The sequence below is a fragment of the Kitasatospora sp. NPDC002551 genome (assembly GCF_040296005.1).
Lineage (GTDB): Bacteria > Actinomycetota > Actinomycetes > Streptomycetales > Streptomycetaceae > Kitasatospora.
Window position 1 is genome coordinate 1 of record NZ_JBEOWI010000051.1, and the last position, 56495, is coordinate 56495.

Genomic DNA, 56495 nt, shown 5'->3' on the forward strand with positions numbered 1-56495 from the left:
TCGTGCCTGGCCCCCCCCCCGACCGCTCGCGCCTGGCCGCTCCGGCGGGCCCGGCCGACCCCGCCGCCGCCCCCCCCCACCCGCCGCTGGTCACCGGCCCGACCCGGCCGCGGCCCGGGCCGGAGGCCCGCCGGCCCGGTCGCTCGGCCCGCCCCGTCAGCCCGCGGCGAGCTGGTCGGCCAGCGCGCGCAGCGCCAGCTCGTACGAGCCGATCCCGAACCCGGCGATGGTGCCGGAGGCCACCGCGGAGATCACCGAGGTGTGCCGGAAGGTCTCCCGCGCGTACGGGTTGGAGATGTGCACCTCGATCAGCGGCGCGGTGCGCTGCGCGGCGGCGTCCCGCATCGCGTACGAGTAGTGGGTGAACGCACCCGGGTTGATCACCACCGGCACCCGGCCGTCGGCCGCCTCGTGCAGCCACTCGACCATGGTCTGCTCGGAGTTGGTCTCGTGCACCTCGACCTCGAAGCCCAGCTCCTTGCCGAGCGCGGTGCAGCGCTCGACCAGCCCGGTGTACGAGGTGGAGCCGTAGACGTCGGGCTCGCGGCTGCCGAGCCGGCCGAGGTTGGGGCCGTTGAGCACCATCACCCGGGTCACGAGGAGACCTCCGCGTAGGCGGCCACCAGCAGGGACGGGTCGGGGCCCTCCAGCACGGAGGTCTTGCCGAGGCCGTCCAGCACGATGAAGCGGATGAGGTCGCCGCGCGACTTCTTGTCGATCTTCATGGCGTCCAGCAGCTTGGGCCAGGCGTCCGCGCGGTAGCTGAGCGGCAGGCCGACCGCGCCCAGCACGGTGCGGTGCCGGTCGGCGGTCGCGTCGTCCAGCCGCCCGGCGAGGCGGCCGAGCTCGGCGGCGAACACCATGCCGATCGAGATCGCCGCGCCGTGCCGCCACTTGTAGCGCTCGTTGCGCTCGATGGCGTGGCCGAGGGTGTGGCCGTAGTTGAGGATCTCGCGCTGCCCGGATTCCTTGAGGTCCCCGGAGACGACGTCGGCCTTGACCTGGATGGCCCGCCGGATCAGCTCGACGGTGTGCGGCCCGGCCGGGGTCCTGGCGCCCTCCGGATCGGCCTCGATCAGGTCGAGGATGGCCGGGTCGGCGATGAAGCCGCACTTGATGACCTCGGCGAGACCGGAGACGTAGTCGTGCCGGGGCACCGTCTCCAGGGTCGCGAGGTCGGCCAGCACGCCCACCGGGGGGTGGAAGGCGCCGACCATGTTCTTGCCCTCGGCGATGTTGATGCCGGTCTTGCCGCCGACCGCCGCGTCGACCATGCCGAGCAGCGTGGTGGGCATGGAGACCCAGCGGACCCCGCGCAGCCAGGTGGCGGCGACGAAGCCGGCCAGGTCGGTGGTGGCCCCGCCGCCGAGGCCGACGACCACGTCGGTGCGGGTGAACCCGGTCTGCCCGAGCACCGACCAGCAGTACGCGGCCACCTCGGCGCTCTTCGCCTCCTCCGCGTTGGGCACCTGGAGGGCGATCACCTCGTAGCCCTCGCCGAGCAGGTCCTCGCGGATCGCGTCGGCGGTGGCGGACAGCGCCTCGGGGTGGATGATCGCCACCCGCCGGGCCCGGGTCCCGATCAGCGGCGCCAGCTCGCCGAGCAGCTGGTGCCCGATCAGCACGTCGTACGGGTCGTGGCCGGCGCTGCCGCCGACGTGAATCCTGACGGTGTCACTCATGGGGGGTCTTCAGCTCCAGTGCTTCCAGTACGGCGTCCGCGACCTGCTCGGGGGTGCGGCCGGCGGTGTCGACGACGGCGGTGGCCACCTCCAGGTAGAGGGGGCGGCGGGCCTCCATCAGCTCGCGCCAGCGGGCCCGCGGGTTGACCGCCAGCAGCGGGCGGGGGGCGTCCAGGCCGACCCGCTTGACCGCGTCGGCGAGCGGCACCTCCAGGAACACCACCGGCAGCTCGCGCAGCAGGGCCCGGGTGGCCCCGGCCATCACGGCGCCGCCGCCGAGCGCGAGCACGCCGTCGTGGGTCTCGACGGCGCCGCGCACGGCCGCCGCCTCCAGGGCGCGGAAGTGCGGCTCGCCCTCGTCGACGAAGATGTCCGGGATCGGCTTGCCGGCCCGCTCCTCGATGTCCGCGTCGGTGTCGCGGAAGCCGAGGCCGAGGCGCTCGGCGAGGACCCGCCCGACGGTGGACTTGCCACTGCCGGGCGGGCCGACCAGCACGATGGCCGGACAGCTCATCGGACGATCAGGTTGTCGAGGTAGCTCTGCACGTTGCGCCGGGTCTCCGACACGTGGTCGCCACCGAACTTCTCGTTGACCGCGTCGGCGAGCACCAGGGCGACCATCGCCTCGGCGACGATGCCGGCCGCCGGCACCGCGCAGACGTCGGAGCGCTGGTGGTGGGCCTTGGCCGGCTCACCGGTGCGCACGTCCAGGGTGCGCAGCGCGCGCGGGACGGTCGCGATCGGCTTCATCGCGGCGCGCACCCGCAGCAGCTCGCCGGTGGACAGGCCGCCCTCGGTGCCGCCGGAGCGGCCGGAGACGCGCTTGGCGCCCTCGGGGGTCGGCACGATCTCGTCGTGCGCCTGCGAGCCGGGGACGCGGGCCAGCTCGAAGCCGTCGCCGACCTCGACACCCTTGATCGCCTGGATGCCCATCAGCGCGGCGGCGAGCCGGGCGTCCAGCCGGCGGTCCCAGTGCACGTGCGAGCCGAGGCCGACCGGGACGCCGTAGGCGAGCACCTCGACGACGCCGCCGAGGGTGTCGCCGTCCTTGTGGGCCTGGTCGATCTCGGCGACCATCGCCTTCGAGGCGTCGGCGTCCAGGCAGCGCACCGGGTCGGCGTCCAGCCCGGCCTCGTCGGAGGGCAGCGGCAGCACACCGGCCGGGGCCTTGGCGGCGGCCAGCTCGACCACGTGGCTGACGATCTCGATGCCGCAGGTCTCCTTGAGGTAGGAGCGGGCGACGGCGCCGAGCGCGACGCGGGCGGCGGTCTCCCGGGCGCTGGCGCGCTCCAGGATCGGGCGGGCCTCGTCGATCGAGTACTTCTGCATGCCGGCCAGGTCGGCGTGGCCGGGGCGCGGGCGGGTCAGCGCCTCGTTGCGGGCGAGACCGGCGAGCACCTCCGGGTCGACCGGGTCGGCCGACATGACCTGCTCCCACTTCGGCCACTCGGTGTTGCCCACCATGACGGCGACCGGGCTGCCCATGCTGAGGCCGTGCCGGACACCGCCGAGGAAGGTCACCTCGTCCTGCTCGAACTTCATCCGTGCGCCGCGACCATAACCGAGCCGGCGGCGCGCCAGCGCGTCGGCCACCATGGCGGTGGTGACCGGTACACCGGCGGGCAGGCCCTCCAGCGTCGCGACGAGTGCGGGGCCGTGCGACTCCCCCGCCGTCAGCCAGCGCAACGTACCCAACGGAGCTCCTTCATCAGCGGACCGGCGCGGCGCTGCCGCCACCCGTCCGGGCGTGCCTTCTCCCCGAATCCTTTCATGCCGGACCGGCCGACCGGCCTCGGAGTCCGATCACCGGACAGCATTCGGCCGACCGGCGGACGGGTACGGCCGGCCGGCGCGCCACCGGAGCGTCCCCGGACCCGCGCTCAGCCCGCCGCGAGCGCGGCCTCGCCGGCGGCCCGGATCGCCGCCAGCGGCCCGGGGGTGCGCCCGGTGAACAGCTCGTTCTGCAGCACCGCCTGGTGCACCAGCAGGTCGAGCCCGCCCAGCACGGTCGCCCCGCGCTCGGCGCAGGCCCCGGCCAGCTTGGTCGGCCACGGGTGGTAGAGCACGTCGAACAGCGCGCCCGGCTCGGCGGTGAGGTCGCCGGCGAAGCCGTCGGTCGCCCCGGCCGGGGTGGTGGCCACGGTGAGCGGGTGGGCCAGCGCCTCGGCGCCGCGCGCCCAGTCGGCGGTGCGCACCGCCACGCCCAGCCGCTCGCCGAGCTCCGCCATCTCCCGGGCCCGCTCGGGGCTACGGACGTAGACGGTGACCTCGCGGGCGCCGAGCCGGGCCAGCGCGGCCAGCGCCGAGGAGGCGGTGGCCCCGGCGCCGAGCACCGCGGCGGCCGGCACCTCGGTGATGCCGCGCTCGCGCAGCGCGTTGACCAGCCCGGGCACGTCGGTGTTGTGCCCGGACCTGCGCCCGTCGGCGGTGAACACCAGGGTGTTCACCGCCTCGACCGACCGGGCGGTCGCACTCACCTCGTCGAGCAGCGGGATGACCGCCCGCTTGAGCGGCATGGTCAGCGAGCAGCCCGCCCACTCGGCCTCGTCCAGCCCGGCGACGAAACCGGGCAGCCCGGCCTCGTCGACCTCGAAGCGGTCGTAGCGCCAGCCGTCCAGCCCGAGCGCCGCGAAGGCGGCCCGGTGCAGGGCGGGCGACAGCGAGTGGGTGATCGGCGAGCCGAGGACGGCCGCCCGGTGCTTGCTGGTCACGCTGGTGTTCTCTCCCGGTGCGGCCCCGGTGGGGCCGTCCTCACTTGGTGGTGCAGTGGACGGAGGCCGCGTCGAACTTCTGGCCGGCCGCCGTGCAGTACGCCTTGACGTTCTCGGCGTGCTCCGCGTCCGTCTCCGCGAACAGGGTCTGGGTCGGCGACATCGCGATGAAGTACAGCCACTTGCCGTCCGCCGGGTTCAGCGTCGCCTTGAGCGCGTCGTCACCGGGGTTGGAGATCGGCCCCGGCGGCAGACCCTGGTTGATGTAGGTGTTGTACGGGTTGGACCCGTCGTTGATCTGCTTCCTGTCGAGGTCCTTGGTGCCCAGCGCGTACTGCAGCGTGGTGTCCATGCCCAGTCGGCCGTTGACCTTGCCCTTGTCGGCCAGCCGGTTCTGGATGGTCTTGGCCATCTTGGCGAAGTCGTCCTTGTTGTTGCCCTCCGCCTGGAGGATGCTCGCCTCGATGACCACCTCGTAGCCGGACTTGAGGCCGATCTTCGAAGCCTCCGCGTCCAGGGCCGCGTAGCGCTCCGTGGCGTTCTTGACCATCTCCTTGAGCAGGTCCTCGGGCTTCATGCCCGGGGTGATCGAGTAGCGGGTCGGCCAGAGGAAGCCCTCGATGTTGCCCTTGGCGTACGCGGGCAGGCCGAGGTTGTTGACCTGCTCCTTGGCGACGGTCGCGGTGGTGCCCTTGGGCAGGCCCAGCTTCTCGTCGATCTTGACGTAGGTGGCGGTGGAGGTCAGGCCCTCACGGATGATCAGCTTCTCGCCGCCGTTGGCCTCCACCAGGAACTGCACGGCGCCCTCGGCCGACATCTCCTTCGGCATGCTGTAGGCACCGGGCTGGATGGTGGTGCACTTGACGTTCTTGTCGCACGCCGCCTTGAAGGCGTCGACGCTCTTGACCACGCCGGCCTGCTTCAGCGCCAGACCCATCTGGGTACCGGCCGCGCCCTGCTTGATCTCCACGTTGACGGTGCCCGAGCCCGGGCCGGGGAAGTCCGGCGGCGGGCCGAAGTGGTCCTTGTAGAAGCCGTAGCCCCAGTAGCCGGCGCCGCCCATGGCCCCGAGCAGCACCAGGGCGACCACCAGGCAGGCGCCGCCGTTGCGCCGGCCGGACTTCTTGCCCTTCTCCTTGCGCTTCTTCTTCGCCTCGCGGGAGTCGTCCTCCTCGCCGAGGAAGCCGCCGCGCCCGTCGTCCTCCGCGCCGTCCCCGTGGTACTCGTCCTCGGCGTACTCGCCCTCGTGACCGTCCCACTCGTCCTCGGCGTACTCACCGCCGCCGGCGGGGGCGGCCGGGTCGGCGCCGGCCTCCAGCGCGGCGGCCTCCGCCTCCCAGTCGATGCCGTCCGGCCCGGGACCGGAGGACCGCCCGACGGCCGGCTGCTCCTGCCGGGCCGCGGCGCCCTGCGGCGGGACGCCCTGCTGGGGCGCGCCCTGCTGCGGGTACCCCTGCTGCTGGCCCATGCCCTGCGGCACCTGCTGCTGCGGATAGCCCTGCTGACCGCCGTACTGCTGCTGGCCGCCCATGCCCTGCTGCGGGTAGCCCTGCTGCTGACCCATGCCCTGCTGGCCCATGCCCTGCTGCGGCATCTGCTGCTGCGGGTACCCCTGCTGCGGCATCTGCTGCCGCGCGTAGGCCTGCTGACCGCCGTACTGCTGCTGGCCACCCAGGCCCTGCTGGTCCATGCCCTGCTGGCCCATGTCCTGCTGGTTCATGCCCTGCTGCGGCATCTGCTGCTGGGGGTAGCCCTGCTGACCGCCGTACTGCTGCTGGGACTGCTGGGGGTGCTGCTGCCACTGCCCGTCCTGCTGGCCGGGGACCGGCTGCTGACCGCCGTACCCGGGGTCTCCCGGATGCCACGGCTCGGAGCCCTGGGGGCCGTAGCCCCGACCCAGATCGGTCATTGATCCCCTTATACCGACGGAGACGACCGGAGGATCGGCCCGGTCGCCCGGGACGGCGTCCCGGCTGCTTGTCGAACCGGCGTGCTAGCGCAACACCTGGACGGAGACGCTACCGTACCGCAGTCGACGCCAGGGCCGGGCCGCCGCCCGGCCCTCAGGGCGCCCCCGGCGAGGCCGGGGCGGACGCGGAGGCCGACGCGCTCGCCGACGCCGAGGCGCTCGCCGCCGCCCGGTTGGCGTTGAACTCCGCGACGTTCTTCTGCTGCACCTCGAAGCTGTCGGTGAACCGGGTGTCGCCGGGCTTCACGGTCACGAAGTAGAGCCAGTCCCCCGGCGCCGGGTCCACCGCCGCCATGATCGCCTGCCGCCCCGGGTTGGAGATCGGCGACGGCGGCAGCCCCGCGTGCTTGTACGTGTTGTACGGGGAGTCGAGCCGGGTGTCGGTGACGCTGGTGTTGAGCGTGGAGCGCCCGAGCGCGTAGTTGATGGTGGAGTCCAGCTGGAGCGGCATGTTCTTGGCCAGCCGGTTGTAGATCACCCGCGCCACCTTGCCCATGTCCTCGACGTTGTCGGCCTCCCCCTGCACCATGCTGGCGATGGTCACCAGCCCGTACAGGGTCTGCCCGAAGTTGGTCGCGACGACCTCCGCGTCGTCCCGGACGAACTCCTTGCCGGCCCGCTCGACCATCTGCTTCAGCAGGTCGACGGCGGTGGTCTCGTCGGTGACGGCGTACGTCGCGGGGAACAGGTAGCCCTCCAGGTTGCCGCCCGCGGTCTCCGGCAGCCCCAGCTCGGCGGCCTGCTCCTCGGCCGCCTTCTCGGTGGTGCCCTCGGGCAGCTGGAGCTTCTTGTCGATCGCCGCGTAGATCTGACTGCCGCGCCAGCCCTCGGGGATGGTGAGGCCGTTGGCGTTGGCGGGGTCGATCAGCACGGCGAGCGCCGCGGCCGCCGACATCTTCTGCCGCAGTGTGTAGGTGCCGGGCTGGATCCGCCCGGCCGCCGCCGCGCTGCCCCTGGCGGCCCGGGTGAACGCGAGCGAACTCGCGACCACGCCGTTGCGCACCAGCGCGGACGCGATCTGGCTGAGCCCGGCACCCTCCGGCACCGAGACCTGCACCGCGCCGGCCCCCTCGCCCGTGTAGTCGGCGGCGGCCGGGGGCTTGCGCTGCCCCTGGAGCCAGCTGAACCCGGCCAGCCCGATCCCGCCGAACACCGCGACCAGCGACAGCGCGGTCAGCAGGCAGGCCAGTCCGGTGCGCAGCCGGCGCGGATCGGGCCCGTCGGGGCGCGGGGCGGGCGCGCCCGGCGGGCGGCCCTCCGGCTCGGTCGGCGGCGCACCGAGGTGGCCGGGGCTCAGGCCGGGTGTGAGGTCCAGGTCGGTCACGGCGTCCCCTCGGCGGTCCGCGCGGCAAGCGGCGCGACGGCAACGGCAGAGGGGTCCGTGCCGGACGCGCGTCCGTACGGACCCCTCTTCGGGACGTTAGAACAGGCCGGTCAGCCCGCCGCCTCGACGCTCTCACCGGGCGGGCGTCCGCTCACCCGTTCGGACTCAAGGGCGGTCTGCAGGATCACCACGGCGGCGGCCTGGTCGACCACCGAGCGGCCCTTCTTGGCCTTGACCCCCGAGGCGCGCAGCCCGTGGGTCGCGGTGACCGTCGACATCCGCTCGTCGACCAGCCGGACCGGCACCGGCCAGAGCCGGTTGGCCAGCCGGGCCGCGTAGCCGCGGACCTTCTCGGCCGCCGGGCCCTCCTTGCCGCTGAGCGAGCGCGGCAGCCCGACGATCACCTCGATCGCGCCGTACTCCTCGACGATCGCGGCGATCCTGGCCTGCGACTTCACGCCCGCCGGGACGGTCTCCACCGGAGTGGCGAGCACCCCGTCGGGGTCGCAGGACGCGACCCCGATCCGGGCGTCCCCGACGTCGACGGCGATCCGCCGCCCGCGCCGGAAGGGCTTCTCCTCGAACTCCATCAGAACGCGGACCCCATCAGGAGGCACGCTCCGCGACGAGGCCGCGCACCGCGGCGACGGCCTCGTCGATCGCGGCCGGGTTGGTGCCGCCGCCCTGGGCGACGTCGTCCTTGCCGCCACCGCCGCCGCCGAGGGTCTTGGCCGCGGTGCGGACCAGCTCGCCGGCCTTGATGCCGCGGCCGCGGGCGTCCTCGTTGGTGGCGATCACGGTCAGCGGGCGGTCGTTCGCCATGGTGAAGGCGGCGACCACGGCCGGGCGCGAGCCGAGCCGGCCGCGCACGTCCAGGACCAGCTTGCGCAGCTCGTCCGCGCCGGTGCCGTCGGCGACCCGGGCGGCCACCACGGCCACGCCGTGCACGTCCTCGGCCGAGTCGGCCAGGCCCGCGGCGGCCGCGAGCACCTTCTCGGCGCGGAAGCGCTCGATCTCCTTCTCGGCGTCCTTGAGCTTGGCGAGCATGCCCGAGATCTTCTCCGGCAGCTCCTCCGGGCGGCCCTTGACCAGCTCGGTCAGCTGGGCGACCACGGTGTGCTCACGGGCCAGGAAGCGGTACGCGTCGGCGCCGACCAGGGCCTCCACGCGGCGCACACCGGAGCCGATCGAGGACTCGCCGAGCAGCTTCACCAGGCCCAGCTGGGCGGTGTTGCCGACGTGCGTGCCACCGCACAGCTCCTTGGAGAAGTCGCCGATGGTGACGACGCGGACCTCGTCGCCGTACTTCTCGCCGAACATCGCGATGGCGCCGGCCTTGCGGGCCTGGTCCATCGTCATGACCTCGGCGGTGACCTCCAGCTCGCGGGTCAGCACGTCGTTGATCTTCTGCTCGACGTCGGTCAGCACGCTGCCGGGCACGGCGGCGGGCGAGCCGAAGTCGAAGCGGAAGCGGCCCGGGGCGTTCTCCGAACCGGCCTGGGCGGCCGTCGGGCCGAGCGCGTCGCGCAGCGCCTGGTGGGTCAGGTGGGTGGCCGAGTGGGCGCGGGCGATCGCCCGGCGGCGCTCCACGTCGATGGTGGCGTACGCGGACGAACCGAGCACGACCTCGCCGAACAGCACGCCGCCGGAGTGCACGATGACGCCCGGGACGGGCTGCTGCACGTCGCGGATCTCGACGACCGCGCCGGAGTCCAGCCGGATCCGGCCGTGGTCGGCGAGCTGGCCGCCGCCCTCGGCGTAGAACGGGGTGCGGTCGAGGATGATCTCGACCTCGTCGCCCTCGGAGGCGGCCGGCGCCGGGGCGCCGTTCACCAGCAGGCCGACCACGGTGGCCTCGCCCTCGGTGAGGGTGTAGCCGGTGAAGACGCTGGCGCCCGAGGTGTCGGCGACCTCGCGGTACGCGGCGACGTCGGCGTGGCCCATCTTCTTGGCCTTGGCGTCCGCCTTGGCACGGTCCCGCTGCTCCTGCATCAGGCGGCGGAAGCCGGCCTCGTCGACCTGCAGGCCCTGCTCCTCGGCCATCTCCAGGGTCAGGTCGATCGGGAAGCCATAGGTGTCGTGCAGCTTGAACGCCTGGTCGCCGGAGAGCACCACGCCGCCGGACTGCTTGGTCTCGGTGACCGCGGCGTCCAGCAGGTTGGTGCCGGCCTTCAGGGTCTGCAGGAAGGCCGCCTCCTCGCCGATGACGACCGTCTCGATGCGCTTGCGGTCGCTCTCCAGCTCCGGGTACTGCGGGGCCATCGCCTTGATCGCGGTGTCGATGAGCTCCTTGGCCACCGGCTCGGTGGCGCCCAGCAGGCGCATGTTGCGGATGGCGCGGCGCAGGATGCGGCGCAGCACGTAGCCGCGGCCCTCGTTGCCGGGGGTGACGCCGTCGCCGACCAGCATCAGCGCGGTGCGGATGTGGTCGGTGACCACGCGCAGCGAGACGTCGGCCTTGTGGTCGGCCCCGTAGCGGTGGCCGGTCAGCTCGGCGGCCCGGTCCAGGATCATCCGGCTGGTGTCGATCTCGAAGAGGTTGTCGACGCCCTGCAGGATGGCGGCGAGGCGCTCCAGGCCGAGGCCGGTGTCGATGTTCTTGCTCGGCAGGTCGCCGAGGATCTCGAACCCGTCCTTGCCGTCGCCGTGGCCGCGCTCGTACTGCATGAAGACCAGGTTCCAGATCTCCAGGTAGCGCTCGCCGTTGACGGCCGGGCCGCCCTCCTCGCCGTACGCGGGGCCGCGGTCGTAGTTGATCTCCGAACACGGGCCGCACGGGCCGGGGACGCCCATCGACCAGAAGTTGTCCTTCATGCCGAGGCGCTGGATCCGCTCGGCGGGCACGCCGATGACCTCGCGCCAGATCTGCTCGGCCTCGTCGTCGTCCTGGTAGACGGTGATCCAGAGCTTCTCCTTCTCCAGGCCGTAGCCACCGTCCGCGACGGGGCTGGTGAGCAGGTCCCACGCGAACTTGATGGCTCCTTCCTTGAAGTAGTCACCGAAGGAGAAGTTGCCGCACATCTGGAAGAAGGAGCCGTGCCGGGTGGTCTTCCCGACCTCCTCGATGTCCAGGGTGCGCACACACTTCTGGACGCTGGTCGCGCGCGAGAACTGCGGCTTGACCTCGCCCAGGAAGTAGGGCTTGAACGGGACCATGCCGGCGTTGACCAGCAGCAGGGTGGGGTCGTCGGCGACCAGGGACGCCGACGGAACGACGGTGTGGCCGCGCTCCTCGAAGAAGCGCAGCCAGCGGCGGCGGATCTCTGCCGACTCCATTAGTGGTCCTTCCGGTTGGTACCGCCCCGCGGCGGAAGCGCGCGCCGGGGCGTTCTCTCGATGGCTTGGGGGGTGGTGCCGGTCCCGTCGGAGGACCCGCGGGCACGGCTGGGCGGAGGCAGGGCGGCGGCCGGGCTCCCGGGCGCCGCCGAGATAGCTCGGTACTGGGGCTCGCCGCGCAGCACCCCGCTGCGGCGGCGCGGCTCGACGACGGCGGTGCCGTCCAGCCCGAGGTCCTCGCGCAGCTGCTCCTCGCGCTCGGTCATGCCGGCCCGCACGTCCTGGGCGAACTGCTTGGCCAGGTCGCCCAGGTGCAGCGCGCCGCGGGCGGCGGTGCCGGAGAGGCTGTCCGGGGTCAGCCGGTGCACGGCCTCGTTGGCCTTGTTCACGGCCCAGACGGTGGCGCCGGCGCCGACCGCCATCCAGAAGATGCGTCGCACCATGCCGTCAGCCCCTCACCGCGCGCCGGACCCGGGAGAGCAGGCCGTTCCTGGGCGCGGTCGCGGCGCGCACCTCGGCCCGGATCAGCCGGGCCAGCTCCTCGCGCTCGGCCGGCTGGGTCGGCAGCGTGGCGGTGCCCTGCTGCTTGGCGACCGCCTTGCGCACGCCGTAGCTGAACGCCGCGACCTTGACCAGCGGGCCACCGAGGGTGGCCGCGACGGTGGAGGAGAGCGCGTTGGCGTTGGCCGCCGCGTCCTGCACGTTGGCGGTGATCTCGTCCACCCGCTCCAGCTGCTCGTTGGCGCTGCGCACGGCGCTCCCGGCCTCGGTCAGCAGCGGCACGGCCTGCTCGGTGACGGCGGAGACCAGGACGGTGGCCTCCTTGAGCACCCGCGACAGCCGGACCAGCACGACCGCGAGCAGGGTGACCAGGACCGCCCAGAACACGGCGACGAGCAGGCCGGCCAGCTCTCCCACGGACACCTTTGCGCGCTCCCTCGCCTTGCGGTTCATCGGGCACCCATGCCCTAGGGAACCCTATCGCGACCGCACGGACTTTCCGGACCGGGTTTCCCGCGCGGGGCCGCGCGCCGATCCGACCGGGTGTGCGATCCGCGCGCGTAACCTACCCGCCGGTCACCTCGTTCAGCCGGGCAGGCCGCCACCCAGGCGGCCCAGACGGACGGACGCCCGGGCCGCCCCGGCCCGGGCCTCGAAGCGGGGAGCAGGGTTTGGACGGGGAATCGACACCGCGGCCGGACCGGCCGGCGCCGGGGCGGCTCCCGGCGGAGGCCACCGGCTCCGTCGGCCGGCAGCGCGAGCTGACCGGCGGCGATCCGGCGGCCCTGCCGCGCCATCGGACGCTGCGCACGACGATCGGCTGGAGCCATGAGCGCTGCACAGTGCAGGAACGTTTGCTCTGGGCGCGCCTGTCGGTCTTCGCCGGCGGCTTCGACGTCGACGCGGCCGAGTACGTCTGCACCGGCGAGGGCGTCGACCCGGACGACCTGCTCGACCTGCTCACCGAGCTCGTCGCCAAGTCCGTCGTGCTGCGCGTGGAAAGCCGCCACGGCGCGCGGTTCCGGCTGCTGGACACGGCCCGCGAGTACGGACTGCGGTGGCTGCGGACGGCCGGCGAGGAGCGCCGGCTGCTGCGCCGGCACCGGGACTGGTACCTGGGCGTGGCCACCTGGGGCGAGGTCGAGTGGTTCGGCCCCCGGCAGGCGGAGACCGCCGAGCGCACCGGACTGGTGCACGCCGACCTGCGGGCCGCCCTGGAGTTCTGCCTGGCCGAACCCGGCGAGGAGCAGATCGCCCTGCAGATGGCCGGCACCCTCTGGTTCTACTGGGTCGGCTGCGGCCACCTCGGCGAGGGGCGGCACTGGCTGGACCGGGCGCTGGCCCTGGACCCGCGGCCCACCGAGGCCCGTGCCAAGGCCCTCTGGGTGACCGGCTGCACGGCCACCCTGCAGGGCGACCTGACCGCCGCCCGCCCCGCCCTGGAGGAGTGCCGCCGCCAGGCGCTGGCCACCGGCGACGACCGCGCGCTCGCCCACGCCGTGCACCGGCAGGGCCGCGCCGCTCTGATCGGCGACGAGCCGGCCCGCGCCGCCGAGCTGTTCGAGGAGGCGCTCTGGCACTACCGCACGATCGGCGAGCTCGACAGCAACGTGCTGATGGCGATGTTCGAGCTGGGCCTCGCCCACCTCTTCCAGGGCGACCGGGAGAGCGCCGAGCTCTGGCTCGGCCGGGTCCGCGAGCTGTGCGAGGAGCACGGCGAGCAGTGGGCGTACGCGTACGGGCTCTACGCGCTGGCGTACTCGCACTGGATGAACGGCGAGGTCCGCCCGGCCCGGACGCTGGCCCGGGAGAGCGTGCGGCTCCACCACCTCTTCAACGACCCGCTGGGCATCGTGCTGGCGATCGACCTGCTGGCGCTGCTGGAGACCGAGCCGACCGGTCCCGGCGAGCCGGGGAACCTGCGCGAGGCCCGGGTGCTGCAGGGCGCCGCGCACCGGATCTGGCGGACGGTCGGCGAGCCGTTCTTCGGCTCGCGCACCTTCAACGGCCCGCACCGGGCCTGCGAGGAGCGCGCCGTCGCCGGGCTGACCGAGCAGGAGTTCACCGAGTCCTTCGCCACCGGCGCCCGGCTCGACCTGGACGCCGCCGTGCACCGGGCACTGGGCGGCGGGCACCCGGACGGTCCGGGCCCGCGGCCCGGCCCCGGACCGCTGCCGCCGCAGCCCTCCCCGGTGGGGCGGTGAGGACCACCGGCGGACCCGGGAATAGTTGAATCTTGTTCCTTGCTGGAGCGGGCGGAACCACCGTTCGGAAGGAGCACCCCGTGGCCAACATCGCCGACGAGTACCGCATGGCGAACTTCTACTTCGAGTCCAAGGCGTACACCGACGCAGCCCGGATGCTCGAAGGCGTGCTCGCCGAGGAGCCGACCAACCTCTCGGTCCGGCTGCTGCTGGCCCGCAGCTACTTCCACTCCGCCCAGCTGCGCAAGGCCGAGGCCGAGCTGCTCCGGGTGCTGGAGGCCGACCCGACCGAGGACTACGCCCGGCTGATGCTCGGCCGCACCCTGGAGCGCCAGGGCCGCGCCGAGGAGGCCCGCCCGCACCTGCGGCTGGCCGCCGCGATGACCGGCGAGGACCTCTGAGCCGCCACCCCCCGCACAAGGGGCGAGCCCCCGTCGCCACAAGGGCGACGGGGGCTCGCTGGGTACCGCAGGTGATACCGCTCGCGGGTCAGCGCGAGTAGTACTCGACGACGAGCTGCTCGTCGCAGATCACCGGGACCTCCTTGCGCTGCGGCGCGCGGTCCAGGCGGAAGGCCAGGGCCTTCAGGTTGACCTCGAGGTACTTCGGGGTCTGGCCCTCGCCCGCGTTGCCACCCTCACGGGCGACCTGGAACGGGACCTTCTCCTTGCTGCGCTCGCGGACGGTGACCACGAAGCCCGGCTTCATCTGGTACGACGGCTTGTTGACCTTGCCGCCGTTGACCTCGATGTGGCCGTGGACGACCATCTGACGGGCCTGGTAGATGGTGCGGGCGATGCCCGAACGCAGCACCAGGGCGTCGAGGCGGGTCTCCAGCTCGGCGACGAGCGCCTCACCGGTCTTGCCCTCGGCCTTCTTCGCGCGGTCGAACGCGCGCGCCATCTGCTTCTCGCTCAGGTCGTACTGAGCGCGCAGACGCTGCTTCTCGACCAGACGGACCTTGTAGTCCGAGTTCTGCTTGCGGCCACGGCCGTGCTGGCCGGGCGGGTACGGGCGGGCCTCGAAGTACTTGACGGACTTCGGGGTCAGCGGCACGCCGAGCGCACGCGCGATCTTGACCTTGGGGCGCTTCTGGTTCGCCATGAACCAAACCTTCCTTGCTTACGAATACGGCTTCACCAGGTGTTGACGGAGGTCGCACGTCGCGGCCCGGAGAAAACCCCACCGCCCGAGGGCAGTGCGATCAGCCGCTCTCCGGAGCCGGGCACGAAGTGTGCTTGTCACACGGATCGAACCGGAAACCGGGTCGCCCGCGACACCGAAACGGTGCGCGACGCTCCTGGTGCGGACCTCCCGGAGGAGGTCTACGGCCACGGCCCCGCTGGTGCGGCCGGTCGGCTGGGTCTCCCCCGCCGCCGTCCCGGGACATGGCACTCCGCCCGAGTATACCGGCAGATCACTCGCCCTTTGACTCGGGCTTCTCCTCGCCCTTCGGCTTCGCCCTGGCAACCGGCTTCGGCTCCCCCCGCAGCCGCGCCCGGGTCCACTCCACCACGTCCGCGTAGCGGGCCTCGCCGCCGTGGCGGGTCGGCTGGTAGTACGCCTTGCCGTGCACCGCGTCCGGCGCGTACTGCTGAGCCGCGATGCCCTCCGGCAGGTCGTGCGGGTACCGGTACCCCTTGCCGTGCCCCAGCTTGCCCGCGCCGCCGTAGTGCGCGTCCCGCAGGTGCGGCGGCACCGGACCGGCCAGCCCCTGCCGGACGTCCGCGAGCGCCGCGTCGATCGCCAGGTAGGCCGCGTTGGACTTGGGCGCCAGCGCGAGCGCGATGGCCGCCTGGGAGAGGATGATCCGCGCCTCCGGGAAGCCGATCAGCGCCACCGCCTGGGCCGCCGACACCGCCGTCTGCAGCGCCGTCGGATCGGCCAGGCCGACGTCCTCGCTGGCCGAGATCATCAGCCGGCGGGCGATGAACCGCGGGTCCTCCCCCGCCTCGATCATCCGGGCCAGGTAGTGCAGCGTGGCGTCCACGTCGCTGCCCCGGATCGACTTGATCAGCGCGCTGGCCACGTCGTAGTGCTGGTCGCCGTCCCGGTCGTAGCGCACGGCCGCGTGGTTGACGGCGGTCTCGGTGGTGGCCAGCGTGATGCTCGCCTCGCCCTTCTCCAGCGCCGCGCCGGCCGCCGCCTCCAGCGTGGTGAGCGCCTTGCGGGCGTCCCCGCCGGCGAGCCGCACCAGGTGGTCCTCGGCCTCCGGGCTGAGCTCCACCGCGCCCTCCAGGCCGCGCTCGTCGGCGACCGCGCGGCGCAGCAGCGCCCGCACGTCGTCGTCGGTCAGCGACTCCAGGGTGAGCAGCAGCGAGCGGGACAGCAGCGGGGAGATCACCGAGAAGTACGGGTTCTCGGTGGTCGCGGCGATCAGGGTGACCCAGCGGTTCTCCACGGCCGGCAGCAGGGAGTCCTGCTGGGCCTTGGAGAACCGGTGGATCTCGTCGAGGAAGAGCACCGTCTCGCGGCCGGTCATGCCGACCGCGCGACGGGCGCCGTCGATGACCGCGCGGACCTCCTTCACCCCGGCCGTGATCGCCGAAAGCTCGACGAACCGCCCCTCCACCGCCTGGCTGATGACGTGCGCCAGGGTGGTCTTGCCGGTGCCGGGCGGACCCCAGAGGATCACCGAGCTGGTCGCCGCGGGACCGCGCGCCCCCGCGACCAGCCGGCGCAGCGGCGAGCCGTCCTTGAGCAGCTGCCGCTGGCCGGCCACCTCGTCCAGGGTGCGCGGGCGCATCCGCACGGCCAGCGGCGCCCGGCCGGGCTCCTTGCTCTGGCGTTCCTCGGCGGCGGCGGTGAAGAGGTCCGGTTCGTCCACACCGGAAGCCTATGCGAGCCCGCCGACAGGGCGGCCGGACGGCCCGGCGGGAACGGACGGCGCGGACCGGACGGGGCCCGCTACGAGCCGAGGCCCGCCGCGTGGTCCGGGACGTACTTCTGCAGGTCGCGCGGTGGCCGCTGGTAGCCGCGGGAGGCCGGGCGCTCCGGCAGCTCCAGTGTGGGCGGCTTCACCTCGTGGTACGGGACGGTGGAGAGCAGGTGGGCGATCATGTTGATCCGGGCCCGCCGCTTGTCGTCGCTCTCCACCACGTGCCAGGGGGACTCGGGGGTGTCGGTGTGCAGGAACATCTCGTCCTTGGCCCGCGAGTAGTCCTCCCAGCGGGTGATCGACTCGACGTCCATCGGCGAGAGCTTCCACCGCTTCATCGGGTCCTCCAGGCGGTCCCGGAAGCGCTGCTCCTGCTCGGTGTCGCTGACCGAGAACCAGTACTTGCGCAGCAGCAGACCGGACTCGATGAGCATCCGCTCGAAGGTCGGGCACTGCTGCAGGAACTGCCAGTACTCCTCGTCGGTGCAGAAGCCCATCACCTTCTCCACCCCGGCCCGGTTGTACCAGCTGCGGTCGAAGAGCACGATCTCCCCGGCGGCCGGGAGGTGCTCGACGTAGCGCTGGAAGTACCACTGGGTGCGCTGCCGTTCGGTGGGCGCGGGCAGCGCGGCGACCCGGGCGATGCGCGGGTTCAGATACTCCGTCACCCGCTTGATCGCGCCGCCCTTGCCGGCCGCGTCGCGCCCCTCGAAGACCACCACCAGCCGGGCGCCCTCGGCGCGCACCCACTCCTGGAGTTCGACCAGCTCGTTCTGCAGCCGCAGCAGCTCGCGCTCGTAGGGCTTCCTCGCCAGGCGCTCGCCCGGACCGGTCCGCCCGCTGGGGGCGCTCTGCTCGCGCTGGGCCTTCGCTGCCACCCGGGTGCCTTTCGTTCGGTGGGGTGCTGATGACCCTTCACCGTACGTCCTCGAACGGGTTCCCGCAGGTCCGGGGGTCCGGCCGGGCAGCGGCGGCCCCCTGAACCGCCGCTGCCCGGCTCCCCCGTCGGACGGCCCCCGGGACCGGAGGACCCACCATGACCCACACCTGCCGGACCGGTCCAATTTCCGGTTCCATAACCTTGGGGCATGGATGTCGACACCCGCCTGCTGCGCAGCTTCGCCGCGGTCTGCGAGGAGGGCCAGCTGACCGCGGCGGCGGCCCGGCTGTTCGTCTCCCAGCCGACGCTGACCAAGCAGATCCGCCAGCTGGAGAGCCTGCTCGGGGTGGAGCTGTTCGAACGGTCGCGGCGCGGCATGGCCCCCACCCGGGCCGGCTGGGCGCTGGCCGCGCACACCGGGGCGCTGATGGCGGGCTGGGAGGAGGCGCTGCGCGCCACCCGGGCGGCCGCGGCGGACCAGGGCTCGACGCTGCGGGTGGGGTTCGAGGGCGGCATCATCAACCTGATGACCCAGCGCACGGTGGCGGACTTCGCCCGCCGGATGCCGGGCTGGCAGGTGGAGCTGCGGCAGAACAACTGGTTCGACCCGACCTCGGGCCTGGCCTCGGGCGAGATCGACCTGACGCTCTGGCACGCCCCGCCGTCGCTGTCCGAGCGGTACGGGGTGGCCGTGCTGGGCGAGGAGGCGCGCTGCGCGGCGCTGCCGGCCGGGCACCCGCTGGCAGCGCGGACGGTGATCGAGTTCGAGGAGTTGCTCGACGAGCCCTTCGTCGCGATCCCGCACGAGGCCGGGCACTGGCGCGACTACTGGCTGGCGGTCCGGGAGCGGGGCGGGCGACCTGTGCGGATCGGCGCGGTGGCGCACAACACCGACGAGTGGCTGGCCGCGGTGGTGTGCGGCCAGGGCGTCGGTTTCGCCCCGGAGACGATGAGCCGGCTGGCACCGCGCGAGGATGTCGCGTACCGGCCGGTGCGGGGGTTGAGCCCGAGCCAGGTCGGGCTGTACTGGCCGAAGGACCGGGAGCCGACGCCCGCCATGACCGCGTTCGTGCGCAGTTGCCGCGCCACACTGGGTCTCGGAGGAAAGCCGGCCCGGTCGGCCAGGGCGGCGCAGTAGGGACTAGACCGCCTCGAAGGGCTCGGGGTAGCGGCACAGGCCGCGCGGCGAGCCGTCGTAGGCCGGCAGCGCGAGCGCCTGGAAGTACCCGTCGGGCACCTCGAACGGACCGCTCACCTCGTGCCCCTGGGCCGGGACGAAACCGAAACGGCCGTAGTAGTCGGGATCGCCGAGCACGACGACCAGTTTCTCGCCGGCGTCCTCGGCGGCCGACAGCGCGGCCCTGACCACCAGCTCGCCGACGCCCTTGCGCTGCCACTCCGGGGCGACGGCGACCGGCGCGAGCGCCAGCCCCTTGCCCTTGCCGACCCGCAGCCGGGTGAGCAGCGCGTGACCGACCACCAGCCCGGATTCGTCGACCGCCACCACCGAGAGCTCCGGCAGCCAGGCCGGGTCGCGGCGCAGCGCGTCGACCAGGTCGGCTTCGTCGGGGCCGGGGAAGGCGGCCATGTGGACACGTCTGGTGGCGGGGACGTCCTCAGGACACTCGATCCTGGTACTGACCTTCACAGGGAACCCTCTCTCTGTCGCACGCCGTTGTGCACCGGCCCCGGACAGCGGAAATGCCGTCCGGGGCCGTGAAAGGTTAGCCGATGTCGGCCGACGGGGTGTCAGGCGTTCGCCTGGCCCTCGGACTTGCCGTCCTCGCGGACCTTCGGCCGGGCGTCCACGCCCGCCTCGCGCCGCTGCGCCGGGGTGATCGGGGTGGGGGCGCCGGTCAGCGGGTCGCCGCCGGTGGACGTCTTCGGGAACGCGATGACGTCCCGGATGGTGTCGTACCCGCCGAGCAGGGTGACGATCCGGTCCAGGCCGAAGGCGACACCGCCGTGCGGCGGCGGGCCGTAGTTGAAGGCGTCCAGCAGGAAGCCGAACTGCGAGGCCGCCTCCTCCTCGGAGAGGCCGATCGCGTCGAACGCCCGCTTCTGCACGTCCCGCTGGTGGATACGGATCGAACCGCCGCCCAGCTCCGAGCCGTTGAGCACCAGGTCGTAGGCGTTGGACAGGGCGGTGCCCGGGTCGGTGTCGAAGGTGGCCAGCGACTCCGCGGTGGGGGCGGTGAAGGGGTGGTGCACGGCGTGCCAGCCCTGGAAGGCGCCCTTGTCGTCCTCGATCGGCTCGAACATCGGGAAGTCGACGACCCACAGGAAGGCCCACTGGGACTCGTCGATCAGGCCGCAGCGGCGGCCGATCTCCAGACGGGCGGCGCCGAGCAGCTCCTGGGAGGCGCGCTCCTTGCCGGCCGCGAAGAAGACGGCGTCGCCGTTCTTGGCGCCGGCGGCGGCGGCCAGGCCGGCCAGGTGCTCCGCGGAGAGGTTCTTGGCGACGGGGCCGCGCAGCTCGCCGGTCTCGGCGTCGATGAGCACGTAGGCGAGGCCGCGGGCGCCGCGCGCCTTGGCCCAGTCCTGCCAGGCGTCGAGCTGCTTGCGCGGCTGCGAGGCGCCGCCGGGCATGACCACGGCGCCGACGTACGGGGCCTGGAAGACCCGGAAGTCGGTGCCCTTGAAGTACTCGGTGAGGTCGGTCAGCTCCTGGCCGAAGCGGACGTCCGGCTTGTCCGATCCGTAGCGGCCCATGGCGTCCGCGTAGGTCATCCGCGGCAGCGGGTTGGGGATCTCGTAGCCGTGGACCTCGCGCCAGATGGCGCCGATGATCTTCTCGCCGAGGGCCAGGACGTCCTCCTGGTCGACGAAGGAGGCCTCGATGTCCAGCTGGGTGAACTCCGGCTGGCGGTCGGCGCGGAAGTCCTCGTCGCGGAAGCAGCGGGCGATCTGGTAGTAGCGCTCCATGCCGGCCACCATCAGCAGCTGCTTGAACAGCTGGGGCGACTGCGGCAGCGCGTACCAGTGGCCGGGCTGCAGGCGGACCGGGACGAGGAAGTCGCGGGCGCCCTCGGGGGTGGAGCGGGTGAGGTACGGCGTCTCGATGTCGAGGTAGTCGTTCTCCTCCATCACCCGGCGGATGATGTTGTTGACCTTGGAGCGCAGGCGCAGGCCCTTGGCGGGGCCCTCGCGGCGCAGGTCGAGGTAGCGGTAGCGCAGGCGCACCTCCTCGTTGACCGTGCCGGGCTCGTACTCGGCGACCGGGAACGGCAGCGGGGCGGCCTCGGAGAGGACCTCGATCTCGCTGACGACGACCTCGACGGCGCCGGTCGGGATCTCCGGGTTCTCGTTGCCCTCGGGCCGCACGCGGACGTCGCCGACCACCTTGACGCAGTACTCGGCGCGAAGGCCGTGCACCGAGTCGAGGTCGCGGACCACGATCTGCACGGTGCCGGAGGCGTCGCGCAGGTCGATGAAGGCCACGCCGCCGTGGTCGCGGCGGCGGGCGACCCAGCCGGCCAGGGTGACGGTGGTGCCTGCGTGCTCCGGGCGGAGCGTGCCCGCGTCGTGCGTGCGGATCACAGCTGCTTCTCCTTCAGGGTGGTGACGAGTGCGTCGAGGGCGACGGGGTTCTGCTCGCCGGTGGTGAGGTCCTTGAGCTGGACGACGCCCTCGGCGAGGTCGCGGTCACCGGCGACGAGGGCGAAGCGGGCGCCGGAACGGTCGGCGGACTTCATGGCGTTCTTGATGCTCTTGACGCCGAAGGCGAGGTCGGTGGCGACGCCGGCCCGGCGCAGCTCGATCACCTTGGCGAACAGGACGTTCTTGGCCTCCTCGCCGAGCGCGACGGCGTAGACGGAGGTGGCGGCCGGCAGGTCGAGGGTGACGCCCTCGGCCTCCAGCGCCAGGAAGGTGCGGTCGACGCCGAGCGCCCAGCCGACCGAGGGCAGCGCCGGGCCGCCGATCATCTCGGACAGGCCGTCGTAGCGGCCGCCGCCGCCGATCGCGGACTGGGCGCCGAGGCCGTTGTGCACGAACTCGAAGGTGGTGCGGGTGTAGTAGTCGAGGCCGCGCACCAGCTTGGGGTCGTCGACGAAGGCGACGCCGTTCGCGGTGAGCAGCTCGCGCACCTTCTCGTCGTAGGCCTTGCAGTCCTCGCACAGGTAGTCGCGCAGCATCGGCGCGCCGCCGAGCTGGGCCTGCACCGACTCGCGCTTGTCGTCCAGCACCCGCAGCGGGTTGATCCCGGCGCGGCGCCGGGTGTCCTCGTCGAGGTCCAGGCCGGCCAGGAACTCCACCAGCGCGGCGCGGTAGACCGGGCGGCACTGCTTGTCGCCGAGGCTGTTGAGCAGCAGGCGGTAGTCGCTCAGGCCGAGCGCCCGGAAGGCGTCGTCGGCCAGGATGATCAGCTCGGCGTCCAGCGCCGGGTCCTCGGCGCCGATGGCCTCCGCCCCGACCTGCGAGAACTGGCGGTAGCGGCCCTTCTGCGCGCGCTCGTAGCGGTAGTAGGAGCCGGAGTACCAGAGCTTGACCGGCAGGTTGCCCTGCTTGTGCAGGTTGGCCTGGAGCGCGGCGCGCAGCACGGAGGCGGTGCCCTCGGGGCGCAGCGCGAGCTCGTCGCCGCCCTTGGTGGTGAGGGTGTACATCTCCTTGGTGACGATGTCGGTCGACTCGCCGACGCCGCGGGAGAACAGCTTGACGTCCTCGAAGACCGGGGTCTCGACGTAGCCGTAGCCGGCCCGGCGGGCGGGCGCGGCGATCGCCTCGCGGATCGCCAGGAAGGTCGCGGAGCTGGGCGGCAGCAGGTCGTAGGTGCCCTTGGGGGCGGTGAAGGTGCTCAACTTCTCTTCCGTCACATTCCTCGTCGCGGGAAAGCCGGGGCGCCGGCCGCCCCCGCTGCCTGCCGGAGGTAGGGGTTGGTGGCGCGCTCGCGGCCGATGGTCGTCTGTCCGCCGTGGCCGGAGAGGACCACGGTGGCGTCGTCGAGGGGCAGGCACACCCGGGCCAGCGAGCGCATGATCGCGGCGCTGTCCCCGCCCGGGAGGTCGGTTCGCCCTATGGAGCCGGCGAAGAGCAGGTCGCCCGAGAAGAGCACCGGGGGAAGGTCCTCGGCGCCGGGCGTCCGGAACGTCACCGACCCCCCGGTATGGCCGGGGGCGTGGTCGACGGTGAGCGACAGGCCGGCCAGCTCCAGCACGCTGCCGTCGGTGAGCTCGCGCACGTCGTCGGGCTCGCCGACGGTCAGCTCGCCCATCAGCTGGGTGCCGAGCGAGCGGCCGAGCGCCTTCTCCGGGTCGCTCATCATGTAGCGGTCCTCGGGGTGGATCCAGGCCGGGACGCCCTTGGCTCCGCAGACCGGGACCACGGAGGCGACGTGGTCGATGTGGCCGTGGGTGAGCAGCACGGCGACCGGCTTGAGCCGGTGCTCGCGGACCAGTTCCTCGACGCCGGCGGCGGCCTGGTGGCCCGGATCGACGATGACGCACTCCTCGCCCGGCGCCGGAGCGACCAGGTAGCAGTTGGTGCCCCAGGCTCCAGCGGGGAATCCGGCGATGAACACGCGCGTCCTTCGGTGTCGGTCTTCGGGTCTTCGGCGTCGCGCGCCGTGACGGCCCCGGCTGCGGCTACGAACTGTGATGTAGGGGCAGCCTACCGGCGGTGCGGGTCCGGTTGCGAACCAGATGCGCGTGACAGGTTCACTTCGAGCTGAACGGTTCACCCCGTTCTTACGGTCGCGGTCCCTACACTTGGCCGCCAATGGGTGCGATGATCCGCATCGGCGTCGCACACAGACGAAGCCCCCACATCCGCGATCAGCACATCCGTAGGAGACAGAGCCGGTGGTCAGCAGCGAACAGCGGCGGCGGCAGCTCGCCCGGGAGAAGTACGAGCGCCAGATGGAGCGCCGGGCCGCGCAGGTGGCCGCGCGCAAGCGCCGCAACACGATCCTCGGCGCCGCGCTCGCCGTGGTCGTGCTGGCCGGAGGCGGCACCCTCTTCGCGACCGGCGCCTTCGACTCGGACGACAAGAAGAAGGACACCACCGCGCAGGCCGCGCCGACCCCGGAGGCGACCGAGCCCACCGTGCCGACCCGCAAGCCGGTCGAGGGCTGCGCGGAGCCGGCTCCGGGCACCCCGAACGGCAAGCAGTGGCAGGCCGAGCCGGCCATGACCGTCGACACCAAGGCGAGCTACGCCGTGACGATGGACACCAACTGCGGCAAGGTGACGCTGTCGCTGGACGCCGCCAAGGCGCCGCACACGGTGAACTCCTTCGCCTTCCTGGCCGGCGAGCAGTACTTCGACCACACCAAGTGCCACCGGCTCACCACCGGCGGCATCTTCGTGCTGCAGTGCGGCGACCCGACCGCCAGCGCCACCGCCCCCGGCGGCACCGGCGGCCCGGGCTACAAGTTCGCCGACGAGAACCTCACCGGCGCCACCTACCCGGCCGGCACCGTGGCGATGGCCAACGCCGGCCCGGGCACCAACGGCAGCCAGTTCTTCCTGGTCTACAAGGACACCCAGCTGCCGCCGAGCTACACCCCGTTCGGCACGATCACCGGCGGCCTGGACGTGCTCCAGAAGATCGCCGCCGCGGGCACCCTGGAGGGTGGCACGGACGGCCACCCGATGGCCGACGTCACCCTCAACTCGGTGACGGCCGCCAAGGGTTGATCCGCTCCGGAACCGTCCCCCGGCGCGCCGCGGCGCGCCGGGGGCGGCACCGGCCCGAAATCGCCCGGCCCGGATGCGGACAGCACCGGGCCTGGTCGCCTATGTTGGCGTTGTGTAGGGTGCCCAGACCCGCCGGCCGTCACCCTCGGCAGCAGGACACGGCGGACGGGGACGGCGGACTCATCGGTCCGCCGCACATCAACTGTGGACGACGGACGCGGACCGCCCCGGCGCGGGCGCGACGTCATGTGGAGGACGCGCTATGAGCAGCGACCCGTGGGGCCGTGTCGACGAGCAGGGCACGGTCTACGTCAGGACGGCCGACGGCGAACGCGTCGTGGGTTCCTGGCAGGCCGGCTCGCCCGAGGAGGCGCTCGCCTACTTCGAGCGCAAGTACCAGGGCATCGAGGTGGAGATCGGCCTGCTGGAGAAGCGGGTGCGCACCACCGACCTGGCCGCCAAGGACGCCCAGGCCGCGCTGGAGCACCTGCGCGAGCAGGTCACCGAGGCGCACGCGGTGGGCGACCTGGCGGCGCTGGCCCAGCGGCTGGACACGCTCGCCGGCGAGATCGAGAGCCGTCGCGAGGAGCGCAAGGCCGCCCGGGCCAAGGCCCAGGACGAGACCCGCACCGCCAAGGAGGCGCTGGTCGCCGAGGCCGAGCAGCTCGCCGAGTCCACCCAGTGGCGGGAGGCCGGCGACCGGCTGCGCGCCCTGGTGGACACCTGGAAGGGCCTGCCCCGCCTGGACCGCAAGAGCGACGACGAGCTGTGGCACCGTTTCTCGCACGCCCGCTCGGTCTTCTCCAAGCACCGCAAGTCGCACTTCGCGGCGCTGGACGCCGAGCGCGAGCAGGCCCGGCTCACCAAGGAGCAGCTGGTCTCCGAGGCCGAGGCGCTCTCCTCGTCGACCGAGTGGGGCGACACCGCGGCCGCCTACCGCGACCTGATGGCGCGCTGGAAGGCCGCCGGCCGCGCCCAGCGCGACGTCGAGGACGAGCTGTGGGCGCGGTTCCGCGGCGCCCAGGACGTCTTCTTCCAGGCGCGCTCCGCGGTGTTCAGCGAGCGCGACGCCGAGCAGGTCGCCAACCAGAAGCTCAAGGAGGCGCTGGCGGCCGAGGCCGAGGCGATCCTGCCGATCACCGACCTCAAGGCGGCCAAGGCCGCGCTGCGCGAGGTCAACGAGCGCTGGGAGGCCATCGGCCACGTGCCGCGCGACGTCCGCCCGAAGCTGGACGGCCGGCTGAACGCGGTCGAGCGGGCCATCCGCGAGGCCGAGGACACCGAGTGGAAGCGCTCCAACCCGGAGGCCAAGGCCCGCGCCGCCGGCATGGTCGGCCTGTTCCAGGCCAAGGCGGACAAGCTCCGCGCCGACCTGGACAAGGCCCGCGCGGCCGGCAACGCGTCCAGGACGGCGAAGCTGGAGTCCGAGCTGGCCGGCGTCCAGGAGCTGCTGGACCAGGCGCACCGCAGCCAGGAGGAGTTCAGCGGCTGATCCGGCCGCGGACGACACGGCGAGGGCCCCCGGGGACGATCCCCGGGGGCCCTCGCCGTCTCGCGTCCGGCCGCGCGCGGCCGGGCGGCGCCGCTACTTGCGGGCCGAGGTGACGCGGTAGACGTCGTAGACGCCCTCGACGCCGCGGACCGCCTTGAGGACGTGGCCCAGGTGCTTGGGGTCGCCCATCTCGAAGGTGAAGCGGCTCATCGCCACCCGGTCGCGGGAGGTCTGCACCGCCGCCGACAGGATGTTGACGTGCTGGTCGGAGAGCACCCGGGTGACGTCCGAGAGCAGCCGGGAGCGGTCCAGCGCCTCGACCTGGATGGCGACCAGGAAGACCGAGGACTGGGTGGCCGCCCACTCGACCTCGATCATCCGCTCGGGCTGCTGGCTGAGCGCCTCGACGTTGACGCAGTCGGCGCGGTGCACCGAGACGCCGTTGCCGCGGGTGATGAAGCCGACGATGGCGTCGCCCGGCACCGGGGTGCAGCAGCGCGACAGCTTCACCCAGACGTCCTCGACGCCCTTGACGATCACGCCCGGGTCGCCCTTGGCCCGGCGGCGCACCGCGCGCCGGTTGTCGTGGGTCGGGGTGGCCGTCTCGGCGAGGTCCTCGGTGGCCCCCTCCTCGCCGCCCAGCGCCTGCACCAGCTTCTGGACGATGTTCTGCGCGGTGACGTGGCCCTCGCCGATCGCCGCGTAGAGCGAGGAGATGTCCGGGTAGCGCATCTCGTGGGCGAGGGTGACCAGCGAGTCGCCGGTGAGGATCCGCTGGATCGGCAGGCCCTGCTTGCGCATCGCGCGGGCGATGGCCTCCTTGCCCTGCTCGATCGCCTCCTCGCGGCGCTCCTTGGAGAACCAGGCGCGGATCTTGTTGCGGGCGCGCGGGGACTTGACGAAGCCCAGCCAGTCCCGGGACGGTCCGGCGTTCTCCGCCTTGGAGGTGAACACCTCGACGGTGTCGCCGTTCTCCAGGGTCGACTCCAGCGGCACCAGCCGCCCGTTCACCCGGGCCCCGATGGTGCGGTAGCCGACCTCGGTGTGCACCGCGAACGCGAAGTCCACCGGGGTGGCCCCGGCGGGGAGGGCTATGACATCGCCCTTGGGAGTGAAGACGAAGACCTCGTTGCTGGCCAGGTCGAAGCGCAGCGACTCCAGGAACTCGCTGGGGTCGGCGGTCTCCTTCTGCCAGTCCAGCAGCTGCCGCAGCCAGGCCATCTCGTTGACGGCGCCGGCCTTGTCGTCCTTGCGGGTCTGGGTCGGGGTGTCGGTGCGCACCTTGGAGGCACCGGCCACCGCGCGCTGCTTGTACTTCCAGTGCGCGGCGATGCCGTACTCGGCGCGGCGGTGCATGTCGAAGGTGCGGATCTGCAGCTCGACGGGCTTGCCCCCGGGACCGATCACCGTGGTGTGCAGCGACTGGTACATGTTGAACTTGGGCATCGCGATGTAGTCCTTGAACCGCCCCGGCACCGGGTTCCACCGCGCGTGGATGGTGCCCAGCGCCGCGTAGCAGTCGCGGACGGTGTCGACCAGGACCCGGATGCCCACCAGGTCGTAGATCTCGGCGAAGTCCCGGCCCCGGACGATCATCTTCTGGTAGACCGAGTAGTAGTGCTTCGGCCGGCCGGTGACGGAGGCGGTGATCCGGGCGCCGCGCAGGTCGCCCTGGACCTGGTCGATGACGGTCGCCAGGTACTCGTCCCGCTTGGGGGCGCGCTCGGCGACCAGCCGGACGATCTCGTCGTACATCTTGGGGTAGAGGATCGCGAAGGCGAGGTCCTCCAGTTCCCACTTGATGGTGTTCATGCCCAGCCGGTGCGCCAGCGGGGCGTAGATCTCCAGCGTCTCGCGGGCCTTCTTCTCCTGCTTCTCCCGCTTGAGGTAGCGCATGGTGCGCATGTTGTGCAGGCGGTCGGCCAGCTTGATCACCAGGACCCGGGGGTCCTTGGCCATCGCGACGACCATCTTGCGGACCGTCTCGGCCTGCGCGGCCTCGCCGAACTTGACCCGGTCCAGCTTGGTGACGCCGTCCACCAGCAGGGCCACCGAGTCCCCGAAGTCCCGGCGCAGGGTCTCCAGGCCGTAGTCGGTGTCCTCGACGGTGTCGTGCAGCAGGCCGGCCATCAGCGTCGGGGCGTCCATGCCCAGCTCGGCGAGGATGGTCGCGACCGCCAGCGGGTGGGTGATGTACGGGTCGCCGCTCTTGCGCTTCTGCCCGCGGTGCCACTTCTCGGCGACCGCGTACGCGCGCTCGATGTCGCGCAGCAGCGCCGGGTCGGCCTTGGGGTCGTTGGCCCGGATCGAGCGGAACAGCGGCTCCAGGACGGGGTTGAGCACACTGGAGCGCTGGCCGCCGAGGCGGGCGAGGCGCGCGCGCATGCCGCCGCCGGCCGAGGAGCCCCGGCCGGCCTGGGCGGACGGGCGGGACGGGGTCGGCGCCGGACGTGCCGGGGTGGCCCCCGAGGGCGTGGGCCGGTTCTCGGGGGTGGCCGCAGCCGTGGGCACAACCTCGTCGGGCAAGGACACTCCTCAGGGCGCTCGGCCTGCCCCTCGCGGGCGCCGCGCGGCTCGGGCCGCGGCCCGCGCAACCGGGAGGGGATGAATCTTCATGGTACCGAGCCTTGCGCCGGGACGTTCGGTCGGCCGGGCCCGCACACGCGGCGGACACACGCCTGTCACAACGGCGGGCGGCGGCCGGATCATTCCGACCGCCGCCCGCCGTGGTGGACCGTTGCGAGGACTCAGACCGTGACCAGCGTCTCCAGCGGAGCGCCGCCCAGGTGCGGGGCCAGCCGCTCGCGGCCGTCGAGGAAGCCCAGCTCCATCAGCACGACCACGCCGACCAGTTCCGCCCCGGCCTCCTTGACCAGGTCCAGCGAGGCGCCGATGGTGCCGCCGGTGGCCAGCACGTCGTCCACCACCAGCACCCGCTCACCGGGCGCGAAGGCGTCGCACTGCACCTCCAGCGTCGCCGAGCCGTACTCCAGCTCGTACGAGCGGCGGAACACCTCGCCGGGCAGCTTGCCCTGCTTGCGGATCGGCACGAAGCCGAGCCCGGCCGCGAAGGCCGCCGGGGCGGCGAGCACGAAGCCGCGCGCCTCCAGGCCGACCACCTTGGTGGCCCCGAGCTCCGCGGCCCGGTCCGCGAGCGCCCGGGTGAGCGCGGCGAAGGCCTCGGCGTCGGCGAGCAGCGGCGCGATGTCCTTGAACAGCACGCCCGGCTTCGGGTAGTCCTGGACGTCCCGGATCCGGCTGGTGAGCAGCTCGGCCAGGGCGGTGTCGGCGGTGGTCACGAAGGGTCCTTAGGGTCGGCGGGGGTCAGCGCTTGGTGGACGGACGGCCCTTGGCACGCGTGGTGCCGGTGGCCCGGCCGCCGCGCTGACCGACCATACCCGCCGGCAGGTCCTCGTCGGCGATCTCCTCGCTGTCGCCGGCCTCCTTGGCCGCGGCGGCCTTGGCGTCGGCGGCACGGCGCTGGGCGACCCGCTTGGCCAGGGCCTTCATCTCCGGCGCCTCCTCCTTCAGCTGCGCGAGCAGCGGGGTGGCGACGCAGATCGAGGAGTAGGCACCGGCGGCGAGACCGATGAACAGCGCCAGCGAGATGTCGTTCAGGGTGCCGGCACCGAGCAGACCGCCACCGATGAACAGCAGCGCCGCCACCGGGAGCAGGGCGACCACGGTGGTGTTGAGCGAGCGGACCAGGGTCTGGTTGAGGCCCGCGTTGGCCGCCTCGCTGTAGGTGAGCTTGTTCTGCTTGGTGAGGTCCTTGGTGTTCTCCTTCACGGTGTCGAAGACGACGACCGTGTCGTAGAGGGAGTAACCGAGGATGGTCAGGAAGCCGATCACGGTGCCCGGGGTGACCTCGAAGCCCACCAGGGCGTAGACGCCGATGGTGATCAGGAGGTCGTGGATGAGGGCGACCAGGGCGGCCACCGCCATCCGCCACTCGAAGGCGATCGCCAGGTAGATCGTCACCAGGATCATGAAGATGATCAGGCCGGTGAGCGCCTTGTTGGAGATCTGCTCACCCCAGCTGGGACCGATCACCTGGGTGTCGATCTCGGCGACCGGGACGCCGATCTCCTGCGACAGCTTGCCGGTGAACTCCGAGGAGGTGGTCTTGTCCTCCGAGGACACCTGGATGCGGATCTTGCCGTTGTCGGTCGACTGCACCAGCGGGTGCGAGGAGACGATCTTGTCGACCGCGTCCTGGGTCTGCGACACCGACAGGCCCGGCTTGGACACGGTGTAGACCGAGCCGCCCTTGAACTCGATGCCCAGGTGCAGGCCCATCGCCAGGCCGATCGCGGCGACCAGGACGATCACCCCGGAGATGCTGTACCAGAGCTTGCGCCGGCCGACGAAGTCGAAGCTGACCTCGCCCTGGTAGAGCTTGTGGCCCAGATTGGAGAAGCGCGACACGGTGTCAGGCCCCCTTCACGGCGGCGGAGGACGAGGGGGTGCGACGACGGGTGCTGCGCAGCGGCGGGCGGGCGCCCAGCCGCTTCGGGTCCAGACCGGACCACGGGTGGCCGTCGGAGAAGAACTTCCGGCGGGCCAGCAGCGTGATCAGCGGCTTGGTGAACAGGAAGATGACGACGACGTCGAGCGCCGTGGTCAGGCCCAGGGTGAAGGCGAAGCCCTGCACCTTGCCGACCGAGACCAGGTAGAGCACCGCGGCACAGAGGAAGGACACGAAGTCCGACACCAGGATGGTGCGCCGGGCGCGCGGCCAGGCCCGCTGGACCGCCGGGCGCAGCGGGGCGCCCTCACGGACCTCGTCGCGGATGCGCTCGAAGTAGACGATGAAGGAGTCGGCGGTGATACCGATCGCGACGATGGCGCCGCAGACCGCCGGCAGGTTCAGCGCGAAGCCGATCCCGGAGCCGAGCAGGCTCATGATCGAGTAGGTCAGCGCGGCCGAGACGATCAGACCGGCGATCGAGACCAGGCCCAGGCCCCGGTAGTAGACCAGGGAGTAGAGGACCACCAGGATCATGCCGATCAGACCGGCGACCAGGCCGGCCTTCAGCTGGTCGCCGCCGAGCTGCGGGGAGACGGTGGTGACGTCGCTGGTGGTGAACTCCAGCGGCAGGGCGCCGAAGCTCAGCACGTTCGCGAGGTTCTGCGCCTCGCTCTGCGTGAAGTTGCCGGAGATCACGGCCGAGCCGCCGGGGATGGCGCTGCGCACGTACGGGTGGGAGACGACCTGGCCGTCCAGCACGATGGCGAACTGGTTGGTCGGGTCGGGCTGGGTGGCCAGCTGGCCGGTGACGGCGGTGAAGGCGTCGGTGCCGGTGCCGTCGAACTGCAGCTGGACCTGCCAGCCGCCGCCCTGCTGGGTGTCGATGGTGGCCTGCGCCTTGTCGACGTTCGCGCCGAACACCGCGACCGGGCCGAGGGCGAGCTTGTAGTAGACGCCGTTCTCGTCCTTCTGGGTGCAGGCGACGGTCGGCGAGCCCTCGGCGGTCTGGTAGTTCTTGCGCTGGTCCGGCTTGGTGCAGTCCATCGCGGCGAACTGGGCGGCCAGCTCCGGCGGGACGGTGCCGGAGGTCATCGCCGCGGAGAGGTCCTGCTGCGCGGCGGCCGGGTCGGTCGCGGCGGCGCTCGGGGCGCCGGAGGCGGCGGCCGAGGGGGTGCCGGAGGCGGTGGCGCCGGTGGTGGCGGCGGGCGTCGTCGGGTTGTCGGCCGCGAGGGCCTCACCGGCCGGGCGGCCCTGCTTGGTGGCGCTCGCGCTCGGCGACCCGGTCGCGGCGGCGCTCGGGGTGCCGCTCGCGCCCGCCGACGGGGTCTCGGTCGGGGCCGGAGCCTGGATGCCGCTCGGGGCGAGGGCGAGGACCGGGCGGAAGTAGAGCTTCGCGGTGGTGCCGACCTGGTCGGCCGCGCTCTGCTTGTCACCGCCCTTGGGGATGTTCACGATGATGTTGCGGTCGCCCTGGGTCTGGACCTCGGCCTCGGAGACGCCCATACCGTTGACGCGCTGCTCGATGATCCCGGTGGCGATGTCCATGTTGGACTTGTTGATCGCCTTGGGGTCGGTCGACTTCGCGCTCAGCGTGATGCTGGTACCGCCGGCGAGGTCGATACCGAGGCGGGGCTTGGTGTTGCCCGTCCCGAACATGAGGGCGACCAGTCCGACGGTGACGACCAGGATGAGGGCCAGCGCCCGCCCTGGGTAACCGTCGCGCGGGCGCGACTTGGGTGTTGCCACCTTGCTCGTTTCTCCCTGTCCATGCCACTTCCCCCCACCGACCCCCGCCCGGCACGCGGCCGGGCGGGGAGTGGCGGAACTGCGGCCCTGAGTCCTGTGGGCTCGCGGCACAACGCCGCGCGGCCGGGCGGGTGCCCGACCGTACTACTTGCTCGCGGGAGCCCCGCCCTCGGCCTCGGCCTTCGCGTCACCCTTGTCGGCGCCGTCCTTGCTGAACGACAGCGGCTTGGCGTCGGCCGACCCGGCCTCGACCTCGGTGTCCTCGTCCGACGCGTCGAGCGGCTCGTCCTCGGCCGGACGGCCGTTGATGACCGCGTCGTACTCCGTGGGCTCCAGGACCGCCGCGATCGCGCTCTTGGTGAAGTGGGTGACCACGCCCGGCGCGATCTCCAGCTCGACGGTCTCGTCGTTGACCGCCTTGACCTGCGCGTACAGGCCGCCGATGGTCCGCACGCCCGCCCCCGGCTCCAGCGCGGTCTGCATCTGCTGCATCTGCGCCTGGCGCTTCTTCTGCGCCCGGAACATGAGCACGATAGCGAGGATCGGGAGGAGAAGGATGATGAGGTTCACTGCAGCCAGGGTCCTTTACGGGCCGCCGGCCGGCGGCCTGTGTGGTAATGGTCGTCCCGTCGGGTGAGAGGGGCGGTCCGGCGGAGTCTAGGCGACCCCGAAGTGATCGGACAACGCCAAGCATCGCATCCTGCCGCCGAAAGTGGCGAGCCTCCGCCTGCACAGTTTCCCGGGACTTCTCCCCCGCCTTCTCCCGGCGCCCCGGCGGCGGGGGCGCATGGTCCGCACACGCTCCGCCGTCACCCGTTCGGCCCTCCGTCGCGACGCGCCGGTCAGCCCTGGTCGGCGGCGCGCTCCCCGTCCGGGGCGAACAGTTCCGGCTGAGCCGCCACGCCGCGGCCGGGCTGGGCCGGCGGGGTGAGTCCCAGGTGCCGCCAGGCCGCCGCGGTGGCGATCCGCCCGCGCGGGGTCCGGGCCAGCAGGCCCTCGCGGACCAGGAACGGCTCGGCGACCTCCTCGACCGTCTCGGCCTCCTCGCCCACCGCGACCGCCAGGGTCGACAGCCCGACCGGGCCGCCGCCGAACAGCCGCAGCAGCGCGTCCAGCACCGCCCGGTCCAGCCGGTCGAGACCGCGGGCGTCCACCTCGTAGACGTCCAGCGCCCGGCCCGCGATCTCGGGGGTGATCACGCCGTCGTGCCGCACCTGCGCGTAGTCGCGGACCCGGCGCAGCAGCCGGTTGGCGATCCGCGGCGTGCCCCGGGAGCGGCCGGCGATCTCGGCGGCGCCGGCCGGGTCGATCTCCACGTCCAGCAGCGCGGCCGAGCGGTGCACCACCCGCTGCAACTCGGCGGGCGCGTAGAACTCCATGTGCCCGGTGAAGCCGAAGCGGTCGCGCAGCGGCGGCGGCAGCAGGCCGGCCCGGGTGGTCGCGCCGACCAGGGTGAACGGCGGCAGCTCCAGCGGGATGGCGGTCGCGCCGGGGCCCTTGCCGACGATCACGTCGACCCGGAAGTCCTCCATCGCCATGTAGAGCATCTCCTCGGCGGGCCGGGACATCCGGTGGATCTCGTCGAGGAAGAGCACCTCGCCCTCGCCGAGCGAGGAGAGGATCGCCGCGAGGTCGCCCGCGTGCTGGATCGCCGGCCCGGAGGTGATCCGAATCGGGGCGCCCAGCTCGGCCGCGATGATCATCGACAGGGTGGTCTTGCCGAGCCCGGGCGGGCCGCTGAGCAGCACGTGATCGGGGGCGGCGCCGCGCCGGCGGGCCGCCTGGAGCACCAGCGACAGCTGCTCGCGCACCCGCTCCTGGCCGATGAACTCGTCCAGCAGCCGGGGGCGCAGCGCCGCCTCGACGGCCTGGTCCTCGCCGTCCGCGGCGGCGGTCACCAGCCGGTCGGCGGGCTCGGAGTCGTACGGGCTCATCGGAGGGGGCTCCCACATCGGTGTCGACAAAAGGACAGGTCGTCAGATGGCTTCAGCGAGATCGGTTGAGGCCGCGCAGCGCCAGGCGCAGCAGCGCGCCCACGTCCGGCACCGGCTGCTCCTCGGCCTGCGGGGTGACGGCGGCGACCGCCTCGTCCGCCTCGCGGGGCGCGTAGCCGAGGCCGACCAGCGCGGAGTGCAGCTGCTCGCTCCACGGCGCGGGGCCGGTGGCGACCGGCTTCTGCGCCGGGACCGCGCCGCTCGGCGCGCCCAGCTTGTCCTTGTACTCCAGCAGCAGCTTGGCGGCCTTGGCCTTGCCGATGCCGGGCACCGCCACCAGCGCCTTCTCGTCCCCGCTCGCCACCGCGAGGCGCAGCGCGTCGGGGCTGTGCACGCCGAGGATCGCCTGCGCCAGCTTCGGGCCGACGCCCGGCGCGGCCTGCAGGATCTCGAACACGCCGCGCTCGTCGTCGTCCGCGAAGCCGAACAGCGTCAGCGAGTCCTCCCGGACCACCAGCGAGGTCGCCAGCCGGGCCGGCTCGCCGAGCCGCAGACCGGCCAGCGTGTTCGGGGTGCACTGCACGGCCATGCCGACCCCGCCGACCTCGACCACCGCGATGCCGCCGGACAGCGCCGCCACGGGTCCTTGCACGAAGGCGATCATCGGATGGTTCCTTTCGGGCCGTGCGGGGAGGGGGTGGTGCGGGCCGCCTTGATCGCGGCCTCCAGGCGGTTGGTGGCGCCGCCGCGCCAGATGTGGCAGATGGCCAGCGCCAGCGCGTCGGCGGCGTCGGCCGGCTTCGGTGGCGCGTCCAGCCGCAGCAGCCGCTGCACCATGGCCGTGACCTGCGCCTTGTCGGCCCGGCCGGAGCCGGTGACGGCGGCCTTGACCTCGCTCGGGGTGTGCAGGGTGACCGGTATGCCGCGCCGGGTCGCGCAGAGCATCGCCACCGCGCTGGCCTGCGCCGTGCCCATCACGGTGCGGACGTTGTGCTGGGCGAAGACCCGCTCGACGGCCACCAGGTCGGGGCGGTGCTCGTCCAGCCAGGCCTCCAGACCCTGCTCGACCAGCAGCAGCCGCTGCCCGATCTCGGCCTCGGCGGGGGTGCGCACCACGCCGACCCCGGCCATCCGCAACGGCCGGCCCGGCGCGCCCTCGACCACGCCGACCCCGCACCTGGTCAGCCCCGGGTCGACACCCAGCACCCGCACCAAAGCTCCCCCTCGGTCACGATCTCCTCCGACCAGCGAAGGCTACCCTCCGCCACCGACAGCGCCCCCAACGACACCGGCCCGGCGGTCCTGGGGACCGCCGGGCCGGGAGGGGGCACGATCACTCGGCGTCGAGCTGCGCACCGACCTCGTCGCTGATGTCGAAGTTGGCGAAGACGTTCTGCACGTCGTCGCTGTCCTCCAGGGCGTCGATCAGCTTCAGGATCTTGCGGGCGCCGTCGACGTCCAGCTCGACCTGCATGCTCGGCAGGAAGTTGGCCTCGGCCGAGTCGTAGTCGACGCCCGCGTCCACCAGCGCGGTGCGCACGGCGACCATCTTGGAGGCCTCGGAGACGATCTCGAAGGAGTCGCCGAGGTCGTTGATCTCCTCGGGCTCCTGGTCCAGGACGACCTCGAAGAGCTTGTCCTCGTCCACGCCGTCCGCCTTGGGGACGATGACGACGCCCTTGCGGGTGAACAGGTAGGAGACCGAGCCCGGGTCGGCCATCGAGCCGCCGTTGCGGGTCATCGCCACGCGCACGTCGGAGGCGGCGCGGTTGCGGTTGTCGGTGAGGCACTCGATGAGCACCGCGACACCGTTCGGGCCGTAGCCCTCGTACATGATCGTCTGGTAGTCGGCCCCGCCGGCCTCCAGACCGCCACCGCGCTTGACGGCGCGGTTGATGTTGTCGATCGGGACCGAGCTCTTCTTCGCCTTCTGGATGGCGTCGTAGAGCGTCGGGTTGCCGGCCGGGTCGGGGCCGCCGGTGCGCGCCGCCACCTCGATGTTCTTGATCATCTTGGCGAAGAGCTTGCCGCGCTTGGCGTCGATCACGGCCTTCTTGTGCTTGGTGGTAGCCCACTTAGAGTGGCCGGACATCGCCAGCTCCTTTACGTCGCCAAAGGGAAATGAACAGATGAGATCTTACCGGTGCGGCCGGCGCCCGCCCGCACACGGTCACGCACACGCGGTCACGCGGCGGCGAGGTGCTCCTCGGCCATCCGCACGAAGTAGGCGTGCACCCGGTGGTCGCCGGTGAGCTCCGGGTGGAACGAGGTCGCCAGCAGGTTGCCCTGGCGCACGGCCACGATCCGGCTGTCCGGGCCGTCCGCGGCCGGGAGCTCGGCCAGCACCTCGACGCCCGCGCCGACCGCCTCCACCCACGGGGCGCGGATGAACACGCCGTGCACCGGGGCGTCGTCCAGGCCCCGGAAGGCGACGCCGGACTCGAAGGACTCGTTCTGGCGGCCGAAGGCGTTGCGGCGCACCGTCATGTCGATGCCGCCCACCGTCTCCTGGTCCTCGCGCCCGTCCAGGATCTTGTCCGCCAGCATGATCATGCCGGCGCAGGTCCCGTACACCGGCATGCCGGCGGCGACCCGCTCGCGCAGCGGGTCCATCACGCCGAACAGCAGCGCCAGCTTGGACATCGTGGTGGACTCCCCGCCGGGGATCACCAGCGCGTCGACCTCGGCCAGCTCCTCCGCGCGGCGGACCGGGCGGGCGAGCGCGTCGGCCTCGGCCAGCGCGATCAGGTGCTCGCGAACATCACCCTGCAGGGCGAGGACGCCGATGACTGGAGTGGACACTTCTCGTACCTCTCGACTCTCGAACTCGACGACGCGCGGCGGCCCGCCGCGCCGGTGTTCTCACCGCGCGGCGGGCCGTCCGGAGCGCATTACCAGCCGCGGTTGGCGTACCGCTCGGTCTCCGGCAGGGTGTCGCAGTTGATGCCGACCATGGCCTCGCCCAGGTTGCGGGAGGCGTCGGCGATGATCTTCGGGTCGTCGAAGAAGGTGGTGGCCTTGACGATCGCGGCGGCACGCTTGGCCGGGTCGCCCGACTTGAAGATGCCCGAGCCGACGAAGACGCCCTCGGCACCCAGCTGGCGCATCAGCGCGGCGTCGGCCGGGGTGGCCACACCACCGGCGGAGAACAGCACGACCGGCAGCTTGCCGAGCTCGGCGACCTCCTTGACCAGCTCGTACGGGGCGCGCAGCTCCTTGGCGGCGGCGTACAGCTCGTTGTGGTCCAGGGCGCGCAGGTGGCCGATCTCGTTCTTGATCTGGCGCAGGTGGCGGACCGCCTCGACGACGTTGCCGGTGCCGGCCTCGCCCTTGGAGCGGATCATGGCCGCGCCCTCGGCGATGCGGCGCAGCGCCTCGCCCAGGTTGGTGGCACCGCAGACGAAGGGGGTGGTGAAGGCCCACTTGTCGGAGTGGTTGACCTCGTCGGCCGGGGTCAGCACCTCGGACTCGTCGATGTAGTCGACGCCCAGCGACTGCAGCACCTGGGCCTCGACGAAGTGGCCGATCCGGGACTTCGCCATGACGGGGATGGAGACCGCCTCGATGATCTCCTCGATCATGTTCGGGTCCGACATGCGCGCCACGCCGCCGTCCTTGCGGATGTCGGCGGGCACCCGCTCCAGGGCCATGACGGCCACAGCGCCGGCGTCCTCGGCGATCTTCGCCTGCTCGGCGTTGACCACGTCCATGATCACACCGCCCTTGAGCTGCTCGGCCATGCCGCGCTTCACCCGGGCGGTGCCGATCTGCGGCTGGTCTGCGGTGGTGGGGGTGGTGGACACGTGAGACCTCACTCGAAGATGAACCAGTGCTATCGCCCTATGGTAGGCGGAAGAAGGCGCCCCTCCATGCGCCACCAAGTCCAGCCCACCCGGCGGGATACGACAAAGAGGCCGTATCCGGACCCGCCCCTCCCGACCGGTGGTACCCGCACCACCGGTGGCTTCTAGGCGGGTGCGCCCTCCGGGGTGAGCGCCACCGGCGGCGCGTCGTCCATCTCGAAAGCCATCGGGAACGGCGCCTTGCCCGCCAGCCGGAAATACCGCACCAGACGGTGCTCACGCACCGCCCGCGCCGCGCGCACCGCGTCGTTGTGGAAGCGCCGCGCCATCGGCACCCGCCGCACCGCCGCCGTCAGGTCCCGCACCGTGTCCTCGCCGCCCGGCTCCGCCACCAGCGCCGCCACCTGCTCCGGCTCCGCGAACACCGCCCGCAGCGCCAGGCTCAGCTGGCTCTCCGCCACCTCGCGCTGCTCGTCCTCCGCCTGCCGCGCCGCGTGCGCCGCGTCCAGCAGCAGCAGCGAGGCCGCCGGGTCCAACAGCGAGGACGTCGCCAGCTCCATCGCCACCGACGCCCGGCGGACCAGCTGCGCGTCCAGCGCCGCGCGGGCGGCGTCGATCCGGGCGTGCAGCCGGTCCAGCCTTCCGGCCGTCCAGCTCAGGTACATACCGAACAGCACCACGGCCACGCCGGCCCAGATCCAGGTAGTCACGGGGCGCTACGCTACCGGGTGCCACCGGTTCATCCCTCGATCGCCGTGTTGCGGTAGGCGCCGCGGTCGATGTCGCGCACGTCGGCCGCCAGGTGCAGCCGCTCCCCCGGGGCCGGCTTCACCCGCTCCGCCAGCAGCGCCAGCACCCCCTCGGTGAGCGCCGCCTTCGCCTCCGGGGTGCGCCCCGGGAAGATCTGGAACTGCACGAACACCTGCGCCTCGGGGCGCTCGCTCTGGCCGACCACGGTCTCCGGGTCGGTCGGCCGGAAGATCGTCTTGCAGCCCTCGGGCTTGGCGTCGATGGTCTCCACCGCCAGCCGGTTGATCGCCAGGCCCAGCTCGCGGCGGTCGAAGGAGCCGGCCAGGCTCGGGGAGTAGTCGACGGAGATCTGCGGCACCGGGGCCTCCAGGGGCTCGGGAACGTGCGGACGGGTCAGCCGTCCGACCTTAACCGCGCCCGGGCCCGGTGCAGTAGCGGACGATGTCGGACCCGGGCGCTTCGGCCCCGGGCGTCGCGGTTCCCCAGGGCTCCGGTTCCCCGGCGCCTCAGTCCCGGGCCAGCCCGAACCGGCCGCGCCGCCCGCTGCGCTCGTCCTCCACCACCGCGGCCTCCCCCGCCGTCACCGTCTCGTACACGGCCAGGATGTCCGCGCCCACCGTCGACCAGTCGAACCGCCGCACGTGCCGGGACGCCGCCTTGCGCAGCTCCTCCAGCCGCACCGGGTCGCCCAGCAGCCGCAGCGCCGTCCGCGCCAGCGCGTCCGCGTCCTCCACCGGGAACAGCTCGCCCGCGTCCCCGCCGTCCAGCACCTGCTTGAACGCGTCCAGGTCGCTCGCCAGCACCGGCGCCCCCGCCGACATCGCCTCGACCAGGATGATCCCGAAGCTCTCGCCGCCGGTGTTCGGCGCCACGTACAGGTCCACGCTGCGCAGCAGCCGCGCCTTGTCCCGGTCGCTCACCATGCCCAGGAACTCCACCTGCGCCCGGACCTCCGGCGCCAGGCCGGCGACCGCCTCCTCCTCGTCGCCCTTGCCCGCCACCAGCAGCCGCACCCCCGGCCGCTGTTCGAGGATCCGCGGCAGCGCCGCCAGCAGCGTCGGCAGCCCCTTGCGCGGCTCGTTGATCCGGCCGATGAAGCCGATCGTCCCCGGCCGCCCCTCGGCGGCCCCGCCGACCCAGCGCTCGTCCGGCTCCGCCCCCGCGAAGAACCCCACGTCCACGCCGTTGGGGATCACCACCGCGTCCCCGCCCAGGTGCTCCACCAGGGTGCGCCGCGCGTACTCGCTCACCGCGATCCGCGCCCGCATCTTCTCCAGCCCCGGCTGGAGGATCGGCGAGGCCGCGATCATCGCCCGCGAGCGCGGGTTCGAGGTGTGGAAAGTGCCCACCATCGGCCCCGACGCCGACCACGCGGCCAGCATCGACAGGCTCGGCGAGGCCGGCTCGTGCACGTGCAGGATGTCGAACCGCCCCTCGTGCAGCCACCGCCGCACCCGGGCCGCCGACAGGATCCCGAAGCTCAGCCGCGCCACCGAGCCGTTGTACGGCACCGCCACCGCCCGGCCCGCCGACACCACGTACGGCGGCAGCGCCTCGTCGTCCTCGGCCGGCGCCAGCACCGACACCTCGTGGCCCAGGCCGATCAGATGCTCGGCGAGGTCCCGGATGTGGAACTGCACGCCGCCGGGGACGTCCCAGTCGTACGGGCAGACGATGCCGATCTTCACGGGTCTCCTCGAAAATCCTGCGGGCGGTGCGGACGGTGGGGGAAGGCCTGGCCTCAGGCCCCCGAGGCCTCGGCCGCCGGCTCCCCGGCGGCGGGCTCCCGGACGGCCCGGCGGGCGGCGCCCGCGGCCCCGGCCCCCGCCTCCACGGTGCCACGGACCGGAAGGTCGGCCAGCCAGAAGCGCTGCAGCATGTGCCAGTCCTCCGGGTGCTCCCGGATCGCCGACTCCCACACCCCGGCCATCGCCTGCGTCATCGCCCGGGTCTTCTCCGCCCGGTCGCCCTCCGCGGGCACCACGACCTCCGGGTGCACCCGGCCCCGCATGGTCCGCCCCTCGTACCAGAGCGACACCGGCAGCAGCGCCGCCCCGGTCCGCTGGCACAGCGCCGCGGGACCGGCCGGCATCCGCGTCGCCTCGCCGAAGAACGACACCTCGATGCCCGCCTCCGAGAGGTCCCGGTCCCCCACCAGGCAGACCAGCCCGCCCGCCCGCAGCCGCCGCGCCAGCGTGCCGACCACGCTCACCGAGCCGCCGGTCAGCGCCAGCACCTCCATGCCCAGGCTCTCCCGGAACGCCACGAACCGGTCGAACAGCCGCTCCGGCTTCAACCGCTCCGCCACCGTCGTGAACCGGTACCCCCGGGTCGCCACCCAGGCCCCCGCCAGGTCCCAGTTGCCCATGTGCGGCAGCGCTATCACCGCGCCGCGCCCCGACTCCAGCGCCTCCTGGAGGAGCTCGAAACCCTCGACCCGAACATCCCGCAGCACCCGCCCGCGGCCCCACACCGGCAGCCGGAACGACTCCTGCCAGTACCGCATGTACGAGCGCATCCCGGCCCGCGACAGCTCCCGCAGCCGGGCCTCGTCCGCCTCCGGGCACACCCGCAGCAGGTTCGCCTCCAACTGCAGCACCCGCTTGCCGCGCCGCCGCCACGCCGAGTCCGCCAGCCGGTCGAACAGCCCCCGCGCCGCCGGCTCGGGCAGGTGCTTGAGCGCCCCCCAGCCCGCCGCGTACGCCGTGTACACCAGTCGGTCCACCAGTCGGTCCCTCACCACGGAACCGCCCCCTCTCAGCTCCCGGCCGCCACGCGGTCCGCCTCGAACGCCTCACGGCGCACCGTCAGCATCCGCTGGATCACCGTCACCAGACTGCCGACCGCCACCAGCCACAGCGCCACCGGCAGCAGCCACTCCACGTACGGCACCCCGAACGTGTGCAGACCCGCCACACCGGCCGCCACCAGACTGATCACCAGCCGCTCGGCCCGCTCCACCAGCCCCGACACGTCGCAGGGCAGCCCCTGGCTCTCCGCCCGCGCCTTGGTGTACGACACCACCAGCCCGCTCGCCAGACAGAACACCGCCACCGCGCACAGCAGGTTGTTGTCGCCCTTGCCCGCGTACCACATGGCCAGGCCGCCGAAGATCGCCGCGTCGGCGACCCGGTCCAGCGTGGAGTCCAGGAACGCCCCCCATTTCGAGGACCGCCCCAGCTGCCGCGCCATGTTCCCGTCCACCAGGTCCGAGAAGATGAACAGCGTGATCGTGACGGTGCCCCAGAAGAACTCCCCGCGCGGGAAGAACACCAGCGCACCGGCCACCGAACCGGCCGTACCGACCAGCGTCACGGTGTCCGGACTCACACCCAAACGGATGAGGAACGCGGCGAACGGGGTCAGAACACGTGTGAAGAAGGCACGCGCGTATTTGTTGAGCATGGCCTTCCCGACCGCTCCGATCTCCCTGGTACCCGCCTGCGGCCCAGGTGCGCGGCAGACGGCCGCGTGGATCAGCCCACCCGGCGCACCCATCGTAGCCACGCCCACCGACCTCCCCCGCGCACACACCGCCCCCCGCATGCCGCCGCGCGCCCCCCAAAGCCTCCGCCCCTAGACTTTCACCGACAGCCTCGGCGCGACGGGAGGAGACCCCGATGCCCGACCGCAGCACCGCCAGAGCCGGCCAGGCCCCCGCCGTCGCCGGACCGGACGACCTGCGCAACGTCGTCCTCATCGGCTGCGCCGGCGTGGGCAAGACCACTCTCGCCGAATCCCTCGCGCACGCCGCCGGCGCCGTCGGCCGCCCCGGCAAGGTCACCGACGGCACCACCGTCTCCGACCACGAGCCCATCGAGCACCAGCAGCAACGCTCCGTCCAGCTCTCCGTGCTCCCCCTCGAATGGCGCGGCACCAAGATCAACCTGATCGACCCGCCCGGCCACCCCGACTTCGCCGCCGACCTGCGCGCCGCCCTCCACGCCGCCGACGCCGCCGTCTTCGTCGTCTCCGCCACCGACCCCGTCACCGCGCCCACCCGCGCCCTGTGGCGCGAATGCGCCGCCGAGAACATCCCCCGCGCCATCGCCGTCGCCAAACTCGACATCGCCCGCGGCAGCCTCGACGACATCCTCACCGCCTGCCACGACGCCTTCGGCCTGGGCCCCGACACCCTCCGCCCGCTCTTCCTGCCCGTCCACCACGACGGCCGCCCCGACGGCAGCGTCGACCTCCTCACCGGCCACACCTACGGCCAGGCCGACCCGCTGCCCGACACCGCCCCCGCCCGCGAGAGCCTCGTCGAAGCCATCTCCGGCCAGGACGACACCCTCATGGAGCAGTACCTCACCGGCGAAACCCCCGACACCGGCTCCCTCGAAGCCGGCATGCGCCGCGAGGTCCTCGCCTGCACCCTCCACCCCGCCGTCCCCACCAGCGAACACGGCCTCGGCGCCACCGAACTCCTCGACCTCATCACCACCACCTTCCCCACCCCCGCCGAACGCACCCGCCCCGCCCCCACCTGCGACCCCGACGCCCCCCTCGCCGCCCAGGTCGTCCGCGTCACCGGCGACGCCTACGTCGGCCGCATCAGCCTGCTGCGCCTCTACGCCGGCACCCTGCGCCCCGACACCCGGATCCGCCTCACCGGCCCCGGGCACCCCGCCGACCAGGACGCCGAGGAGCGCGTCACCGGCCTCACCAGCCCCTTCGGCAAACTCCAGCGGCCCGTCCCGCACGCCGTCGCCGGCGACCTCGTCTGCGCCGCCAAACTCACCACCGCCCGCGCCGGCGACACCGTCCAGGAACCCGGCCACAGCGCCGAACTCGACACCTGGACCCTGCCCGAACCCCTGCTGCCCGTCGCCGTCGAGGCCCACAGCAAGGCCGACGACGACAAGCTCTCCCAGGCCCTGTCCCGGCTCGCCGCCGAAGACCCCGCCCTGCGCCTCGAACAGAACCCCGACACCCACCAGCTCGTCCTGTGGTGCACCGGAGAGGCCCACGCCGAGGCCGTCCTCGACCGGCTCCGCAACCGCCACGGCGTCCACGTCGACACCGTCGACCACAAGGTCGCCCTGCGCGAGACCTTCGGCACCGCCGCCGCCGGCCACGGCCGCCTCGTCAAACAGTCCGGCGGTCACGGCCAGTACGCCATCTGCGACCTGGAGGTCGAACCCCTCCCGGCCGGCTCCGGCTTCGAGTTCCAGGAACACGTCGTCGGCGGCTCCGTCCCCAAGCACTTCATCCCCTCCGTCGAGAAGGGCGTCCGCGCCCAGCTCGCCAAGGGCGTCGCCACCGGCCACCCGCTCGTCGACGTCCGCGTCACCCTCACCGACGGCAAGGCGCACTCCGTCGACTCCTCCGACTCCGCCTTCCAGAACGCCGCCGCCCTCGCCCTGCGCGACGCCGCCGAACACGCCGTCATCCGGCTCCTCGAACCCGTCGCCGCCGTCAGCGTCCTGCTCCCCGACGACTACCTCGGCGCCGTCCTCGGCGACCTCTCCGCCCGCCGCGGCCGCGTCCTCGGCAGCGAGACCGGCGGACCCGGCCTCACCCTGCTGCGCGCCGAGGTCCCCGAACTCGAACTCGCCCGCTACCCCGTCGACCTGCGCTCGCTCACCCACGGCACCGCCGAGTTCACCCGCGCCCACCTGCGCCACGAACCCATGCCCGCCGCCCTCGCCGCCCGCTTCACCGACGGCTAGGCCCTCGTCTCAGCGGCGCGGCAGCGCGCAGGCCGGCGTCCCGCCCGGCATCCGGTGCCGGTTGCGCGACACCCACCGGTACACCAGCCCCGCCACCGGCCGCACCGGTGCCAGCGCCAGCACCCCGCCCAGGTACGCCCACACCCCGCCCGAACGCAGCAGCAGCCGCGCCACCGCCTGCGCCCCGCCGTACACCCGGCCCGCCGGCGTCACCCACAGCACCTCGCGCTCCGCGCGCTCCCAGGACACCTCCCCGCGCCCCCCGGCCACCGCGTCCAGCCCCGCCAGGTCCGCGAACTGGAACGGCACCGCCTCCCAGCCCCCCGACGCCAGCGTCTGCCGCAGGTAGCGCTCCGCCCACGTCGTACACGTGGTGCAGAAACCGCAGTCCCCGTCGAACACCAGCACCGGATCCGTCAGCCCACCGCTCTCCATGCCGCCATCGTGCACCATCCCCCGCCAATGGCCCGCCACCGGGCGCGTCGAACAGCCGGAACCTGGGCATCATGCCCCACAGATCCACCGTGGCCCGTTCGTGACGGCACTTCAGACGATCATGCCCGCGCCGGTGCCCCGGCACGGTAACCTGCCGCAGGACAAAGGGGAGGAGGGGACGCCACCGTGGCCACACTCGACATGACTCCGGGTGCGCAGATACCCCGGACCGACGCCGGCCCGCAGACCGCCGGCACCCAGGCGATCTCCTCGGTGGCGTACCGCGACACCACGCTGAAGGAGGGCGCCGCGAAGCTCGCCGGGACCACCGCCAAGAAGGGCCGCTTCGCCCTCTTCGAGCCCAACCTCGGCGAGGCCTGGAGCAAGGCGCTCATCTCCCGCACCCTCGGCGGCGACCGCAAGCCCCTGGTGCCCTCCTTCGGCATCGAAACCCGCCAGATCGTGGAACACTGCCTCGCCGCCGAGGAGATCCGCCGCACCCGCGACCGGCAGCTGTCCACCATCTCCGTCGTCACCGGCCTGCTCTGCCTGCCCGGCACCCTGGTCTGGCTCGGCGCCTTCCAGCTGCGCGCCTGGCTCCGGCGCGACAACCCCAAGAACGCCGGCGTCTACGGGGCGATCGTCCTCGTCCTCGCCGCCGCGCTCGCCGTGCTGCTCGCCGTCAAGCCCCCGGCCGGCGGCATCCTCGGCCTCTACCTGCGCGTGGTCATGCTCGCCCCGGTCATCGGCTGGTACCTCGCCCGCCGCATCGTCGAACGCACCGCCGTCGACCTGCGGGCCCGCTGGCTCTCACTGGCCGAGGGCAACGCCGTCGCCGCGACCGTCCCGATGGCCGTCCCCCGCGACGACCTCGACAAGAAGGCCGCCGACCTGCGCGCCAAGCTCGGCCGCCTGGAGTCCGAGCAGGAGACCAACATCCAGCACTACGCCGGCCCCAAGGGCATCCTCGGCGCCGGCCGCCGCTGGGGCGAGTGGAAGCTCATCGACACCCTGCGCCCCGCCGAGGGCCAGATCGACTTCCGCCAGTTCCACCCCTGGGACCTCGTCCGCAAGATCTCCGGCCACCTCAAGGCACTGGGCATCAGCGAGGTCGCCAACAGCGGCATGCCCAACGTCCAGGTCAAGCAGTGGGTCGTCTACGAGGTCGGCGAGAGCGCCGACGAGATCAGCCGCCCCGGCAACGCCGACATGGACGGCGACCACATGCGCGACTTCGCCGTCCAGGCCATCGCCGACAAGCAGACCTTCGGCGGCGGCCCCCGCCACTACCTCGCCACCCAGTTCATCACCCACGACGGCAAGCTCGTCCTGACCTTCACGGTCACCGTGGTGCTGCTCGCCAACACCCTCAACATCACCGTCGCCGGCTACGCCCTCGGCCCCATCGACGGCTTCTTCGGCGACAAGCCCAAGGACAAGGAGAAGTCCGTCGCCAAGACCTTCCGGTTCTGGGAGGAGCGCACGGTCAAGCTCCGGCTGATCGACAACGACGAGGTCGTCCGGCAGGCCGTCCGCGCCCCCTTCTACCGGCTGCCCGGCCTGCTCTCCTGGCTCGGCGGCGGCCTCGGCCTGCCCGAGCCCTTCGGCTTCCGGCACACCTGGGCCGGCCAGCCCTGGGGCACCCGCACCATGGCCGACAACGCGCTCAACGCCTCCCACCCGGTGCTCGCCGCCGTCCACACCGCCACCCTGGAGTTCCTCGCCGAGCACGACCTCGACACCGAGCGCGCCTTCAAGGGCCGCGCGGCCGGTCTCAAGGCCGAGGCCCAGGGCAGCCGCCCGTTCAAGGTCGACCGGTACGACGCCTGACCGGACACGACGGAGGGCCCCCGCCGACCCGATGGCCGGCGGGGGCCCTCCCCGCTGTGCGCCTCAGCCCTGCGGCCAGGCCTCGGCCAGCATCTTGCGGGTGTCCGCCAGCAGCTGCGGCAGCACCTTGGTGTGGCCGACCACCGGCATGAAGTTGGTGTCCCCGCCCCACCGCGGCACCACGTGCTGGTGCAGGTGGGCGGCGATGCCGGCACCGGCCGCCGCGCCCTGGTTCATACCGATGTTGAAGCCGTGCGCACCCGAGGCCGCGCGCAGCGCCGTCATCGCCTTCTTGGTGAACACCGCCAGCTCGGCCGTCTCCGCCTCGTCCAGCTCGGTGTAGTCCGCCGCGTGCCGGTACGGGACCACCATGAGGTGTCCGCCGTTGTACGGGTACAGGTTGAGCACCGCGTACACGGCGTTCCCGCGCGCGACGACCAGCCCGTCCTCGTCGCTCAGCGACGGGATCGAGCAGAACGGGCAGCCGTCGTCCGGAGCCGGGCCGGTGGGCTTGTTCTCGCCCTGGATGTAGGCCATCCGATGGGGGGTCCACAGGCGGCGGAAGCCGTCCGGCTCCCCGACGCCCTGCTGCAGTTCCGGCTCAGTCGTCATGCTGATCAGCATATTCGCCCAACCGTGCTTGCAGAGCCGCGCGGGGCGGACTCCCTGAGGAGCCCGCCCCGCGCTCACACCCGTTGTCCGGCTCAGACCTGGATCCGGCGCTCCACCGCGTCCACGATCTCCTGGACGGCCTCGGCCACCGGGACACCGTTCTTCTGCTCGCCGTTGCGGTAGCGGAAGGAGACCGCGCCCGCCTCGACGTCGTCGTTGCCGGCGATCAGCATGAACGGCACCTTGGTCTTCTGGGCGTTCCTGATCTTCTTCTGCATCCGGTCGTCGGAGGTGTCCACCTCGACCCGGATCCCGCGCTTCTTCAGCTCGGCCGCGACCTCCAGCAGGTACGGCACGTGCTCGTCGGTGATCGGGATGCCGGTCACGGTGACCGGGGCCAGCCACGGCGGCATCGCACCGGCGTAGTGCTCCAGCAGCACCGCGAAGAAGCGCTCGATCGAGCCGAACAGCGCACGGTGGATCATGACCGGCCGCTGGCGCGAGCCGTCCGCCGCCGTGTACTCGAGGTCGAAACGGACCGGCAGGTTGAAGTCCAGCTGGATGGTCGACATCTGCCAGGTGCGGCCGATGGCGTCCTTCGCCTGCACCGAGATCTTCGGACCGTAGAAGGCCGCGCCGCCCGGGTCCGGGACCAGCGGCAGCCCCTGCTTCTCGGCCACCGCGGCGAGGACGGCGGTGGCCTCCTCCCACGTCGCGTCGTCACCGACGAACTTCTCCGGGTCCTTGGTGGACAGCTCCAGGTAGAAGTCGGTCAGACCGTAGTCGCGCAGCAGGTTGAGCACGAAGGTGAGGGTCGAGTCGAGCTCGTCCGCCATCTGCTCGCGGGTGCAGTAGATGTGCGCGTCGTCCTGGGTGAAGCCGCGGGCGCGGGTCAGGCCGTGCACCACGCCGGACTTCTCGTACCGGTACACCGTGCCGAACTCGAACAGGCGCAGCGGCAGCTCACGGTACGAGCGGCCGCGCGCGTCGAAGATCAGGTTGTGCATCGGGCAGTTCATCGGCTTGAGGTAGTAGTCCACGCCCTCGTCGAGCTGCATGGGCGGGTACATACCGTCCGCGTACCAGTCCAGGTGGCCGCTCTTCTCGAACAGCTTCCCCTTGGTGGCGTGCGGGGTGTAGACGAACTCGTAGCCCTCCTCCTCGTGCCGGCGGCGCGAGTAGTCCTCCATGGCGCGGCGGATGATGCCGCCCCTGGGGTGGAAGACGGCGAGGCCGGAGCCGATCTCCTCGGGGATGGAGAAGAGGTCGAGCTCGTTGCCGAGCTTGCGGTGGTCGCGCTTGGCGGCCTCCTCCAGGAACTCCAGGTGCGCCTTGAGCTCGTCCTTGCTCGGCCAGGCGGTGCCGTAGAGGCGCTGGAGCATGGGGTTCTTCTCGCTGCCGCGCCAGTAGGCGGCGGCCGAGCGCATGATCTTGAACGCCGGGATCATCCGGGTGCTGGGCAGGTGCGGGCCGCGGCAGAGGTCGCCCCAGCACAGCTCGCCGCTCTTGGCGTCCAGGTTGTCGTAGATGGTGAGCTCGCCCGCGCCGACCTCGACGTCGGCGCCCTCACCGGCGGTGGCGGCGGAGCCCTTGAGGCCGATCAGCTCCAGCTTGTACGGCTCGCCGGCCAGCTCCTCACGGGCGGCCTCGTCGGTGACCACCCGGCGGGAGAACCGCTGCCCGCGCTTGATGATCTCCTGCATCCGCTTCTCGATGGCCTTGAGGTCATCGGGGTGGAACGGCTTCTCGACGTCGAAGTCGTAGTAGAAGCCGTCCTTGACCGGCGGGCCGATGCCGAGCTTGGCCTCCGGGAAGAGCTGCTGCACGGCCTGGGCCATGACGTGCGCGGTGGAGTGGCGCAGGATGTCGAGGCCGTCCGGGCTGGAGATCGCGACCGGCTCGACCTCGTCGCCGTCCTGGAGGGCGTGGGCGAGGTCCTTCAGCTGGCCGCCGACGCGGGCGGCGATGATCGAGCGGTCGTCGGCGAAGAGCTCGGCGGCCGTAGTGCCCGTGGTCACCACGCGCTCTTCCCGATCGGGTTCGCGGTTGATGATTACCCGGACGTCCGTCACCGGTCTCTCCTGACGTGCTGGATTCAGAGGGCGCAGCACAGCGCTGCGCCTGACGATGGTACCGAGACCGGTGACCCCACCGTCACCTCCGTCCCTCGCTACTCGCCCCGCCCCTCCCCCAGGGTCTTGAGCAGGCGCTCGCGCTCGGCCTCCTCCAGCCCGCACGGCTCGGGGGCGGTGGGCCGGGTGAGCCGCCGGAAGCCGCCGCGGCGCTCCAGGCGGCCGCTGATCCGCACCGGGGTGCCGCCGAGGTGGGCCTCGGCGGCGATCCGGTAGGCGGGATCGGGCAGCCGGACCTTGACCTCGTCGACCTCGGCGCCGCCGAGCACCCGCAGCCGGACGCTGCCCGGCCCGGCGGGGTCGGCGCGCTTGAGGCGGACGACGAGGCCGACGACGGTGACGGCGACGGCGGGCTCGATGCGCTCCAGCAGTTCGGCGGCCTCGTCGAGGGCGGGCAGGTCGCCGGGTGAGAACTCGACGGCGATCCGGCGGTCGCCGAAGCCGCCCGGGGTGCCGGCGGCGGGCGACCAGGCGACGGTGAACCGGCCGGCGGTGGCGCCGCGCACCAGGTCCTGGACGGATTCGACCAGCTCGCGGCTGACCCCGGACTGGACGGCGTTCTCGAAGGCCTCGCCGCCGCCGCTGACCCGCCGGTAGTCGACGGCGTCGCGCAGCGCCTCCAGGGCGCGGACCAGGGTGGTGACCGCCGCCCGGCCCTCGGGGGCGGGGGTGTACGCGGTCAGGCCCGGGCCGCCGGAGACGACCAGGACCCGGTCGAGGTAGTCGCCGGCCCAGGCGTCGAGGCGGGCGCCGAAGTAGGCGGCGCGGGTGCGGCCGGCCTTGGCGCCGGCGGCGAGCATGGCGCGGGCCGCGTGCCGGAGCCGTTCGGTGTCGTCCCAGGGCGCGGCGCCGGAGGCGGTGGCACCGGGGGCCGCGGCGAGGTCGCGGTGCCACTGGAGCTCGTCGCCGGGCAGGGCCAGGGCCAGCAGGATGGCGCGGGCGGAGGGGCTGGCGGAGCGGGAGAGCGCGGTGACGGCGTCGGTGAGCAGTTCGACGGCGTCGTCGAAGCCGTCGCCGGCGGGGACGAGCAGGCTGACGCCGGGGTCGGTGCCCTCGGGGGGCGTCCAGCGGCCGTAGCGGGCGGAGGGTCCGCCGCGCCGGACCCAGCCGTGCCGGGCGAGCAGGGTGGCGAGCACCGCGGGGTCGACGGCGGCCGGATCGGGCAGCGGCCCGGTCGGCGGCGGCGCGCCGGGGGTGGGACGCGTCGGCCCGTGGGGCAGTGTCATGGGGGCGGCTCCTCCCGGCCGGGCCCCGGCGGTCACGGGCTGCCGCCCGCGCCGACCCGGGCCATGATGTCGCACAGGGCGCGGTCGTCGAAGACCTTCGCGGTGGGGACGCGGACGTTGGTCCGGCGCTGCCCGGTGACGGGGTGGCCGGCCAGGTTGACCCAGTAGCAGCAGTGGCGCAGTTCGAGGGCGTCGGGGCGGGCGGCCAGCCAGCGGTCGACGCGGCGGGGCAGCAGCATGACGACGAGGATCCGGGGCACGGCGACCCTGGGGCGGGCGAGCTTGCGCAGGTGGTCGTTGTCCAGGGTGAAGGAGAAGAACGCGCCGCGCGGGTCGGGTGCGATCTGCTGGGTGGCCTTCAGCTGGATCTTGACGGTGACCTCGTCGTCGACCTCGTGGCTGCGCGAGCCGTGGCTGACCTGCCAGTCGATGCCGTTGTCGGGGAACGGCTGGGAGAGCGAGCAGCCGGCCGCGGCGACGACCGCGTGCAGGTAGCCGACCTGCAGGGTCTCCATGCAGGCGGTCACCGCGAGGTCGCCCCGCAGGACGTCCGCCGCCTCTTCGGGCTGCGGCTGCGTCAGCGCCATGGCCGTCCGTCCTCCCCCGTCCCCCGGGCCCGTCCGATTCGAACAGGGGCCCGTGGGCAGGGTGCCCGGCCGGTGCTGCGCCAAACGGTTGAGGGAGCGTCAGGAGCGGGTATCACCGGGTCGGGAACGCGCCGTTTTCGGAGGGGCAGTCATGCAGCAGCACTGGTTCACCGGCCCGCTCGCCTCCTTCGACACCGAGACCACCGGCGTGGACGTCGAGAGCGATCGCATCGTCTCGGCCGCCGTGGTCGTCCAATCCGCCCCGGGCGCGGCCCTGGTGGCCACCGGCTGGCTCGCCGATCCCGGCGTGCCGATACCCGACGGCGCCCGCGCGGTGCACGGGATCAGCGACGAGCGGGTGCGGGCGCACGGGCGGCCGGCGCCGGTGGTGGTGGCCGAGGTGGCCGCCGCGCTCGCCGAGCAGGCGCGGGCCGGGCGGCCGGTGGTGGTGATGAACGCGCCGTACGACCTGACGCTGCTGGACCGGGAGTTGCGCCGGCACCGGGGGGTGTCGCTGGCCGAGGCGATCGGCCCGGCGCCGCTGCTGGTGCTGGATCCGCGGGTGCTGGACAAGTACGTGGACCGCTACCGCCGGGGCCGGCGGACGCTGACCGACCTGTGCGCGCACTACGGGGTGGAGCTGACCGGGGCGCACGACGCGGGGGCCGACGCGACGGCGGCGCTGGAGGTGGTGCGGACGATCGGCGCGCGGTACCCGGGGGCGCTGGGCGGACTGACGGCGGCGGAGCTGCACCTGCGGCAGGCGGTCTGGCACGCGGCGCAGGCGCGGGGGCTGCAGGCGTGGTTCGACCGGTCGGGGGCGGACGAGCGGGTGGACCTGTCCTGGCCGCTGCGGCCGGCCCGGTGCGGCTGCGGCCGCCGGCTGTCGCCGGAGCACGAGTGCGAGGTGGCGGCCTGACCGGCCGGGCGACCCGCCGGGGCGGGCGCGCGGAAACGCCGCAGGCCCCGACCGGTCTCCCGATCAGGGCCTGCGTGCTGTCCGGTGGGCGATACTGGGATCGAACCAGTGACCCCTTCGGTGTGAACGAAGTGCTCTCCCGCTGAGCTAATCGCCCGGGCAACGAGAAGAACTGTAGCACCATTCGGGGGGTGCCGTACAACTCGTTCGGGTGTGCCGCCCGACGCGTCCGCAGAACTCCTGCGGACGGCGGAAGATGACTGAGCCTCAGCACATTCCCGGCACCGTTCACCGGATTGCGGAAATACATGTGAGGCCCAGCCGATAATCGACTGGGCCTCACATATCACAATGCATTCCGGTGGGCGATACTGGGATCGAACCAGTGACCCCTTCGGTGTGAACGAAGTGCTCTCCCGCTGAGCTAATCGCCCGGGTGCAGGGAAAACATTACCGCATCCCGGGGGGTGGTCCGAACACACCGCCCGCCACCGGAGCGCCCCACCCCGCCCCGCCCGCGGGAGGCGGCGGGCCGGGCCGGCGGCTCAGTCCTCGTTGATCTTCCAGGGCATGACCAGCCCGTACTTCCACAGGTACCAGCCGCCGAGCGCGGCGATCAGCGTCAGGCCGATCACGGTGAGCGTCAGGTTGCGGCGCCGGACCCGCGGGTCCAGGGCCTTCTGCGCGGCCTCGGCCACCTTGCGGCGGGTCCACCGCAGTGCCAGCTGGGCCCAGACGAACTCGGTCGCCCAGATGCCCATGCCCAGGAAGATGACCACCCAGCCCGGGCCGGGCAGCGGGAGCATGATCACGCCGAGCACCACCACGGCCAGGCCGATCAGGAAGACGGCCACCTGCCAGCTCAGGTGCAGCGGGCGGGAGCGGCGGATGAAGCCCGGCGCGCGCGAGCCGAGCGGCTTCTCGCCGTCGGCGCCGCCCTCCGGGCCTCCCCCGGCACCGGGCCCGCGGCCCTCGTCACCCGCACCCGTCGGCACCCCCGTGTCGTCCGGCACGATCCCGTCCCCCGTTCCGGTGTTCCCGCCCGCGTCCCCGCGTGCCTCGTCGCTTCGCACAGTCATGCCAGGAAACTAACCGAGAAGGGACCCGGTAATCGCCCGCAGGGCACTCTGTGGCGATTCCGCAATGCGCCGTAAGGGGTACGACTCGCGCCCGAATCGGGACAGAGGGGTTTACATCGGTCGTGGAGGTGGGATGGTCCGTTCGCCGACGTGCGATTCCCCGAGCGCACACTGAGCGAAAGGCCATGGCGCTTATGAACACCACGGTCAGCTGCGAGCTGCACCTGCGCCTCATCGTGTCCAGCGAGTCCTCACTGCCCGTCCCCGCGGGCCTGCGCTACGACACCGCCGACCCCTATGCCGTGCACGCCACCTTCCACACCGGCGCCGACGAGACCGTGGAGTGGGTGTTCGCCCGAGATCTCCTTGCGGAGGGGCTGCACCGACCCACCGGTACGGGTGACGTCCGGGTGTGGCCGTCGCGAAGCCACGGGCAAGGGGTGGTCTGCATCGCCCTGAGCTCTCCGGAAGGAGAAGCCCTGCTGGAGGCACCGGCCCGGGCGCTTGAGTCGTTCCTCAAGCGGACGGACGCCGCCGTTCCCCCCGGCACCGAACACCGTCACTTCGACCTCGACCGGGAGCTGTCCCACATCCTCGCCGAAAGCTGACCCCGACCGGAGGTGGTCACACCCCGCTGTCGGCGGGGTCGTAGCCCCTGCCGTCAACCGCAGCCGTCCTACTCGGGGGCACGGCAGCAGACTCAGCCGCGCACGACGCGGTCTCGGGGCCGGTGACGAAACGGTTCTCTCCCATCCGGAGCGGGCCTGAGGCACCAAAGGCGCCCGGCAGCGAGGCCGGCCATCCCACGGATGGCCGGCCTCGCTGCCGGGCGCGGCCGTTTCCGCCCGCCGAGGACCCCGCCCGGCGGGAGCTCCGTACAGAGTGACGGAATCCGTACACATCTTCGGGACAAGCCGCCGCCGCTCGCCGCACCGCCCCGGTAAGGTCTGGGAATGACCCGTAGTCGCGGGGTGCCCACGGCCCCCTCCGCGCGAGGAGCCTCCACGTGCTGATCACCCATGACACCGAGTGCGCGCTGAGCATCCTCGTCGAGCTGCTCAACACCGCACCCGAGGTGTGCGGCACCGAGCTGCTGCCCGACGTGGCCGCGCTCGACGCCTTCGTGGTCCGGCAGGAGATCAGCGAGGTCGACTCGCTGACCGAGGACGACCTGCGCCAGGTGCACCGGCTGCGCTCCCGGCTGCGCGAGGTCTTCGGCACGGAGTCCACCGAGGAGGCCGCCGAACTGGTCAACGCCCTGGTCGCGGCCGCCGGCACGACGCCGCGGCTGACCAACCACGACCACCACGGGTGGCACATCCACTACTTCGCGCCGCACGCCGCCCTCGGCGACCACCTGGCCGCCGAACTCGGCATGGCGCTGGCCTTCATCCTCACCGCGGGCGAGCGCGAACGGCTGCGCCGCTGCGAGGCGCCGGACTGCGCGCGGGTCTTCGTGGACCTCTCGCGCAACCGCTCCCGCCGCTACTGCGACAGCCGGACGTGCGGCAACCGGCTGCACGTGGCCGCCTACCGGGCCCGCCAGCGCTCGGCGGACACCGTCCCCTCGGCCTGAGGCCGCCGGCGCGGCCGGGCCGCGGCACTCAGATGCCGCGGCGGCGCAGGATCTCCTCGATGTCGGCGAACTCGCCGAGTCCGTCGTCGCCCTTGCCCTTCCCGGCCTTCCCCGCCTTCTCGGCCTTCTCCGCCTTCCCGGCACCCTCGGGGGCGGCGGGAGCCACCGCCGGACGGGCCGGGGCGGGCCCGGCGGCGGGGGTGGCCCCCTCGCGGCCCTCGGTCACGGCGCCGCGCCGGCCCACCCAGCGGGTGGTGACGAGCAGCCCCGCCGAGACCGCCAGCAGCACGATGCCGGTCCACACCCGGGGGTCGAAGACCAGCTTGACCGCCCAGTCGGCGATCTCGTCGCCGATCGTCCGGGCCACCGGGAACAGTCCGGTCAGGTAGAGGCCGGCGGGCAGCAGCGCGACGGCGAACCAGCGGGTCGCGGAGAGGAAGCGGCGGCGGTAGGCGCGCAGGCCCGCCACGGCCACGCCCGCCGCCGTGAGCACGAAGGCCACCGCCCCGGTCAGCACGGCCGCCTCCCCTCGCCCGTCGCTTCGGCCGTCGCTCTGTCAGTCGGACTGATCATCTCGTCGGACCTCCCATCGCTCTCGGTCATGCGCTCTGGCCGGGCCCGGCCGCCGGAACGGCACACGGCCCACTGATGGAACACTGGGGGCATGATCGAAGGTTCCCTCCCCCGTCTCGAGTTCTGGTGCGAGCTCCAGTGCCCGGACTGCCGCACCGCCCTGGCCGACGTCCGCGCGCTGCGCGAGCGCTACGGCGACGCGCTGCCGATCGAGCTGCGGCACTTCCCGCTGGAGAAGCACAAGCACGCCTACGCCGCCGCCGAGGCCGCCGAGGAGGCGTTCGCGCAGGGCCTGGGCTGGCCGTTCGTCGAGGCGCTGCTGGCGCGGGTCGAGGACCTGGAGGCGCGCGGCCCCGAGGTGCTGCTGGAGGTCGCCCGCGAGGTCGGGGTGGACGCCGAGGAGGTGGACACCGCGCTGGTGGACGGGCGGCACATGCTGACCGTCGACGCCGACCAGGCCGAGGGCCGGGCGATCGGGGTGACGGGCACGCCGACGTACGTGATCGCCGGGCAGCGGCTCGACGGCGGGAAGAGCCAGGACGGCCTGCTGGAGCGCGTCGTCGCCGCCGTCGAGGCCGCCCGGGCGGCCTGACGCCCGCCGCCGCTCACAGCAGCGGCTTGCCGTACACCCGGTTGGTGACCCGGTAGCCGAGCGACTCGTAGAGGCCGATCGCGACCTCGTTGCCGCTGAAGACGTTCAGCCCGAGGTCGCGCACGCCCACCGCCAGGCACTCGCGCTCGGCCAGGCTCATCAGCGTCCGGCCGTGGCCGCGGCCGCGGTGGGCGTCGGCCACCTCGACCACCATGACCCAGGCCAGCGGGGCGCCGTCGGGCAGGTCGCGCAGCCGCAGCGCCAGCCAGAGCGAGCCCAGCGGCTCCTCCCCGGGCCCGTACAGGCGGCGCAGCGCGACGCCCGGGGTGTCCGGGCCCTGCGGCAGCAGCCTGGCGTGGTCGGCGTCGGACTTGGCGCGCGCCTCCTCCTCGCCGAGGCCGGAGGCGCGCAGGTCCTGCAGGTAGCCGTCCTTGGCCTCGGCCAGCCAGGCCGGGAACTCGGCGGCGCCGATCGGACGGACGACGGCGCCGGCCGGCAGGGCCGGCGGCGCGTCCAGTCTCTTGACCATGTTCCGCATCCGCTCGGTGTAGCCGAGGGTGACCGCGAGCGAGCGGGCGACCTGCGCGCTCTCGGGGATGTCGGCGTCCACCCGGATGCAGCCCCAGCCGCGCAGCACCTCCTCCGCGGCCAGCGCGCCGATCGTGCCGCGCCCCCGGCCGCGTCCGCTGCGGACCTCCAGTTCGGCTATTTCGCCCCAGAGTTGGCTTCCGCGCGGGACGGCGGTGGTGCGCAGACCGCCGACCGGGCGGCCGTTGACGCAGATCTGCCAGCGCCGGGTGCGGCCGCCGGCGGGGGTGGGGGTCTCCGGGCTCTCGGGGCGCAGCGTGGTGGTCATGTCGGGGTCCCTTCCCCGCCGTCCGGGTCTTCTACCGGCCCGGGCGCCGCCGGCCCCGCCGGGTGGTCCCTCGGCGGGGGCGACGGGGCGTCCCGCTCAGGGGTCGAGGTCGTCGCCGCTGCGCTGGGCGAAGGTGGCCATGGCCTTGGC

The 56495-nt window shown here is 72.9% G+C and carries 54 protein-coding genes and 2 tRNA genes (1 of these 56 running past the window's edge); 11 read left to right on the forward strand and 45 right to left on the reverse strand.

Annotated elements, in window-relative coordinates:
• Positions 1-156: 156 nt before the first annotated feature.
• The 11 genes from aroQ to ABT093_RS31750 form a co-directional block, all read right to left on the reverse strand.
• The gene (aroQ, locus tag ABT093_RS31700; protein ID WP_350570344.1) at positions 157-585 is read right to left on the reverse strand and encodes a type II 3-dehydroquinate dehydratase; all 429 of its coding nucleotides are present in this window, start codon (positions 583-585) and stop codon (positions 157-159) included.
• Positions 586-593: 8 nt separating this feature from the next.
• Positions 594-1682 carry a 3-dehydroquinate synthase gene (gene aroB, locus ABT093_RS31705; protein ID WP_350570284.1) on the reverse strand — a complete coding sequence of 363 codons (1089 nt, stop codon included), beginning with the start codon at positions 1680-1682 and terminating at the stop codon, positions 594-596.
• Complete coding sequence (locus tag ABT093_RS31710) at positions 1675-2196, reverse strand: shikimate kinase (RefSeq protein ID WP_350570285.1); 522 nt, start codon at positions 2194-2196, stop codon at positions 1675-1677. The genes aroB and ABT093_RS31710 overlap by 8 nt, the downstream gene beginning before the upstream one ends.
• Complete coding sequence (aroC, locus tag ABT093_RS31715; protein ID WP_350570286.1) at positions 2193-3377, reverse strand: chorismate synthase; 1185 nt, start codon at positions 3375-3377, stop codon at positions 2193-2195. Before aroC ends, ABT093_RS31710 begins: the two co-directional genes overlap by 4 nt.
• A gap of 185 nt (positions 3378-3562) precedes the next feature.
• Positions 3563-4393, reverse strand: coding sequence for a shikimate dehydrogenase (locus ABT093_RS31720; RefSeq protein ID WP_350570287.1), 831 nt, complete (start codon positions 4391-4393; stop codon positions 3563-3565).
• A 40-nt stretch (positions 4394-4433) separates the two neighbouring features.
• Positions 4434-6302 carry an endolytic transglycosylase MltG gene (mltG, locus tag ABT093_RS31725; RefSeq protein ID WP_350570288.1) on the reverse strand — a complete coding sequence of 623 codons (1869 nt, stop codon included), beginning with the start codon at positions 6300-6302 and terminating at the stop codon, positions 4434-4436.
• A 154-nt stretch (positions 6303-6456) separates the two neighbouring features.
• A complete protein-coding gene (mltG, locus tag ABT093_RS31730) occupies positions 6457-7686 on the reverse strand; it encodes an endolytic transglycosylase MltG (protein WP_350570289.1) in 1230 nt (409 codons plus the stop codon).
• A 110-nt stretch (positions 7687-7796) separates the two neighbouring features.
• A complete protein-coding gene (gene ruvX, locus ABT093_RS31735; RefSeq protein ID WP_344325577.1) occupies positions 7797-8276 on the reverse strand; it encodes a Holliday junction resolvase RuvX in 480 nt (159 codons plus the stop codon).
• Between the two features lie 16 nt (positions 8277-8292).
• On the reverse strand, positions 8293-10962 hold the full coding sequence (gene alaS / locus ABT093_RS31740) for an alanine--tRNA ligase (protein WP_350570291.1): 2670 nt from the start codon (positions 10960-10962) through the stop codon (positions 8293-8295).
• Positions 10962-11405, reverse strand: coding sequence for a DUF6167 family protein (locus ABT093_RS31745; RefSeq protein WP_350570292.1), 444 nt, complete (start codon positions 11403-11405; stop codon positions 10962-10964). The genes alaS and ABT093_RS31745 overlap by 1 nt, the downstream gene beginning before the upstream one ends.
• A gap of 4 nt (positions 11406-11409) precedes the next feature.
• Complete coding sequence (locus tag ABT093_RS31750; RefSeq protein ID WP_350570294.1) at positions 11410-11886, reverse strand: DUF948 domain-containing protein; 477 nt, start codon at positions 11884-11886, stop codon at positions 11410-11412.
• 248 nt (positions 11887-12134) lie between these two features.
• Here ABT093_RS31750 and ABT093_RS31755 point away from each other — a divergent pair, with 248 nt between their 5' ends.
• Both ABT093_RS31755 and ABT093_RS31760 read left to right on the forward strand, forming a co-directional pair.
• Positions 12135-13667, forward strand: a complete 1533-nt coding sequence (locus ABT093_RS31755) for an ATP-binding protein (protein WP_350570296.1) — start codon at positions 12135-12137, stop codon at positions 13665-13667.
• 107 nt (positions 13668-13774) lie between these two features.
• Positions 13775-14068: a tetratricopeptide repeat protein gene (locus ABT093_RS31760; RefSeq protein ID WP_350570346.1), complete on the forward strand. Its 294-nt coding sequence runs from the start codon at positions 13775-13777 to the stop codon at positions 14066-14068.
• A gap of 88 nt (positions 14069-14156) precedes the next feature.
• Here ABT093_RS31760 and rpsD read toward each other — a convergent pair whose 3' ends face one another.
• From rpsD to ppk2, 3 genes are all read right to left on the reverse strand, one after another.
• A complete protein-coding gene (rpsD, locus tag ABT093_RS31765) occupies positions 14157-14771 on the reverse strand; it encodes a 30S ribosomal protein S4 (protein WP_350570297.1) in 615 nt (204 codons plus the stop codon).
• Positions 14772-15084: 313 nt separating this feature from the next.
• Positions 15085-16494, reverse strand: a complete 1410-nt coding sequence (locus ABT093_RS31770; RefSeq protein ID WP_350570299.1) for a replication-associated recombination protein A — start codon at positions 16492-16494, stop codon at positions 15085-15087.
• 80 nt (positions 16495-16574) lie between these two features.
• Positions 16575-17360 (reverse strand): polyphosphate kinase 2, encoded by a 786-nt coding sequence (gene ppk2 / locus ABT093_RS31775; RefSeq protein WP_350570348.1) that lies wholly within the window; start codon positions 17358-17360, stop codon positions 16575-16577.
• A 273-nt stretch (positions 17361-17633) separates the two neighbouring features.
• On the opposite strand from ppk2, the gene ABT093_RS31780 reads away from it, so the two are divergent.
• Positions 17634-18563: a LysR family transcriptional regulator gene (locus ABT093_RS31780; RefSeq protein ID WP_350570300.1), complete on the forward strand. Its 930-nt coding sequence runs from the start codon at positions 17634-17636 to the stop codon at positions 18561-18563.
• A gap of 3 nt (positions 18564-18566) precedes the next feature.
• On the opposite strand, the gene ABT093_RS31785 is transcribed toward ABT093_RS31780, so the two are convergent.
• From ABT093_RS31785 to ABT093_RS31800, 4 genes are all read right to left on the reverse strand, one after another.
• Positions 18567-19013 carry a GNAT family N-acetyltransferase gene (locus ABT093_RS31785; RefSeq protein WP_350570301.1) on the reverse strand — a complete coding sequence of 149 codons (447 nt, stop codon included), beginning with the start codon at positions 19011-19013 and terminating at the stop codon, positions 18567-18569.
• Between the two features lie 161 nt (positions 19014-19174).
• A complete protein-coding gene (aspS, locus tag ABT093_RS31790) occupies positions 19175-20965 on the reverse strand; it encodes an aspartate--tRNA ligase (protein ID WP_350570303.1) in 1791 nt (596 codons plus the stop codon).
• Positions 20962-22224, reverse strand: coding sequence for a histidine--tRNA ligase (gene hisS / locus ABT093_RS31795; protein ID WP_350570305.1), 1263 nt, complete (start codon positions 22222-22224; stop codon positions 20962-20964). Before hisS ends, aspS begins: the two co-directional genes overlap by 4 nt.
• Before the next feature lie 11 nt (positions 22225-22235).
• Positions 22236-22943 (reverse strand): MBL fold metallo-hydrolase, encoded by a 708-nt coding sequence (locus ABT093_RS31800; RefSeq protein WP_350570307.1) that lies wholly within the window; start codon positions 22941-22943, stop codon positions 22236-22238.
• A 280-nt stretch (positions 22944-23223) separates the two neighbouring features.
• Between ABT093_RS31800 and ABT093_RS31805 the strand changes: the two genes are divergently transcribed.
• Together ABT093_RS31805 and ABT093_RS31810 are read left to right on the forward strand one after the other, a co-directional pair.
• Positions 23224-24060, forward strand: coding sequence for a peptidylprolyl isomerase (locus ABT093_RS31805; protein ID WP_350570308.1), 837 nt, complete (start codon positions 23224-23226; stop codon positions 24058-24060).
• 262 nt (positions 24061-24322) lie between these two features.
• Positions 24323-25552: a DUF349 domain-containing protein gene (locus ABT093_RS31810; RefSeq protein ID WP_350570309.1), complete on the forward strand. Its 1230-nt coding sequence runs from the start codon at positions 24323-24325 to the stop codon at positions 25550-25552.
• A gap of 93 nt (positions 25553-25645) precedes the next feature.
• On the opposite strand, the gene ABT093_RS31815 is transcribed toward ABT093_RS31810, so the two are convergent.
• From ABT093_RS31815 to pgsA, 16 genes are all read right to left on the reverse strand, one after another.
• Complete coding sequence (locus ABT093_RS31815) at positions 25646-28063, reverse strand: RelA/SpoT family protein (RefSeq protein ID WP_502884363.1); 2418 nt, start codon at positions 28061-28063, stop codon at positions 25646-25648.
• A gap of 236 nt (positions 28064-28299) precedes the next feature.
• On the reverse strand, positions 28300-28851 hold the full coding sequence (locus tag ABT093_RS31820) for an adenine phosphoribosyltransferase (RefSeq protein WP_350570310.1): 552 nt from the start codon (positions 28849-28851) through the stop codon (positions 28300-28302).
• A 25-nt stretch (positions 28852-28876) separates the two neighbouring features.
• Positions 28877-29980, reverse strand: coding sequence for a protein translocase subunit SecF (secF, locus tag ABT093_RS31825; protein WP_350570311.1), 1104 nt, complete (start codon positions 29978-29980; stop codon positions 28877-28879).
• Between the two features lie 4 nt (positions 29981-29984).
• A complete protein-coding gene (secD, locus tag ABT093_RS31830) occupies positions 29985-31769 on the reverse strand; it encodes a protein translocase subunit SecD (protein WP_502884361.1) in 1785 nt (594 codons plus the stop codon).
• A gap of 144 nt (positions 31770-31913) precedes the next feature.
• A complete protein-coding gene (gene yajC / locus ABT093_RS31835) occupies positions 31914-32339 on the reverse strand; it encodes a preprotein translocase subunit YajC (RefSeq protein WP_350570313.1) in 426 nt (141 codons plus the stop codon).
• Positions 32340-32611: 272 nt separating this feature from the next.
• On the reverse strand, positions 32612-33703 hold the full coding sequence (gene ruvB, locus ABT093_RS31840; protein WP_350570314.1) for a Holliday junction branch migration DNA helicase RuvB: 1092 nt from the start codon (positions 33701-33703) through the stop codon (positions 32612-32614).
• Positions 33704-33755: 52 nt separating this feature from the next.
• Positions 33756-34367 carry a Holliday junction branch migration protein RuvA gene (gene ruvA / locus ABT093_RS31845; RefSeq protein WP_350570315.1) on the reverse strand — a complete coding sequence of 204 codons (612 nt, stop codon included), beginning with the start codon at positions 34365-34367 and terminating at the stop codon, positions 33756-33758.
• Complete coding sequence (gene ruvC / locus ABT093_RS31850; protein WP_350570316.1) at positions 34364-34915, reverse strand: crossover junction endodeoxyribonuclease RuvC; 552 nt, start codon at positions 34913-34915, stop codon at positions 34364-34366. Before ruvC ends, ruvA begins: the two co-directional genes overlap by 4 nt.
• A gap of 121 nt (positions 34916-35036) precedes the next feature.
• Positions 35037-35795, reverse strand: coding sequence for a YebC/PmpR family DNA-binding transcriptional regulator (locus ABT093_RS31855; RefSeq protein WP_049651428.1), 759 nt, complete (start codon positions 35793-35795; stop codon positions 35037-35039).
• Positions 35796-35887: 92 nt separating this feature from the next.
• Positions 35888-36505 (reverse strand): pyridoxal 5'-phosphate synthase glutaminase subunit PdxT, encoded by a 618-nt coding sequence (gene pdxT, locus ABT093_RS31860; RefSeq protein ID WP_350570317.1) that lies wholly within the window; start codon positions 36503-36505, stop codon positions 35888-35890.
• Positions 36506-36594: 89 nt separating this feature from the next.
• Positions 36595-37506 (reverse strand): pyridoxal 5'-phosphate synthase lyase subunit PdxS, encoded by a 912-nt coding sequence (pdxS, locus tag ABT093_RS31865; protein ID WP_030286348.1) that lies wholly within the window; start codon positions 37504-37506, stop codon positions 36595-36597.
• 164 nt (positions 37507-37670) lie between these two features.
• Positions 37671-38216, reverse strand: coding sequence for a hypothetical protein (locus ABT093_RS31870; protein ID WP_350570318.1), 546 nt, complete (start codon positions 38214-38216; stop codon positions 37671-37673).
• A gap of 29 nt (positions 38217-38245) precedes the next feature.
• The gene (locus ABT093_RS31875) at positions 38246-38614 is read right to left on the reverse strand and encodes a 5-carboxymethyl-2-hydroxymuconate Delta-isomerase (RefSeq protein ID WP_350570320.1); all 369 of its coding nucleotides are present in this window, start codon (positions 38612-38614) and stop codon (positions 38246-38248) included.
• Between the two features lie 148 nt (positions 38615-38762).
• On the reverse strand, positions 38763-39944 hold the full coding sequence (locus ABT093_RS31880; RefSeq protein ID WP_350570321.1) for a glycosyltransferase family 4 protein: 1182 nt from the start codon (positions 39942-39944) through the stop codon (positions 38763-38765).
• 53 nt (positions 39945-39997) lie between these two features.
• Positions 39998-40984 (reverse strand): phosphatidylinositol mannoside acyltransferase, encoded by a 987-nt coding sequence (locus ABT093_RS31885; protein ID WP_502884364.1) that lies wholly within the window; start codon positions 40982-40984, stop codon positions 39998-40000.
• A gap of 29 nt (positions 40985-41013) precedes the next feature.
• The gene (pgsA, locus tag ABT093_RS31890) at positions 41014-41661 is read right to left on the reverse strand and encodes a phosphatidylinositol phosphate synthase (protein WP_350570351.1); all 648 of its coding nucleotides are present in this window, start codon (positions 41659-41661) and stop codon (positions 41014-41016) included.
• Between the two features lie 215 nt (positions 41662-41876).
• Here pgsA and ABT093_RS31895 point away from each other — a divergent pair, with 215 nt between their 5' ends.
• Positions 41877-43928 (forward strand): elongation factor G-like protein EF-G2, encoded by a 2052-nt coding sequence (locus ABT093_RS31895; RefSeq protein WP_350570324.1) that lies wholly within the window; start codon positions 41877-41879, stop codon positions 43926-43928.
• Between the two features lie 9 nt (positions 43929-43937).
• Here the strand turns inward: ABT093_RS31895 and ABT093_RS31900 are convergent, their stop codons facing one another.
• Positions 43938-44363: a thiol-disulfide oxidoreductase DCC family protein gene (locus ABT093_RS31900; RefSeq protein WP_350570325.1), complete on the reverse strand. Its 426-nt coding sequence runs from the start codon at positions 44361-44363 to the stop codon at positions 43938-43940.
• Between the two features lie 186 nt (positions 44364-44549).
• Here ABT093_RS31900 and ABT093_RS31905 point away from each other — a divergent pair, with 186 nt between their 5' ends.
• Positions 44550-46193, forward strand: coding sequence for an AbeC-like domain-containing protein (locus ABT093_RS31905; protein WP_350570326.1), 1644 nt, complete (start codon positions 44550-44552; stop codon positions 46191-46193).
• A 63-nt stretch (positions 46194-46256) separates the two neighbouring features.
• Here the strand turns inward: ABT093_RS31905 and ABT093_RS31910 are convergent, their stop codons facing one another.
• The 4 genes from ABT093_RS31910 to ABT093_RS31925 form a co-directional block, all read right to left on the reverse strand.
• On the reverse strand, positions 46257-46817 hold the full coding sequence (locus ABT093_RS31910) for an HIT family protein (RefSeq protein WP_350570327.1): 561 nt from the start codon (positions 46815-46817) through the stop codon (positions 46257-46259).
• Between the two features lie 80 nt (positions 46818-46897).
• Positions 46898-48877: a threonine--tRNA ligase gene (thrS, locus tag ABT093_RS31915; RefSeq protein ID WP_350570328.1), complete on the reverse strand. Its 1980-nt coding sequence runs from the start codon at positions 48875-48877 to the stop codon at positions 46898-46900.
• Positions 48878-48975: 98 nt separating this feature from the next.
• The gene (locus ABT093_RS31920; protein ID WP_350570329.1) at positions 48976-50163 is read right to left on the reverse strand and encodes a hypothetical protein; all 1188 of its coding nucleotides are present in this window, start codon (positions 50161-50163) and stop codon (positions 48976-48978) included.
• 32 nt (positions 50164-50195) lie between these two features.
• Complete coding sequence (locus tag ABT093_RS31925) at positions 50196-50750, reverse strand: DUF4365 domain-containing protein (protein ID WP_350570330.1); 555 nt, start codon at positions 50748-50750, stop codon at positions 50196-50198.
• 151 nt (positions 50751-50901) lie between these two features.
• On the opposite strand from ABT093_RS31925, the gene ABT093_RS31930 reads away from it, so the two are divergent.
• Positions 50902-51669 carry a 3'-5' exonuclease gene (locus tag ABT093_RS31930; protein ID WP_350570331.1) on the forward strand — a complete coding sequence of 256 codons (768 nt, stop codon included), beginning with the start codon at positions 50902-50904 and terminating at the stop codon, positions 51667-51669.
• 85 nt (positions 51670-51754) lie between these two features.
• Here the strand turns inward: ABT093_RS31930 and ABT093_RS31935 are convergent.
• The 3 genes from ABT093_RS31935 to ABT093_RS31945 all read right to left on the reverse strand — a co-directional run bounded on the left by ABT093_RS31935 (position 51755) and on the right by ABT093_RS31945 (position 52748).
• Positions 51755-51826 (reverse strand) — tRNA-Val (locus ABT093_RS31935).
• Between the two features lie 205 nt (positions 51827-52031).
• A tRNA-Val gene (locus ABT093_RS31940) sits at positions 52032-52103 on the reverse strand.
• Positions 52104-52214: 111 nt separating this feature from the next.
• A complete protein-coding gene (locus tag ABT093_RS31945) occupies positions 52215-52748 on the reverse strand; it encodes a TIGR02611 family protein (protein ID WP_350570332.1) in 534 nt (177 codons plus the stop codon).
• A 194-nt stretch (positions 52749-52942) separates the two neighbouring features.
• Between ABT093_RS31945 and ABT093_RS31950 the strand changes: the two genes are divergently transcribed.
• Together ABT093_RS31950 and ABT093_RS31955 are read left to right on the forward strand one after the other, a co-directional pair.
• Positions 52943-53356 carry an SsgA family sporulation/cell division regulator gene (locus ABT093_RS31950; protein ID WP_030056266.1) on the forward strand — a complete coding sequence of 138 codons (414 nt, stop codon included), beginning with the start codon at positions 52943-52945 and terminating at the stop codon, positions 53354-53356.
• A gap of 398 nt (positions 53357-53754) precedes the next feature.
• Positions 53755-54324 carry a CGNR zinc finger domain-containing protein gene (locus ABT093_RS31955; protein ID WP_350570333.1) on the forward strand — a complete coding sequence of 190 codons (570 nt, stop codon included), beginning with the start codon at positions 53755-53757 and terminating at the stop codon, positions 54322-54324.
• 28 nt (positions 54325-54352) lie between these two features.
• Here the strand turns inward: ABT093_RS31955 and ABT093_RS31960 are convergent, their stop codons facing one another.
• Positions 54353-54841, reverse strand: a complete 489-nt coding sequence (locus ABT093_RS31960; RefSeq protein ID WP_350570334.1) for a hypothetical protein — start codon at positions 54839-54841, stop codon at positions 54353-54355.
• 147 nt (positions 54842-54988) lie between these two features.
• On the opposite strand from ABT093_RS31960, the gene ABT093_RS31965 reads away from it, so the two are divergent.
• Positions 54989-55489, forward strand: coding sequence for a DsbA family protein (locus ABT093_RS31965; RefSeq protein WP_350570335.1), 501 nt, complete (start codon positions 54989-54991; stop codon positions 55487-55489).
• 13 nt (positions 55490-55502) lie between these two features.
• Here the strand turns inward: ABT093_RS31965 and ABT093_RS31970 are convergent, their stop codons facing one another.
• Together ABT093_RS31970 and ABT093_RS31975 are read right to left on the reverse strand one after the other, a co-directional pair.
• A complete protein-coding gene (locus ABT093_RS31970; RefSeq protein ID WP_350570337.1) occupies positions 55503-56345 on the reverse strand; it encodes a GNAT family N-acetyltransferase in 843 nt (280 codons plus the stop codon).
• Positions 56346-56441: 96 nt separating this feature from the next.
• Positions 56442-56495 carry the end of an aminotransferase class IV gene (locus tag ABT093_RS31975; RefSeq protein WP_350570338.1) on the reverse strand. 777 nt of this gene lie beyond the right edge of the window, so 54 of the gene's 831 nt are visible here — the last part of the coding sequence; its start codon lies off the right edge, out of view; the stop codon is at positions 56442-56444.

Coding starts and splice junctions, on each gene's coding strand:
- alaS (WP_350570291.1), bottom strand. CDS start 10,962: ATGGAGTCGGCAGAGATCCGCCGCCGCTGGCTGCGCTTCTTCGAGGAG.
- aroB (WP_350570284.1), bottom strand. CDS start 1,682: ATGAGTGACACCGTCAGGATTCACGTCGGCGGCAGCGCCGGCCACGAC.
- ABT093_RS31780 (WP_350570300.1), top strand. CDS start 17,634: ATGGATGTCGACACCCGCCTGCTGCGCAGCTTCGCCGCGGTCTGCGAG.
- ABT093_RS31895 (WP_350570324.1), top strand. CDS start 41,877: ATGCCCGACCGCAGCACCGCCAGAGCCGGCCAGGCCCCCGCCGTCGCC.
- ABT093_RS31910 (WP_350570327.1), bottom strand. CDS start 46,817: ATGCTGATCAGCATGACGACTGAGCCGGAACTGCAGCAGGGCGTCGGG.
- ABT093_RS31760 (WP_350570346.1), top strand. CDS start 13,775: ATGGCGAACTTCTACTTCGAGTCCAAGGCGTACACCGACGCAGCCCGG.
- ABT093_RS31710 (WP_350570285.1), bottom strand. CDS start 2,196: ATGAGCTGTCCGGCCATCGTGCTGGTCGGCCCGCCCGGCAGTGGCAAG.
- ABT093_RS31950 (WP_030056266.1), top strand. CDS start 52,943: ATGAACACCACGGTCAGCTGCGAGCTGCACCTGCGCCTCATCGTGTCC.
- ABT093_RS31930 (WP_350570331.1), top strand. CDS start 50,902: ATGCAGCAGCACTGGTTCACCGGCCCGCTCGCCTCCTTCGACACCGAG.
- ABT093_RS31745 (WP_350570292.1), bottom strand. CDS start 11,405: ATGGTGCGACGCATCTTCTGGATGGCGGTCGGCGCCGGCGCCACCGTC.
- pgsA (WP_350570351.1), bottom strand. CDS start 41,661: ATGCTCAACAAATACGCGCGTGCCTTCTTCACACGTGTTCTGACCCCG.
- ruvB (WP_350570314.1), bottom strand. CDS start 33,703: ATGAGCCCGTACGACTCCGAGCCCGCCGACCGGCTGGTGACCGCCGCC.
- ABT093_RS31855 (WP_049651428.1), bottom strand. CDS start 35,795: ATGTCCGGCCACTCTAAGTGGGCTACCACCAAGCACAAGAAGGCCGTG.
- ABT093_RS31970 (WP_350570337.1), bottom strand. CDS start 56,345: ATGACCACCACGCTGCGCCCCGAGAGCCCGGAGACCCCCACCCCCGCC.
- ABT093_RS31965 (WP_350570335.1), top strand. CDS start 54,989: ATGATCGAAGGTTCCCTCCCCCGTCTCGAGTTCTGGTGCGAGCTCCAG.
- ABT093_RS31920 (WP_350570329.1), bottom strand. CDS start 50,163: ATGACACTGCCCCACGGGCCGACGCGTCCCACCCCCGGCGCGCCGCCG.
- aroQ (WP_350570344.1), bottom strand. CDS start 585: ATGGTGCTCAACGGCCCCAACCTCGGCCGGCTCGGCAGCCGCGAGCCC.
- ruvX (WP_344325577.1), bottom strand. CDS start 8,276: ATGGAGTTCGAGGAGAAGCCCTTCCGGCGCGGGCGGCGGATCGCCGTC.
- mltG (WP_350570288.1), bottom strand. CDS start 6,302: ATGACCGATCTGGGTCGGGGCTACGGCCCCCAGGGCTCCGAGCCGTGG.
- ABT093_RS31785 (WP_350570301.1), bottom strand. CDS start 19,013: ATGGCCGCCTTCCCCGGCCCCGACGAAGCCGACCTGGTCGACGCGCTG.
- ruvA (WP_350570315.1), bottom strand. CDS start 34,367: ATGATCGCCTTCGTGCAAGGACCCGTGGCGGCGCTGTCCGGCGGCATC.
- ABT093_RS31900 (WP_350570325.1), bottom strand. CDS start 44,363: ATGGAGAGCGGTGGGCTGACGGATCCGGTGCTGGTGTTCGACGGGGAC.
- rpsD (WP_350570297.1), bottom strand. CDS start 14,771: ATGGCGAACCAGAAGCGCCCCAAGGTCAAGATCGCGCGTGCGCTCGGC.
- ABT093_RS31945 (WP_350570332.1), bottom strand. CDS start 52,748: ATGACTGTGCGAAGCGACGAGGCACGCGGGGACGCGGGCGGGAACACC.
- ABT093_RS31925 (WP_350570330.1), bottom strand. CDS start 50,750: ATGGCGCTGACGCAGCCGCAGCCCGAAGAGGCGGCGGACGTCCTGCGG.
- ABT093_RS31810 (WP_350570309.1), top strand. CDS start 24,323: ATGAGCAGCGACCCGTGGGGCCGTGTCGACGAGCAGGGCACGGTCTAC.